Origin of the sequence: Streptomyces sp. NPDC006385, assembly GCF_040612485.1 — a bacterium.
In the GTDB taxonomy this organism is placed as follows: Bacteria; Actinomycetota; Actinomycetes; order Streptomycetales; family Streptomycetaceae; genus Streptomyces.
Map to the genome: position 1 here is coordinate 57,027 of NZ_JBEXQG010000021.1, position 57,671 is coordinate 114,697.

At 71.8% G+C, this 57,671-nt stretch carries 46 protein-coding genes (2 of these 46 cut by a window edge); 14 read left to right on the forward strand and 32 right to left on the reverse strand.

All coding sequences use genetic code 11. From position 1 onward, the window contains the following. Positions 1-222, forward strand: the 3' portion of a protein-coding gene (locus ABZ078_RS18620) for a hypothetical protein (protein WP_356576522.1). Its footprint begins 30 nt before the window's first position; the window shows 222 of its 252 coding nt (coding positions 31-252); its start codon lies beyond the left edge, outside the window; it ends in the stop codon at positions 220-222. A gap of 51 nt (positions 223-273) precedes the next feature. Here ABZ078_RS18620 and ABZ078_RS18625 read toward each other — a convergent pair whose 3' ends face one another. Continuing rightward, positions 274-792, reverse strand: coding sequence for a DoxX family protein (locus ABZ078_RS18625; RefSeq protein ID WP_356576524.1), 519 nt, complete (start codon positions 790-792; stop codon positions 274-276). Between the two features lie 391 nt (positions 793-1,183). Further along, the gene (locus ABZ078_RS18630; RefSeq protein WP_356576526.1) at positions 1,184-2,464 is read right to left on the reverse strand and encodes a hypothetical protein; all 1,281 of its coding nucleotides are present in this window, start codon (positions 2,462-2,464) and stop codon (positions 1,184-1,186) included. 183 nt (positions 2,465-2,647) lie between these two features. On the opposite strand from ABZ078_RS18630, the gene ABZ078_RS18635 reads away from it, so the two are divergent. Beyond that, the gene (locus ABZ078_RS18635; protein WP_356576527.1) at positions 2,648-3,544 is read left to right on the forward strand and encodes a DUF4429 domain-containing protein; all 897 of its coding nucleotides are present in this window, start codon (positions 2,648-2,650) and stop codon (positions 3,542-3,544) included. Between the two features lie 45 nt (positions 3,545-3,589). Here ABZ078_RS18635 and ABZ078_RS18640 read toward each other — a convergent pair whose 3' ends face one another. Beyond that, positions 3,590-4,396, reverse strand: coding sequence for a class II aldolase/adducin family protein (locus tag ABZ078_RS18640; RefSeq protein WP_356576529.1), 807 nt, complete (start codon positions 4,394-4,396; stop codon positions 3,590-3,592). A 188-nt stretch (positions 4,397-4,584) separates the two neighbouring features. On the opposite strand from ABZ078_RS18640, the gene ABZ078_RS18645 reads away from it, so the two are divergent. Beyond that, positions 4,585-5,058: a pyridoxamine 5'-phosphate oxidase family protein gene (locus ABZ078_RS18645; protein WP_356576531.1), complete on the forward strand. Its 474-nt coding sequence runs from the start codon at positions 4,585-4,587 to the stop codon at positions 5,056-5,058. A gap of 9 nt (positions 5,059-5,067) precedes the next feature. Here ABZ078_RS18645 and guaA read toward each other — a convergent pair whose 3' ends face one another. Further along, the gene (guaA, locus tag ABZ078_RS18650; RefSeq protein ID WP_356576533.1) at positions 5,068-6,651 is read right to left on the reverse strand and encodes a glutamine-hydrolyzing GMP synthase; all 1,584 of its coding nucleotides are present in this window, start codon (positions 6,649-6,651) and stop codon (positions 5,068-5,070) included. Between the two features lie 327 nt (positions 6,652-6,978). Between guaA and ABZ078_RS18655 the strand changes: the two genes are divergently transcribed. Continuing rightward, positions 6,979-7,278: a chorismate mutase gene (locus ABZ078_RS18655; protein WP_356576535.1), complete on the forward strand. Its 300-nt coding sequence runs from the start codon at positions 6,979-6,981 to the stop codon at positions 7,276-7,278. A 752-nt stretch (positions 7,279-8,030) separates the two neighbouring features. On the opposite strand, the gene ABZ078_RS18660 is transcribed toward ABZ078_RS18655, so the two are convergent. Continuing rightward, the gene (locus ABZ078_RS18660) at positions 8,031-9,119 is read right to left on the reverse strand and encodes a hypothetical protein (RefSeq protein ID WP_356576537.1); all 1,089 of its coding nucleotides are present in this window, start codon (positions 9,117-9,119) and stop codon (positions 8,031-8,033) included. A gap of 343 nt (positions 9,120-9,462) precedes the next feature. Between ABZ078_RS18660 and ABZ078_RS18665 the strand changes: the two genes are divergently transcribed. Then, positions 9,463-10,527, forward strand: a complete 1,065-nt coding sequence (locus ABZ078_RS18665; RefSeq protein ID WP_356576539.1) for an LAETG motif-containing sortase-dependent surface protein — start codon at positions 9,463-9,465, stop codon at positions 10,525-10,527. A 102-nt stretch (positions 10,528-10,629) separates the two neighbouring features. On the opposite strand, the gene ABZ078_RS18670 is transcribed toward ABZ078_RS18665, so the two are convergent. The 8 genes from ABZ078_RS18670 to ABZ078_RS18705 form a co-directional block, all read right to left on the reverse strand. Continuing rightward, positions 10,630-12,438, reverse strand: a complete 1,809-nt coding sequence (locus ABZ078_RS18670; protein ID WP_356576541.1) for a GMC family oxidoreductase — start codon at positions 12,436-12,438, stop codon at positions 10,630-10,632. Between the two features lie 49 nt (positions 12,439-12,487). Beyond that, positions 12,488-14,101, reverse strand: coding sequence for a succinic semialdehyde dehydrogenase (locus ABZ078_RS18675; protein ID WP_356576543.1), 1,614 nt, complete (start codon positions 14,099-14,101; stop codon positions 12,488-12,490). Positions 14,102-14,221: 120 nt separating this feature from the next. After that, entirely contained in the window at positions 14,222-15,997 is a 1,776-nt protein-coding gene (locus tag ABZ078_RS18680; RefSeq protein WP_356576545.1) for a serine/threonine-protein kinase, read from the reverse strand. Positions 15,998-16,035: 38 nt separating this feature from the next. Further along, on the reverse strand, positions 16,036-17,754 hold the full coding sequence (locus ABZ078_RS18685) for a serine/threonine-protein kinase (protein ID WP_356576547.1): 1,719 nt from the start codon (positions 17,752-17,754) through the stop codon (positions 16,036-16,038). 92 nt (positions 17,755-17,846) lie between these two features. After that, positions 17,847-18,971 (reverse strand): serine/threonine-protein kinase, encoded by a 1,125-nt coding sequence (locus tag ABZ078_RS18690; protein WP_356576549.1) that lies wholly within the window; start codon positions 18,969-18,971, stop codon positions 17,847-17,849. A gap of 181 nt (positions 18,972-19,152) precedes the next feature. After that, complete coding sequence (locus tag ABZ078_RS18695) at positions 19,153-20,763, reverse strand: serine/threonine-protein kinase (RefSeq protein ID WP_356576626.1); 1,611 nt, start codon at positions 20,761-20,763, stop codon at positions 19,153-19,155. Positions 20,764-20,971: 208 nt separating this feature from the next. Next, complete coding sequence (locus ABZ078_RS18700) at positions 20,972-23,665, reverse strand: protein kinase (RefSeq protein ID WP_356576550.1); 2,694 nt, start codon at positions 23,663-23,665, stop codon at positions 20,972-20,974. 185 nt (positions 23,666-23,850) lie between these two features. After that, entirely contained in the window at positions 23,851-26,022 is a 2,172-nt protein-coding gene (locus ABZ078_RS18705) for a serine/threonine-protein kinase (RefSeq protein ID WP_356576552.1), read from the reverse strand. A gap of 194 nt (positions 26,023-26,216) precedes the next feature. Between ABZ078_RS18705 and ABZ078_RS18710 the strand changes: the two genes are divergently transcribed. After that, positions 26,217-27,299 (forward strand): serine hydrolase domain-containing protein, encoded by a 1,083-nt coding sequence (locus ABZ078_RS18710; RefSeq protein WP_356576554.1) that lies wholly within the window; start codon positions 26,217-26,219, stop codon positions 27,297-27,299. A 191-nt stretch (positions 27,300-27,490) separates the two neighbouring features. Here ABZ078_RS18710 and ABZ078_RS18715 read toward each other — a convergent pair whose 3' ends face one another. After that, on the reverse strand, positions 27,491-29,197 hold the full coding sequence (locus ABZ078_RS18715) for a glycerol-3-phosphate dehydrogenase/oxidase (RefSeq protein WP_356576555.1): 1,707 nt from the start codon (positions 29,195-29,197) through the stop codon (positions 27,491-27,493). 261 nt (positions 29,198-29,458) lie between these two features. On the opposite strand from ABZ078_RS18715, the gene ABZ078_RS18720 reads away from it, so the two are divergent. Further along, positions 29,459-30,667 carry a nucleotide sugar dehydrogenase gene (locus ABZ078_RS18720; protein ID WP_356576557.1) on the forward strand — a complete coding sequence of 403 codons (1,209 nt, stop codon included), beginning with the start codon at positions 29,459-29,461 and terminating at the stop codon, positions 30,665-30,667. A gap of 743 nt (positions 30,668-31,410) precedes the next feature. On the opposite strand, the gene ABZ078_RS18725 is transcribed toward ABZ078_RS18720, so the two are convergent. The 4 genes from ABZ078_RS18725 to ABZ078_RS18740 all read right to left on the reverse strand — a co-directional run bounded on the left by ABZ078_RS18725 (position 31,411) and on the right by ABZ078_RS18740 (position 35,800). After that, entirely contained in the window at positions 31,411-32,535 is a 1,125-nt protein-coding gene (locus ABZ078_RS18725; protein ID WP_356576559.1) for a GuaB3 family IMP dehydrogenase-related protein, read from the reverse strand. A gap of 105 nt (positions 32,536-32,640) precedes the next feature. After that, positions 32,641-34,143: an IMP dehydrogenase gene (gene guaB / locus ABZ078_RS18730; RefSeq protein WP_356576561.1), complete on the reverse strand. Its 1,503-nt coding sequence runs from the start codon at positions 34,141-34,143 to the stop codon at positions 32,641-32,643. A gap of 153 nt (positions 34,144-34,296) precedes the next feature. Further along, positions 34,297-34,884: a sigma-70 family RNA polymerase sigma factor gene (locus tag ABZ078_RS18735; RefSeq protein WP_356576563.1), complete on the reverse strand. Its 588-nt coding sequence runs from the start codon at positions 34,882-34,884 to the stop codon at positions 34,297-34,299. 304 nt (positions 34,885-35,188) lie between these two features. Further along, positions 35,189-35,800 carry a response regulator transcription factor gene (locus ABZ078_RS18740; RefSeq protein WP_003948568.1) on the reverse strand — a complete coding sequence of 204 codons (612 nt, stop codon included), beginning with the start codon at positions 35,798-35,800 and terminating at the stop codon, positions 35,189-35,191. 380 nt (positions 35,801-36,180) lie between these two features. Between ABZ078_RS18740 and ABZ078_RS18745 the strand changes: the two genes are divergently transcribed. Continuing rightward, a complete protein-coding gene (locus ABZ078_RS18745) occupies positions 36,181-36,510 on the forward strand; it encodes a WhiB family transcriptional regulator (protein WP_356576565.1) in 330 nt (109 codons plus the stop codon). 57 nt (positions 36,511-36,567) lie between these two features. On the opposite strand, the gene ABZ078_RS18750 is transcribed toward ABZ078_RS18745, so the two are convergent. Next, on the reverse strand, positions 36,568-37,470 hold the full coding sequence (locus ABZ078_RS18750) for a LysR family transcriptional regulator (protein WP_356576567.1): 903 nt from the start codon (positions 37,468-37,470) through the stop codon (positions 36,568-36,570). Between the two features lie 79 nt (positions 37,471-37,549). Between ABZ078_RS18750 and ABZ078_RS18755 the strand changes: the two genes are divergently transcribed. Further along, complete coding sequence (locus ABZ078_RS18755) at positions 37,550-38,218, forward strand: MOSC domain-containing protein (protein WP_356576569.1); 669 nt, start codon at positions 37,550-37,552, stop codon at positions 38,216-38,218. Between the two features lie 68 nt (positions 38,219-38,286). Further along, positions 38,287-39,060 (forward strand): SDR family oxidoreductase, encoded by a 774-nt coding sequence (locus tag ABZ078_RS18760; RefSeq protein WP_356576571.1) that lies wholly within the window; start codon positions 38,287-38,289, stop codon positions 39,058-39,060. Positions 39,061-39,065: 5 nt separating this feature from the next. Here ABZ078_RS18760 and ABZ078_RS18765 read toward each other — a convergent pair whose 3' ends face one another. Beyond that, a complete protein-coding gene (locus tag ABZ078_RS18765) occupies positions 39,066-42,455 on the reverse strand; it encodes a hypothetical protein (protein ID WP_356576573.1) in 3,390 nt (1,129 codons plus the stop codon). Positions 42,456-42,562: 107 nt separating this feature from the next. Between ABZ078_RS18765 and ABZ078_RS18770 the strand changes: the two genes are divergently transcribed. After that, a complete protein-coding gene (locus ABZ078_RS18770; protein ID WP_356576575.1) occupies positions 42,563-43,255 on the forward strand; it encodes an ester cyclase in 693 nt (230 codons plus the stop codon). Positions 43,256-43,359: 104 nt separating this feature from the next. Here ABZ078_RS18770 and groL read toward each other — a convergent pair whose 3' ends face one another. The 4 genes from groL to ABZ078_RS18790 form a co-directional block, all read right to left on the reverse strand. Continuing rightward, positions 43,360-44,985, reverse strand: a complete 1,626-nt coding sequence (gene groL / locus ABZ078_RS18775; protein ID WP_356576577.1) for a chaperonin GroEL — start codon at positions 44,983-44,985, stop codon at positions 43,360-43,362. A gap of 120 nt (positions 44,986-45,105) precedes the next feature. After that, positions 45,106-45,414, reverse strand: coding sequence for a co-chaperone GroES (gene groES / locus ABZ078_RS18780; RefSeq protein ID WP_003998759.1), 309 nt, complete (start codon positions 45,412-45,414; stop codon positions 45,106-45,108). Positions 45,415-45,653: 239 nt separating this feature from the next. Further along, entirely contained in the window at positions 45,654-46,541 is an 888-nt protein-coding gene (locus ABZ078_RS18785) for a polysaccharide deacetylase family protein (RefSeq protein WP_356576579.1), read from the reverse strand. After that, on the reverse strand, positions 46,538-47,548 hold the full coding sequence (locus ABZ078_RS18790; protein WP_356576581.1) for a polysaccharide deacetylase family protein: 1,011 nt from the start codon (positions 47,546-47,548) through the stop codon (positions 46,538-46,540). Before ABZ078_RS18790 ends, ABZ078_RS18785 begins: the two co-directional genes overlap by 4 nt. On the opposite strand from ABZ078_RS18790, the gene ABZ078_RS18795 reads away from it, so the two are divergent. Continuing rightward, on the forward strand, positions 47,531-48,808 hold the full coding sequence (locus ABZ078_RS18795) for a methyltransferase domain-containing protein (protein WP_356576583.1): 1,278 nt from the start codon (positions 47,531-47,533) through the stop codon (positions 48,806-48,808). The genes ABZ078_RS18790 and ABZ078_RS18795 overlap by 18 nt on opposite strands. 1 nt (position 48,809) lies before the next feature. Here ABZ078_RS18795 and ABZ078_RS18800 read toward each other — a convergent pair whose 3' ends face one another. The 4 genes from ABZ078_RS18800 to ABZ078_RS18815 all read right to left on the reverse strand — a co-directional run bounded on the left by ABZ078_RS18800 (position 48,810) and on the right by ABZ078_RS18815 (position 52,263). Continuing rightward, positions 48,810-50,078 (reverse strand): RNA polymerase sigma factor, encoded by a 1,269-nt coding sequence (locus ABZ078_RS18800; protein WP_356576585.1) that lies wholly within the window; start codon positions 50,076-50,078, stop codon positions 48,810-48,812. A 45-nt stretch (positions 50,079-50,123) separates the two neighbouring features. Beyond that, positions 50,124-50,480 (reverse strand): YciI family protein, encoded by a 357-nt coding sequence (locus ABZ078_RS18805; protein WP_356576586.1) that lies wholly within the window; start codon positions 50,478-50,480, stop codon positions 50,124-50,126. 142 nt (positions 50,481-50,622) lie between these two features. Next, positions 50,623-50,901 (reverse strand): FG-GAP repeat protein, encoded by a 279-nt coding sequence (locus ABZ078_RS18810; protein WP_356576587.1) that lies wholly within the window; start codon positions 50,899-50,901, stop codon positions 50,623-50,625. A 279-nt stretch (positions 50,902-51,180) separates the two neighbouring features. After that, on the reverse strand, positions 51,181-52,263 hold the full coding sequence (locus tag ABZ078_RS18815) for a LacI family DNA-binding transcriptional regulator (protein ID WP_356576588.1): 1,083 nt from the start codon (positions 52,261-52,263) through the stop codon (positions 51,181-51,183). Positions 52,264-52,404: 141 nt separating this feature from the next. On the opposite strand from ABZ078_RS18815, the gene ABZ078_RS18820 reads away from it, so the two are divergent. Both ABZ078_RS18820 and ABZ078_RS18825 read left to right on the forward strand, forming a co-directional pair. Beyond that, a complete protein-coding gene (locus tag ABZ078_RS18820; RefSeq protein ID WP_356576589.1) occupies positions 52,405-54,732 on the forward strand; it encodes a glycoside hydrolase family 3 N-terminal domain-containing protein in 2,328 nt (775 codons plus the stop codon). Positions 54,733-54,928: 196 nt separating this feature from the next. Then, complete coding sequence (locus tag ABZ078_RS18825) at positions 54,929-55,669, forward strand: hypothetical protein (RefSeq protein ID WP_356576591.1); 741 nt, start codon at positions 54,929-54,931, stop codon at positions 55,667-55,669. Here the strand turns inward: ABZ078_RS18825 and ABZ078_RS18830 are convergent. The 4 genes in view from ABZ078_RS18830 to tsaB are tightly spaced (at most 56 nt apart) and all read right to left on the reverse strand, a layout consistent with a single transcriptional unit that may run on beyond the window. Continuing rightward, entirely contained in the window at positions 55,614-55,877 is a 264-nt protein-coding gene (locus ABZ078_RS18830; RefSeq protein ID WP_356576593.1) for a hypothetical protein, read from the reverse strand. The two genes, ABZ078_RS18825 and ABZ078_RS18830, sit on opposite strands and share 56 nt — an antisense overlap. Beyond that, on the reverse strand, positions 55,874-56,992 hold the full coding sequence (gene tsaD / locus ABZ078_RS18835) for a tRNA (adenosine(37)-N6)-threonylcarbamoyltransferase complex transferase subunit TsaD (RefSeq protein ID WP_356576595.1): 1,119 nt from the start codon (positions 56,990-56,992) through the stop codon (positions 55,874-55,876). Before tsaD ends, ABZ078_RS18830 begins: the two co-directional genes overlap by 4 nt. Further along, on the reverse strand, positions 56,985-57,473 hold the full coding sequence (rimI, locus tag ABZ078_RS18840) for a ribosomal protein S18-alanine N-acetyltransferase (protein WP_356576628.1): 489 nt from the start codon (positions 57,471-57,473) through the stop codon (positions 56,985-56,987). Before rimI ends, tsaD begins: the two co-directional genes overlap by 8 nt. Before the next feature lie 56 nt (positions 57,474-57,529). Next, on the reverse strand, positions 57,530-57,671 hold the final stretch of the coding sequence (gene tsaB, locus ABZ078_RS18845; RefSeq protein ID WP_356576597.1) for a tRNA (adenosine(37)-N6)-threonylcarbamoyltransferase complex dimerization subunit type 1 TsaB. Its footprint extends 515 nt past the window's final position; the window shows 142 of its 657 coding nt (coding positions 516-657); its start codon lies off the right edge, out of view — the gene reads right to left on this strand; its stop codon occupies positions 57,530-57,532.

The window sequence follows — 57,671 nt, forward strand, 5'->3', positions numbered from 1 at the left end:
CTGGTGGCCGGCACCTTCCTGACCCTCACGGGCATCGTCTACGCCGGTGACGCGGGCGGTGCCTGGGAGGCGCCGTGGTTCGCGGTGATCCCGCTGGTCGTCGGCGGCCTGTTCCTGGCAGGCGCGGTGGGAGTCCTGACACACGGGATACGCAGACGCCGCGGCTCGCCCCGCACACCCGCCACGACACCTCCGGACGCCGACCCGGACGCCCCGCACTGACCAGTCGAGGCGCGGACTCGCGCCCGCCACCGGTAGCCCCACCGACCGGAGTTACCGGTGGCCTCCGGCCCGCTGCCGTCGCCGGGAGCGGAGTGCGGCGTCCACGGACAGCATCGGGGCGCCCGCGAGCACCAGAGGCAGCCAAGCCATCAAATAGGCCAGGTCATTGCCGTAGTAGTACGGATCGGAGGCCCAACTCACGGTCAACCACAGGCTGAGCGAGATGAGCGCACCACCGAGCGCCGCCAAACGGGCGAACAGCCCGATGAGCGTGCCGATACCGACGGCCAGCTCACCGATGGCAATGACGTTGCCGAAAGCGACGGGGTTCTTCAAAGCCATGTCGACCAGCGCCGGAATGGCCGCGGAGTCACGAACGGCACGCATCATGTCACCGATCGAGCCCGAACCGGCCTCCTTCATGAAGGCGCTGTCGGTGAGTTTGTCCAGGCCCGCGTAGATGAAGGTGACGCCGAGGAAGACGCGGAGCGGAAGGAGTGCGTAACGGGTGGCGTTGTCCCGCCAGCCTCGGCCGCCGCCGAGGGGCGGGATGTGCGTGTCCGTGTGCATACCGTGAGTCATCGCCCGTAGCCGCCTCTCGCCCGCCGTGCCCTGACCCCTCACAAAACGATACGTACGCAATGGCTGCGCCGCTCAACTGTTGCGCCCCGTATTGTCCGGCCAGACCCGCCCGAGGGAAACCCCGCGTCCCTGCGCCGAAAAGTGGCGCACCGGATGGTCGCCCGCAGTGGCCGTCGTCAAGACACGGCACCTCCCGGCAATGCACCAACCGCCGGTCCGAGGACGGACACCCCCCACACGGCCCCGACCCACCACACACCGCAGGCGCTACACGCACCCCCACCGGACACCCGCGGGCCGCCGCAGGCGTCAACGCGCACCCCCACCAAACCGGCACAGGCCACCGCAGGCACCCCCGCCCAACCGCCGGAGGCAACTGTCACTCCGTCACATCAATCGCATACCGATTCGTCTCCACCCCCGCCGCCGTAACCACCTGCACCTCCACCCGACCCGGCTCCACATCCGCCGGCACCGGCACCCTCAGCACCGCGTCCGTCGGGTTGCTGAACCCCCCGGCCACCGGCACCAACGGCACATGCACATGCACGGCCCCGATCCGCACCACCATCCGCGACAACCGGTCCGCCGCCTGCGCCCCGGGCGGCACGAACCCGGCCCCCCGGATCTCGATGTCGTCCCCGGTACGGATCGGCGCGTCCAGATCCCCCGCCTCCCGCGCCCGCACCACCGAGAGGATCACCGGCCGGCCCCCTTCCGCGTACTTCCCGGCCAGGTACGTCGCCGCCGAGACGAGCACCACCACCGCCAATCCCCACGGCAGATCAGGCAACTGATCCGGCCGCCGGGCCAACCGCACCGCCGCGAACAGCAGCGCGACCCCGCCGATCACGACGTACTGGATGTCCGCGAACGTCCCCCGCCCCGCGTCGTCCGTCAGCAGATCCGCCGCCCTGGGCCGGTCCGCCCGTACCTTCTGCAACCGCTGCCCGAGCACCCGCACCCCGACGACCCGCCGCACCAGCACCGCGATCGCACACACCACGGCGAGCACGGTCACCACACCGGCACCCCGCCCCAGTTCGAGACCGGCGATCAGCGCATCGCGCTCGGCGTGCCCCGACGCCGCCGCCAACCGCCCCACCAGCACGAGCACGGCGTACGCGACGAACAGCACCCATGCCCCGGCCACCGCGCGCGACGTGGACAGCCGGTTGTCCTCACCGATGACCGGCGCCAGCGCCCCACCCCGCGCCCGGTGGAACCACGACGCCGCGGTCAGCGCCCCGGCCGTCACCAGCGCCGCCAGCAGCCCGGCCGTACGCGCCGCCGTCCACCCCGCGCCGATCGCCGTGAGCGCCTGCCCCAGCAGCAGCGCCACGACCAGGATCCAGACCACCGACGCCGTACGCCACCACAGCCGCCCGAGCCAGGCCGCGCCCTCGGCACGCCCCCGCTCGGCGACCAGTTCCGCCGACTGCGTCAACTCCTCGGAGACCCACTGCCGGGAGGCCGACGCCGAGTGGGCCACCGCGGCCGGCAGCCCCTGCCCCGCCGCGAACCCGTCCCGCTTCAGCAGGAATTCGGCGACCGCCCGCCGATGTCCCGCACGCGCCCCGTGCGGACAGTCCCCACAGGCGCAGCCGCCCCCGTGCCCGCCCATAGCCGCGCCGCCCTGCCCAGCCTCCTGCACCGCCACGCCCGACGCCCGCCTTCCCCGCGACCTCATGCCCTCATGCCCTCATGGCCTGCTGGCCCCACCGACAACTCCCGCACGACGACAGCGAATTGTGCCCTACCCCACCCGCTCCACGCCCGGCAGCCCGGCCTGGGCGGGTGATGGGAGGGGCCACCTTGTTGACCCGGCTGCGAGAATTCCCCTATGGCCGAGATCATCCAGCGTGACGGGACCTGGGCCTTCGACGGCACGACGGTCCGGATCACGCCTGGACTCCACCGCTCCGTGCCCCTGTTCCGGCAGACGTACGGAGAGATCGCCGTACCCCTCGAAGCCGTCACCGGCATCGTCTTCGAACCCGAACGCAAGCGCGGCCGGCTGCGCATGCGGCTGCGCGAGGGCGCCGATCCGCTGCTCCAGGCGACCGGTGGCCGGCTCCCCGACGCGGCGGATCCGTACCGGCTGACGGTGGACGTCGATCGCGCCGGGGTCGCCGAGTACGTCGCCGAGGAGGTCCGCCGCGCGCTGCTCCTGGACCAGATCCCCAAGGAACCGACCAAGACCTACCTGCTGCCCGGTCCACCGGTCCCCGTCTCCGTCCGCTCCTCCGACGGCACCGTCTCCTTCGACGGCGCCCGGGTGCGGATCGACTGGTCCGAGACCTCCGACCGGGTCAAACGGGCGACCGGCCCGCGCATCATCGACGTCGGTGACCTCGTCCAGGTCGAGTGGCTGCCCAACACCTCCTACGAGGACGGCTTCCTGCGCTTCGTGACCCGCGAGACGGTGTTCGCCAAACTGCCGCCGGAGAAGGACCCGTACGCCCTGGACCTGTGGGGCAGCGCCCGCCGCGACCTGCTCACCGCACTGGTCGCCACCGCGGTCACGGCCCGCCTGCCGCACCCGTCCACTCGCCCCGACGTCGCCCCAGGCGTCGCCCCCGCCGACCGCCCCCAGCCGACCGCGTCCGTCCCGGCCCGGCCCGACCACCACGACGTACTGCTGCGCCGCCTGCGGGAGTTGGGCGAGCTGCACCGCGACGGCGTGCTCACGGACGAGGAGTTCGCGAGGACGAAGGCGGTCGTCCTCCGGGGCTTCTGAGCAGGGCGTTTGAGCAGGGCGTTTGAGCAGGGCGTTCGCGAACCCTCAGCTCAGCAGGTCCGGCTCGCTCCGGCTGACGTCCTGCCACAACGGCTGGTAGTTGATCCACGCCACCAGATCCCCGCCGAGCTGCTCCCGCGTGGCCACCGCCTGCCGATGCTCGATGAGCACCGGACGCCCCGCGGCCTTGGCGCTCAGCTGGACCTGACAGGACCGCTCCATCGACAGGAACCACCAGGCCGCCGCGTCCACCGAGTCGCCGACGGTCAGCAACCCGTGGTTGCGCAGGACGAGCGCCTTGTGCGAGCCGAGCGCGGCCGCGATCCGCCGGCCCTCCTGGGCGTCGACGGCCACGCCCGAGTAGGCGTCGTAGAGCCCGTGATCCTCGTAGAAGGCGCAGCTCTCCTGTGTGATCGGGTCCAGCAGCTCCCCCAGCGCCGCCAGCGCCCGCCCGTGCACCGAGTGGCAGTGGGCGACGGCGACGACGTCCGGGCGGGCGGCGTGGACCTGGGAGTGCACGGTGAACGCCGCCTGGTTGACGTGGTACCGGCCCTCGATCACCTGCCCCTCGGAGTTGGCGAGGACCAGGTCGCTGACCGTGACGTGCTTGAACGGCATCCCGAAGGGGTTCACCCAGAAGCAGTCGCTGAACTCGGGATCGCGCGCGGTGATGTGCCCCGAGACCCCGTCCTCGAACCCGAGCCGCCCGAAGATCCGCAGCGCGCCCGCGAGCCGCTCCTTGCGGTGCCGGCGCTCGTCCTCGACGGACTCGTGCATCGGCGGCATGGCGAACCGCAACTGCTCGGTGGGCAGGGGTGAGGGCGGGGTGGACCCGAGGGGCGTCCCGTGCATGCGTCGTCCTCCAGCACTGGGTTGCTGTACGGGGCGGAAGTTACCGGCGGTCAGCGCAGGAGAACAGAGCCGTTCTGTAAAGATGCCGCGCCCAACCCTCTCGAACGCCAGGCCGGGCTGTCGTCGGGAGACCCCGCATGGCCGCATACCCGACAGCAGATGTCGGGTATCGGCGCCACACTCACCCTATGACAGCGAATTGGGCAACCTTCACCGAGGCGGAACCCGACCTCGCCCGCACCATCGAGGACCGCTTCGGGGCCTTCACCCACCACATCCTCGCCACCCTCCGCAAGGACGGCTCCCCGCGCACCAGCGGCCTGGAGGTGCGTTTCCTGAACGGCGAGCTGTGGTTCGGCATGATGCCGGACTCCCTCAAGGCGCTCGACCTGCGCCGCGACCCCCGCTTCTCGCTCCAGGCGAACCCGGGTGAGGGCACCGCGATGGGCGGCGGGGACGTGCGGATCAGCGGGCGGGCGATCGAGGTCGAGGATCCCGAGACGAAGAAGGCGTACACGCAAGAGGTGGAACCGCCGGAGCCGTTCCACCTCTTCCGCACCGAGCTGACGGAGGTCGTGCGGACCTACGTCGAGGACGACACGTATCTGGTCGTCCAGGTCTGGAAGCCCGGAGAGCCGGTGCGCACGCTCAAGCGGACCTGACGGGAGGGACTACTCCCACTCGATGGTGCCCGGGGGCTTGCTGGTCACGTCGAGGACGACGCGGTTGACGTCCCGCACCTCGTTGGTGATCCGGGTCGAGATCCGCGAGAGGACGTCGTACGGCAGCCGCGACCAGTCGGCGGTCATCGCGTCCTCGGAGGAGACAGGCCGCAGGACGATCGGGTGGCCGTAGGTGCGGCCGTCGCCCTGGACACCGACGCTGCGGACGTCCGCGAGCAGGACCACCGGGCACTGCCAGATGTCCCGGTCGAGGCCGGCCGCGGTCAGCTCCTCGCGCGCGATGGCGTCGGCCTCGCGCAGCAGGTCCAGGCGCTCCTTGGTGACCTCGCCGACGATCCGGATGCCGAGGCCCGGACCCGGGAACGGCTGGCGCTGGACGATCTCCTCCGGCAGGCCCAGCTCCTGGCCGACCATGCGGACCTCGTCCTTGAACAGCTTGCGCAGCGGTTCGATCAGCTTGAACTCGAGGTCCTCGGGGAGGCCGCCCACATTGTGGTGGGACTTGATGTTCGCCGTGCCGGTGCCACCGCCGGACTCGACCACGTCGGGGTAGAGGGTGCCCTGGACGAGGAACTCCACCGCCGGGCCCTCGTCCGCGATGATCTCGGCCTGCGCCTGCTCGAAGACCCTGATGAACTCCCGGCCGATGATCTTCCGCTTCTCCTCGGGGTCGCTGACCCCGGCGAGCGCCTTGAGGAACCGCTCCTCGGCGTCCACGACCTTCAGCTGCACGCCGGTCGCGGCCACGAAGTCCTTCTCGACCTGCTCGGTCTCGCCCTTGCGCATCAGGCCGTGGTCGACGTACACGCAGGTCAGCTGGGAGCCGATGGCCTTCTGGACGAGGGCGGCGGCGACAGCGGAGTCCACGCCTCCGGAGAGCCCGCAGATGGCGCGCTTGTCGCCGACCTGCTCGCGGATGGCCGCGACCTGCTCGTCGATGACGTTGCCGGTGGTCCAGTTCGGCTTCAGGCCCGCACCCCGGTACAGGAAGTGCTCCAGCACCTGCTGGCCGTGCGTGGAGTGCATGACCTCGGGGTGGTACTGGACGCCGTACAGCTTCTTCTCGTCGTTCTCGAAGGCGGCGACCGGGACGACGTCCGTGGAGGCCGTCACGGAGAAGCCCTCGGGGGCGGCGGAGCACGCGTCGCCGTGCGACATCCACACGGCCTGCTCGGCCGGGGTGCCCTCGAAGAGGGTGGAGGCCGACTTCGACACGTGCAGATCCGTACGGCCGTACTCGCGGGCGCCGGTGTTGTCGACCGTCCCGCCCAGGCTCTGCGCCATGAGCTGGAAGCCGTAGCACATGCCGAAGACGGGGACGCCGGCCTCGAAGATCTCGCGGTCGAGGCGGGGGGCGCCCTCCTCGTACACGGACGAGGGGCCGCCGGAGAGGATGATCGCCGCCGGGTTCTTGGCGAGCATCTCCTGGACCGGCATGGTGCTCGGCACGATCTCGCTGTAGACCCGGGCCTCGCGGACGCGACGGGCGATGAGCTGGGCGTACTGCGCACCGAAGTCGACGACCAGGACGGTGTCGGGGGCGGCGGTGGCAGCGGGGGTCGCTGGTGACACGGGAGCCTTCCGGCGGTGGGGCGGGGTCTCTGTGCTGGCCAATTCTACCGGGGTGGCCGCGGGTGACCTCCCGCCGCGGGAGGAGAGCCCCGTCTCACCATGCGAACCGGCTTGGACCCGGCATCCTCCCCCGGCATACTGGCCCCATGCTCACGCACCCGACCTTCCTCTTTACCTATGGCACCCGGCCCGCCGGCTGCCATGGTCGTGCTGCTTGAGCAACTGACAAGCGACTTCCCAGGCGCCCCGGGCCGACAAGGTCCGGGGCGCCTGACGTTTCCGGGTCCTGTCGCTCCGGGGCACCTCCCATCCACGAGGAGCCCCGCCATGACCGCCACGACCGCCACGACCGCCAACGATGTGACCGGCGCCCGCACCGCCGAGGCCGCGGACGTGATCACCGGTGCCCGTGAACGCATCGACGCCCTGGACGACCGGATCATCGGGCTGATCCAGGAACGCGTGGCGGTGTCCGCCGTGATCCAGGAGGCCCGGATCGGCTCCGGCGGCCGGCGCGTGAACCTCTCCCGCGAGATGGAGGTCCTCAACCACTACAGCGAGGCGCTGGGCAAGCCCGGCACGTCCCTCGCCATGACGCTGCTCGAACTGTGCCGCGGTCGCATCTGAGTTCGGGGCCACCTCTCACCCGTACGGAGCGTGACGCCTCCCGGCCCCCTTCGTTGGTACCGGTGTCCGCGCCAGCCAGGCGCGGGCCCGGAAGAACCACGCGTGGCTCACTGGAGCGATGAGGCGTACGGATCTTGCCGTGCGCCGTGGGACCTCGCTCCAGGCAAGTGACCGGACGGCAGGGGACAGCAGCCCGGTCACTCAAGAGAAGGTCGGCTCCGGGGACGCCCGGGGCCGACCGGCGGAACGGTAAGAAGACGTGCGTAGCGCAAGAAGGCGTACAAGGCTGGGTCAAGCGGTTGCGGTGGCCGCGCCCATCCAGCACGATGCGTAGAAAGCCTCCGAGTTCCGCCGAGTTCCGCCAGTCAAGCCCCCTCCCAGACAACTGCATGTGCCTTCCGCCCCGCTGTGCGCCGCCGCACTGCCAGAGGTCGAGACCGCTCGTGCGCGCCATGTGCGCCGGGGCGCACGACCCGGGGCACGGAAGGCGCGAAGGCCAAGCGGCGCGCCCCCCGGCGCCGCTTCCCCAAGCACCGACGCTGCCCTGACGTCGGTGCTGACGAAAGAAGGGCCCCGCGGCCTCCGCCTGCGGGGCCCTTCTCATGCCGGAGGGACTCCAGGTCTCATGCCGGAGGAACCCAGGTCTCATGCCTGAGGGACCCCGGGCTCACGCCGGAGGGGTCCCGGACGGCCGGACGACGAACGGTGCAGGGCCGGTCGGGCTACGGCCGACCGGGCGACATCCGGTTCCGTCAGGTGCGCGAGACGGTGCCGCACTCCGTCCCGGCCCCGTCCAGCCTCCGGCTGCGGTCGTACGGGTCGACCGCGTCGCCGGAGGGACCGGGGTCGGCTCGCAGGTCGGCCTGGAAGCGCGGATGGATGAAGCCGTCACCCTTCCGGCAGAGGTCGTTGCCGATCTCACTGCTGAGGTCGAGCAGCCAGACGCGTCCCTCGGTCGCCCGGTACTCGGCGGGGTCGACGACGTCCACCTCGACGGCCCGGCGGACGATCGTGCGGGTGACCTCGTTGCCGCCACCGGCCTTCGCCACCGGGTAGACGAAGGTGTAGTCGGCCCGGACGAGCACCCTTCCCTCCTGGTCGCCGTCGGGTTCGACCGTCATACGGCCGCGTACCTTCACCTCGGTGCCCACGAGTTCGACCTCGTCCGGGTCGAAGCGGGTGAAGTACCACTTGGGGTCGTTCTCGACCGTGGGGCGGCGCAGGCCCGCGCGCAGCTGGGCGAGGTAGTCCTTCGCCAGTGGATCGAGGAGCCCCAGTGCCGTCTTCGGTTCGGCGCCGTACAGGACGTCGCGGTCGAGGTTGGAGGCGACGAGGAACTCCTTGGTGAGCCGCAGAGCCGTCTCGATCCGCGCGGCGGAGACCCCGCGGAGGGCCTTGGCCTTGGGCACCTCGATGGCGTCCGCGCCGTCGGCCCAGCGTTCGGCCGGGGAGCCGGCGAAGGGACGGGCGCGGGTGGGGGTGTCCGCGGCGGCGGAGGGCGGGGCGGTGGGGGCGGCGGTCTCGGCGGCGAGCGGTGGCGCGGCGGGGGCCTGCGCTGCGTCCCCGGTGCCGAAGGGGTCGCCGGGGACCAGCGAAGGCCGGACCGCCACCACGGCGACGGCGACGGCGACGGTCACCCCGAGGACCGCCCACAGCCGCCGGCGCCGGGCGGACCGGCCGTTCATCTCCTGCCAGGCGGGGCCGGTACGCCAGCCGGGCGGCGACTCCCCCCGGGCGTCCTGCCGGCGAAGCCGCTCGGTCACCATCCGCGCCCGCGCGGACGGCTCCTTCGGCGCGGTATGAATGTCCCGCTCGCTGTCCCGGACGAACTGCTCCCACACGTCGTCGGGTATGGACGACGAGGACGACCCCGCTCCCTCCTGGGAACCGGGTCCGGACCCTTCTGACGGTCTGTCGGCCACGGCTGCTTACGCTTTCTCTCGATCTCCTACGGGGCAGCTGAGCGTACGTCAGCCCTCGGACAACGCTCCGGTGCGGTCGTCCTGACGGGTCGCCAGGCATGTGACGTAGGACACATAAGAAATCTGTTAGTGAAGGCACAACCATTCACAGCGGTCACTGATCAAACCCTGCGAACCAAGGGCCCCACCCGCGCCCCACACGCGGAGGCCTCCCTATACGCGTGTTGCGACGTCGCAGCACTCCGGACTTTCCGAGGTCTTCATGAAGCTTCGCCGTGCACTGGCCGCCGCAGCCGCGACGGCTGTCATAGCGCCGATCTCGCTGCTGTCCGCGCCGGTCGCGTTCGCCACGGAGGACGAGACGCCGGCGCCGACAACGGCGGAGAGCACGCCGGCCGTCGACGAGACGACGGCTCCGGCCGAGGACGCGACCAGCGCCCCGACCGAGGACGCGACCACCGACCCGACCGACGAGGCGAGCACCCCGGGCGACGACACCCCGGGCGACGACGAGACCACCCCTCCCACCGACGAGCCGAGCACTCCGGCCGACGACGAGTCGACCCCGGCCGAGGACGAGAGCAGCCCCGCCGCCTCACCGTCGCCGAGCCCGAGTGAGAGCACGCCTGAGGAGGTCGACTTCTGCGAGGACGCGGACGACGAGTCGGTCGGCCTCAGCGAGGACCTGCGCAGCGGTCTGTCGGGCCTGCCCGAGACGATCGTCGCCGGCAGCGGCTGGACCAACTTCTCGTTCAACGTCTCCAACTCCGGCGACCAGGACATCAAGAACATCAAGCCGCTGATCGGCGTCGCCGCGGTCGGCTGGGACGAGAACGACTACTCCGGCCAGATCACGGTCCAGGTCTTCAACAAGCAGACCGGCTCCTGGCAGACCCTCGCGGACGCCGCCGGCGAGGGCGCGACGTTCACCGCGTTCGCGCTCGACGCCGGCCAGTCGACCTCGTTCAAGCTGCGGCTGAGCGTCAGCGGCAAGGTGCCGGACGCCATCGGCATCACCGGCGGCTTCGCCCAGTACTCGGACGCGGACGGCTGCTGGCTCGCCGACGACCCGAACGGCTGGGTCTACTTCTTCGACATCCTCGCCGCGGGCTCCGACCCGGGTGACCCGGACGACGCCAAGCCGCAGACCGGCGGTCAGAAGCCGATCTCCGACGTCAACGAGGTCGACGTCGACGGCGAGCTCGCCGAGACCGGCTCCAGCTCCAACCTCCCGGTCCTCGCGACCGTCGGCGGCATCGCCATCGTCGCCGGTGCGGGCGTCGTGTTCGCCATGAAGCGCCGCAAGGTCGGCGGTGCGGAGGCATAAGCCTCACCAAAGCTCTACGCAAGACGGAGAAGGACCTGCGCTCGGAGGGGGGTGCAGGTCCTTCTCTGTTTCTTCTGCTCTGTCTACGGCTGTCGCCGTGCCCTACTTCTTCGGTGGTACCGCCGGCATCCCCAGGAACGGCAGCCTGAGCGCGCCGAACGCGTCCGCCGGGACCGCCGGGGACTTCGGCTCGACCGGCTGTAGGCGTTCGTACGCCGCTCCCTGCGCCGGACGTGGATCCGGCTCGCCCTTGTTCGGCCAGTACGACATCGCCCGCTCGGCCTGCGCGGTGATCGTCAGTGAAGGGTTCACGCCCAGGTTGGCCGACACCGCCGCCCCGTCGACGACCGAGATGCCGGGGTGGCCGTACAGGCGGTGGTACGGGTCGATGACGCCGGTCTTGGGTGAGGAGCCGATGGGGCAGCCACCGAGGAAGTGGGCGGTGAGCGGGGTGCCCATCAGCTCGCCCACGTTGGAGCCGGCGAAACCGTTGATGGACTCCGCTATCGCCGACGCGCCCTCCGAGGCCGCCTTGATCTGCTTCGGGTTGGGGGACCCGTGCCCCTGGCGGGCGGTCAGCAGGCCCTTTCCGACGCCGTCCGGCTTCAGGTACGTCGTCAGCGAGTTGTCCAGCGACTGCATCACCAGGCCGATGATCGTCCGCTCCGACCAGCGCCGGTTGGACAGGGAGCGCAGGACCAGCAGGGGGTGACGCGCCGCGTTCGCCAGCCAGGCGCCGGCCCGCGACCGGCCCTCCGCGTACGGCACCTGCAGGATCGACAGGCCGCCCATCGAGTTGGAGCCCTTGCCGTAGCGGACCGGCTCGATGTGGGTGTTCTCGTCCGGGTGGATCGAGGAGGTGATGGCGACTCCGCGGGTGAAGTCGACCTTCGGCTCACCGGTCGCCTTGCGGTAGCGCCGGTTGTCGGTCTGCGCGCCGACCAGGGCTTCGGAGTTCGTGCGGGTCAGCTCGCCCAGCCGCGGCGAGACGTACGGCAGTTGACCGCCCGCCTTCATCCGGTGCAGCAGGGTCTGGGTGCCGTACGTACCGGCCGCCAGCACCACCCGGCGGGCCTTGAACAGCCGGCCCTCGCCCTTCCTCCCGCGGTCGGTCGGCAGGGTCGCCACCGCGTACCCGCCCCGCGAGTCGTCCGTGACGGAGACGACGGTCGTCATGGGGTGGACGACCGCCCCCGCCTTCTCGGCCAGGTAGAGGTAGTTCTCGTTCAGCGTGTTCTTCGCGCCGTGCCGGCAGCCCGTCATGCATTCGCCGCACTCGGCGCAGGCCCTGCGCGCCGGACCCGCCCCGCCGAAGTAGGGGTCGGCCACCTCCTCCCCCGGCCTGGCCTTCACCGTCCCCTCGGCGTCCTTGCCGTCGCCGAAGAACACGCCGACCGGCGCCATGTGGAAGGTGTCGCCGACGCCCATCTTCTCGGCGGCCGCCTTCAGGTGGACGTCGGAGGGGGTCATCGTCGGGTTGAGCCGTACGCCGAGCATGCGCTGGGCCTGGTCGTAGTACGGCTTCAACTCCTCCTGCCAGTCGGTGATGTCACGCCACTGCGGGTCGTCGAAGAAGGGCTTCGGCGGTACGTAGAGGGTGTTGGCGTAGTTGAGGGAGCCGCCGCCGACGCCCGCTCCCGCCAGCACCATGACGTTGCCCAGCAGGTGGATGCGCTGGATGCCGTACATGCCGAGCTTGGGCGCCCAGAGGTAGTTCTTCAGGTCCCAGGAGTTCTTCGGGAGGGACTCGCGGCTCCAGCGGCGGCCCGCCTCCAGTACGCCGACGCGGTAGCCCTTCTCGGTCAGGCGGAGCGCCGTGACCGACCCGCCGAACCCCGACCCGACGACGATGACGTCATAGTCGTACCCGGAGCCGTCGTCCTGTTTCTGGGCGGAGTTCTCCTGTGACACGTGCTCTCCTCGTCGAAAGCTGTGGTGCGGCGGGCTCGGAAGCCGGGCCCTAGCGGAAACGGAACGCCTTCATCACCCGCAGGCTCCGGCTCATGAACTGCGCGTACTGCTCGTCGTCCATGCCCAGGGACGGCGCCATGGGCAGCAGCCGCTGCTGGGCGACCGTCTGGGCCTCCGTGTACTTGAGGATGCCCTCGGAGCCGTGGCGGCGGCCGAGGCCGGAGTCCTTCATGCCGCCCATGGGCGACTGGACGCTGCCGTACGCCGGGGCGTACCCCTCGTTGACGTTCACCGTGCCGGTGCGCAGCCGGGCCGCCACCGCGCGACCGCGGCTGCCGTCCTTCGTCCAGACCGACGAGTTGAGGCCGTACGGCGTGGAGTTGGCGTGCTCGATCGCCTCGTCCTCGGTCTTGAAGCGGTAGATGGACACGACCGGGCCGAAGGTCTCCTCGGCGCAGACGGTCATCTCCGGTTCGACTCCGTCGAGGATCGTCGGCTCGAAGAAGTACGGGCCGATGTCGGGGCGGGCCACACCACCGGCGACGACCTTCGCGCCCTTGGCGACGGCCTCCTCCACATGCCGGGTGACCGTCTCCAACTGCCGCTCCCCGACCAGGGATCCCATGTCGGCGCCGTACGCCAGGGACTTGCCGAGCCGCATCGCCTTGGTGCGGGCGGCGAAGCGCTCGACGAAGGCGTCCGCGACGGACTCGTGGACGTAGAGGCGCTCGATGGAGATGCACAGCTGGCCGGCGGAGGAGAAGCAGGCGCGGACGGCGCCCGCGGCGGCCTTCTCGATGTCGGCGTCCGCCAGGACCAGCATCGCGTTCTTGCCGCCGAGTTCGAGGGAGACGCCGACCAGGCGGGCGGCGGCGCCCTGGGCGACCTCGCGGCCGGTGCGGGTGGAGCCTGTGAAGGAGACGTAGTCGGCGTGCCTGACGACCTCGGGGCCGACGACGGGGCCCTCGCCGAGGACGACCTGGAAGACGTCGGCGGGCAGACCGGCCTCGATGAGCAGGTCACGGGCCCACAGCGCGGTCAGGCAGGTCTCGGTGTCCGGCTTCATGACGACCGCGTTGCCCGCGACGAACGCCGGGAGCGCGTCGCCGACGGACAGCTCCAAGGGGTAGTTCCAGGGGGCGATCTGGCCGACGACGCCGCGCGGGTGACGCAGTTCCGTGACGCGCGTGAGGGTGGGCATGGCGCCCGCGTGCCGCTTCGGCTTGAGGTAGGCGGGTGCCTTACGGCCGTAATGGCGGGCCGCGACGGCTACGGCCTGGACCTCCTCGTGGGCGTGCAGGCGGGCCTTGCCGGTCTCCAACTGGATGAGGTCGAGGACCTCGGCCTGGCGTTCGAGCACCAGGTCGTGGAAGCGGAGCAGGACGGCGGCGCGCTGCCGCACGGGGATCTGGGCCCAGACGGCCTGGGCGGCGCGGGCCGCCTCGAAGGCCTTCTGCACGTCCTCAGGCGTGGATTCGGGCAGGTCGGCCAGCTTCTCGCCGGTGAACGGCGTGTGGTTGGCGGTACGTCCGGAGCCGACCACGCCCTTGGTGAGCTGGGCCACCAGCTCGGGGGTGACCACGTCGGCGGCGGTACGGGCGCCCTCCGGAGCGGGGGCGAGAGGGTTGGTGCCGGTCTTGGCCGGGGCCTGCGCGTCCGTCATGAGGCGCAGGGTATGCGGGAGCCGAGGCTTTGTGTACCCGTCGGTAATGCGGATTCACCGACTACTCACATGCCGCCAGTGTCCACTGGCAACAAATGCGCTGATCAGGGCGTTGCCGAATCATTCGATCTCGAGTCGGTCACGGGCGCCCTTGAAGACCGCGGTGCCCTTCTTCTCCGTGGGTGTGCCCTTGGGCATGTCGACGCGCAGTTCGTACATGCGGTCGTCACCGGTGACCACGAACAGCTGCATGACGCGGGTCGGGGACTCCTCCATGGCATAGGTGGTGTCGGAGAGGACGGCGTCGTAGCCCTTGAAGGTGGTGCGGGTGGCCTGGGTGCTCGCGTCGTGGTTGTAGCTGTCCCAGGTGTCGTGCGCGTGCTGCGCCTGGTCCAGCAGCGGGCGGGGTGACTTGTCCCACTGGGTGAGGCGGACCTGGACGAGACCGATGTCGTAGACGACGAGCCGGGGCTGGTCGCTCCCGCTGCCCTCCCGTGCGGCCTCCTTGTACTCGGCGGGGAGGGAGAGGACTGCGGCCATGTCCTTCTCCCGGTGCGCGATCCAGGTGTCGGCGGGGGTTCGCTCCGGGGTCGTCGTGGCCGAACTGTGGGTGGGAGTCGTCTCCTTGGGGCCGTCGCCCTTGTCGACGAGGAAGGAGGAGGTGGTGAACCAGGTGCCGCCGACGAGGAGGGCACCCAGCACCGCGACGGGAATCGGGCGGAGGAGGACGCGGCCTCTGCGTAGCGGGGTGGCGGAGGTGGAGGTGGAGGTGGAGGCGGAGGTGGAGGTGGATGCCGAATCGGGGGGCGAACCGGAGGCCGACTCGGAAGTGGACTCGGTAGCGGGCTCGGTAGTGGGCTCGGGCGTCGGCTCCGCTATCGGCTCCGGCGGCGCTTCGGTCACCGGCTCTGCCGCCGGCCCGCCCGCCGGTCCGGACGCCGGTCCGGACGCCGCCGCACCTCCCAGCCGTACCGTCCCCGAGTCCTCCGTGAACTCCCGCAGCCCCGCGGCATCCTGTGGCCCTGCCCCCGTCGACCCCCCGGAGGGATCCGGCACCGGCCACCCCTCGGCCACCGCCTCCAGGACCGCCGCGGTCTCCTCCGCGCCGGGCCGCCGCTCGGGATCCTTCACCAGCAGCCGTACGATCAACGACCTCAGCGGCCCCGCCTGCTTCGGCTCGGGCGGGTCGGCGGAGAGGATCGCGGCGAGCGTGGACTCCAGGGTCGTACGGCGAAACGGCGACCAGCCCTCCACGGCGGCGTACAGGAGCACGCCCAGCGACCACAGGTCGGAGGCGGGACCGGCGCCGCGGCCGGACATCCGCTCGGGGGCGATGAACTCCAGGGAGCCGATGAACTCGCCGCTGACGGTGAGGGATTCCTCGCCCTGGACGTGAGCGATGCCGAAGTCGGTGAGGACGACGCGGCGGTGGGCGCCGAGCAGCACGTTGGCGGGTTTGACGTCCCGGTGCACGATGCCGACGGCGTGCGCGGCGCGCAGGGCGCCCAGGACGGCTGCGCCGATGCGGGCGGCCTCGGGTGCGTCGACCGGCCCGCGCCGCAGGGCCTCGTGGAGGGACTCGCCGCGCACCAACTCCATGACGATCCAGGGCAGTCCGTCCTCGGCGACGACGTCGTGGATGGAGACGGCCGCCGGATGGTCGACACGGGCCGCGGCGCGGGCCTCACGGTAGAGCCGGTGGGCGGCCCGCTGATGGACCGCGTCCTCCGGATCACCGGGCAGTCGCGGCTGCTTGACGGCGACTTCGCGCTCCACCAGTTCGTCCATCGCCCGCCAGACGATGCCCATCCCGCCGGAGCCGATGCGCTCGACCAACCGGTAACGCCCGCCGATCACCCGGCCCTTGTGGCCGGTGCCGCCACCGTCGTCGCTCATGCCTCATGCCTACCTTGCGAGGCCGACCGTTGGCCAGTTCAGAGCTTGTCGACGGCCAGGTTCGCGATCGCCGTCCGGGCCACCTCGCGTCCGCGGTCCGTGAAGTCGCCGGCGCCGGGGTAGCTGACGGTGAGCTCGTACATGTCGCCGGCGGAGGTCTTGTAGTAGAAGATCCGCATCTCGCGGGGGCGGGGGTTCTGGGTGTCGGTCGTGGTGTAGCGGACCGTGTTCTCGGCGGCCTTCCTGCCCTGGTACGTGGTCTGCTCGGGCTCCGTCTTCGGGTTCGCCGGCATGCTGACCTCGTACTCGCCGTTCTGCTTGAAGTCGCCGTCGTCGTCGTACATCTCGGCGGCCGCGGAACCGGCGATCGCGTTGCTGGAGTCCTCGGCCTTCTTGTCGAGCGTCAGACCGATCCAGATGGCGCCGCTCGCGTCGGTGTACGTGACCCAGTGGTCGTCGTCCGTGTCCTCGGGCACGGCCCGCTTGTACCCGTCGGGCACCGCCAGCGTCGCGGCCAGGGCCTCCTCCTGGCGTGTCTTCCAGCCGTCCGGCAGCGGTCCCGCGAACGGGTCGGCGAGCACCAGATACGCCGCCACCGCGCCCGCGACGACCGCCGCACCGAGACCGAGCAGCGCCTTGCGCCCCAGCCGGATGCCTCCTTTGACGCCCTCGGTGATCCGGACGACCTGCGTGGCGACCGGCGCCGGCGGGTTGGCCGCCTGTTCCAGCAGGGCACGCGTCTGCGCGGCGTTCGGGCGGCGTGCCGGGTCCTTCTGGAGGAGGCCGTTGATGACCTCGGCGAGCGGGCCCTGCGCGGAGGCGGGCGGCGCGGGCGTGGCGTTGAGGACGGACTGGAGGGTCGCCGGGGTGTTGCTGCGGCGGAACGGCGAGACGCCCTCCGACGCCGCGTACAGGACGACGCCCAGGGACCACAGGTCGCTCGCCGGGCCGGGCCGCTGGCCCAGCACCCGCTCGGGCGCGATGTACTCGGGCGAGCCGACGAAGCCGCCGGTGTCGGTGAGGTTGGTCTCGCCCTCGATCTGGGCGATGCCGAAGTCGGTGAGGACGACGCGGTCGTGGCGGCCGAGGAGGACGTTGTCCGGCTTGACGTCGCGGTGCAGGATGCCGGCCGCGTGCGCGGCCTCCAGTGCGCCCAGCACCTCCAGGCCGATTCTCGCCGCATCCCGGGCGCCGAGTGTGCCCTCCTGCAACAGATCGCCCAGCGAACGGCCCTGCACCAGCTCCATCACGATCCACGGCCGGTCGTCCACGACGGCGACGTCATGCACGTTCACGACCGCGGGATGGTCGAGCCGGGCCGCGGCGCGTGCCTCGCGGCGCATCCGCTCGTAGGCGTTGGCACGTTCGCGTTCGGGAAGGTGATCCGGTACGCGGGGCTCCTTGACGGCGACCTCCCGGTCCACCGTCTCGTCCTTGGCCCGCCAGACGGTGCCCATGCCGCCGTGCCCGAGCTTGGCGAGGAGTCGGTAGCGGCCGGCGATCAGGCGTCCGGTGCCGGGAGCCGGTTCGGTGGGCTGGGCGGGGGGCGCGGCCTGCCGGGCGGGGGGCGCGGCAGGCGGAGCGGAGGGCGCGGCAGGCGGAGCGGGGGGCGCGGCCTGGTGCGGCACGGCCCCGGTGGGCGCCGCGTACGGGTTGTCCGGATGCGGAACGGGCGCGGGCGGGTTCGGCTGCGGCGGTTGCAGTTCAAAACTCGTTGGCTCGTCGGACCGGTAAGGGGCTCCCCCGTTGCTGCTCATGGCTCCATCCATATCGCGGCAAGCGCTTCGGCATCCAGCGTGAATGCTTTCCGGTCACAGAGCCGTGACCCTGGTCGCCACTTATCTCCCCTTTAGCCGGGGTCGGTGGACGCGGTCGGCGGCGCGGTGGGGGTTGTCCCAGGTGACGGGGACGCGCTGGGCGTGCCGGTCGGGCTCGTCGTGGCGGACGGCCTGGGCGAGGTCTCCGGCGCCGAACTGGTCGGCAGCACACCCCCGTCCCCACCCCCGTTCACCAGCAGCGCCGCCGCCGACACCCCCGCCACCGCCGTCGCGGCGACCAGCACCACACCGGCCAGCATGCTGCGCGTGGAGTACCGGCGCTCCACGCTGCCGAACCGTTTCGACACCGGCGCGAGCCCCGTCTCCAGAAACTCCCGGAGCATCCGCTCGGCTTCCGCCGCATCAAGTCGCCGCCCCGGATCCCGCTCCAGGAGCCCCTGAACGACAGGCAGGATCGGCGCCGCCTGCGCGGGTGGACGAATCTCGTCGGACACGACGGCGAGCACGATGCCGCTCAACGAGTCGCGTCGAAAGGGCGATTCGCCACTGAGGGCCGCACACAGCAGCGCGCCCACCGACCACAGGTCGGAGGCGGGACCGGTCCGGGCCCCGGACATCCGCTCGGGCGCGGTGTACTCGGGCGAGCCGACGAAGGACCCGGACTCGGTGAGCGTGCTGGTGCCCCGCACCTGGGCGACGCCGAAGTCGGTGAGGACGACGCGGTCGGTGCCGTTCTCGATGAGCACGTTGGCCGGTTTGATGTCACGGTGCAGGACCCCGGCCCCGTGGGCCGTGCGCAGCGCGTTCAGCAGGTCGGCCCCGATCCGGGCGGCCTCCGGCGCGTCGACGGGCCCGTGCGTCGCGATCCGGTCGGCGAGGGAGTCGCCGTCGACCAACTCCATGACGATGTACGGGCGTTCGTCGTGTTCGACGACGTCATGGACGACGATGACGTGCGGATGGCTGAGCTGCGCGACCGCCTGGGCCTCGCGCAGCGTGCGCTCGCGCTGCCGCCGGGCCTCGGCCGCGGAGAGCGTCTCGTCGAGGGGGAGCTCCTTGACGGCCACTCCCCGCCCGAGCAACTGGTCGGTGGCCCGCCATACGACGCCCATGCCGCCGCGACCGAGGCGCTCCTCCAGGCGGTAACGCCCCGCGATCACACGGAAGTTGGCCCCCTCGGTCCCCATGCGCCCCATCATGCCGCACCGGACGGGCGCCCTCCGGGGCGGCGACCGGCCAACTATCCGCCGCCCCAAGACAGCCGACGGCACATTCCAGGGAACGCGGTGGCCGTCGGCACCCTCTGGACTGTCATTCGCCGGCGAGTCCACTCACCTAGGAGGAGACGGGAAACGCTCGGTACGAAGTCTTGTGGGATCAGCCCTCCTGGAAGCTTCGCAGGATCCAGTCGAAGTGCTTTCGGGTGGTCGCCCAGTCGACGGTCGGCGAGGCCGCGTAGATGGCGTACTCGGTGCCGTCACTGGCCATGTACCCGATGTCGATCGCACGGTAGGGCCCCGGGAAGTAGTGCGGCGAGTCCTTGGCCAGCGCGTTCCACGTGTACTCCCAGCGGACGCCGGGCAGGTCGCGGAAAAGCTCCTCCTTGAGGCTCAGCCGCTTGTAGTCCTGCAGCCGCCGTGAGACCAGCTGGTCCAGGTTTCTCATGTGCTCGTACGAGGTACGGAAGTCCGGCGCGGTGTCGACGGCGACCCGCACGAGGTGCTTGCCCTTGTCGGGCGAATAGTCGATCTGCTGCAAGCCGTCCTTGTTCTTGATGGAGACCGACCGCTCCCAGCCCTCGGGGAGGTAGAGGCTGAAACCCGCGGGATCGTCGTACTGCTTCCAGCCCGCGGGAACCGCCCCCTGCGGCCCCTCCGTCGGCGAGGTGCTGACGCCGGAGCTCGAGTTGGAACTCTGCGCGGAGCTGCCGTTGCCGGAGTTCCACTCGCGCCAAGCGACCGCGGTTCCCGCGCCGATGATCGCGGCGACGGCGACGACGAGGGCGACGGCGCGCAGACGGCGCCGCTTCTTCGGGGGCGCCGCGGACGAGCCCACGTGGGTGACGGCGGCCGGGTGCGGCCTGGTGACACCGGTCTGCGGCTGCTCGTGGCGCCCCTGCTGTCCGTACGACCCGTGCTGCGTCGGCACGAACGCCTGCGCTCCGTTCGGCCGCCGTCCCTCGGCCGCCTCGGCGAGCATCTGCTCAGCCTCGGCCGCGTCGGGGCGCATGGCTGGATCCTTGCGCAACAGGGCGGTGATCACGGGCGCGAGCGGGCCGGCGCTCTGGGGCTCGGCGGCCTCCTCCTCGACCACCGCCTGCATGGTGCCCAGCGGCGAGGTGCGGCGGAACGGCGAGCGGCCCTCCACGGCGGTGTACAGCGTCGCGCCGAGCGCCCACAGGTCGGAGGCGGGGCCCGGGTCGTGACCGCGGACACGCTCGGGGGCGAGGTAGTCGACCGAGCCGACCACCTCTCCGGTGCGGGTGATGGTGGTGTCGCCCTCGATCTGGGCGATACCGAAGTCGGTCAGCAGGACACGGCCGTCCTCCTCGGAGAGCAGGACGTTGCCGGGCTTGACGTCGCGGTGCAGGACGCCGGCGGTGTGGGCGGCGCGCAGGGCCCGCAGCACCCACAGGCCGATGCGCGCGGCCTCGGCCGGTTCGACGCGTCCGCGCTCCTTGACCGCGTCGGCCAGGGAGTGGCCCTCGACCAGCTCCATCACGATCCATGGCCGGCCGTCGTGCTCCAGCACGTCGTGCACGGTGACGACGGCGGAGTGGTTGATGCGCGCCGCGGCACGCGCCTCGGCGCGGGTGCGCGCGAGCAGCCGCTCCAGGTCACTCTCGGAGACGTAGAGCGCGGCGGTCAGCTCCTTGATCGCCACGGCCCGGTGCAGCACCTCATCATGCGCACGCCATACGCGGCCCATGCCGCCGCTGCCGATCGCGTCGGCGAGCCGATAGCGCCCCGACACGAGCTGGCCCTGCATCTGATTCACGTCGCCCCGCAATGTTCTTGACAGGGTCAGATTAGGGACCGGCCGACGGGACCGGAACCACGGGGGTACCAAGGAGACCGCACTGTGATGGTTGTCGCTTTCGCTGCCGCGAAGGAACCATCACACAGGGTTCGCAGGGAAAACCAGTCGGTGACCCGCACTACCTTCGGGAGGACTTTGGAGAGCGCCGACTCGGGTCTCAGCCTGTGAACTTGTAAGTCGCCGACGCCTGCTCGAACAACCGCGTCACCTCGTCCCGCTCGGCCTCCGGGCCGCGCACCTGCACCACGTGGTAGCGCCCCTCGATCAGGATCGCGAGGTTGCGCACGAACAGCTCGCGTCCCTGGTCGTCGGTCCAGGTGAACTGCCCCTCGGCCATCGACCGCTCCCCGACCTTGATGGTCTTCAGCCCACCGGAGGAGGCCCAGCTGGAGTCCCGGTACGGCTGCAGTTCCCGCTCGTGCTCCCGCTGGTAGACCATGGGATCGCTGCCGTACTCGTCCGCGGTGTCCCGCCCCGGTACGACGATGAGGTCGAAGTCGCCGTGCGCGTACACGACCTGTCCACGCCCGTTCTTCGGCGTGCGGTCCCAGCCGTTGGCCACGGCGACCTGGAATCCGGCCGCGTCGTCCCGCAGCGTGAAGCCGTCGGGGACCTCGGGACCCGTGGTCTGCGTCTCGTCCGAACCGGCCTCCTCGGAGGGGCCGGTGCCGGACCCCGGGGACGTCTGGTCGGGCCGCGGCTCACTGCTCGCGTCGGCGGTCCGCTCGGGCGTCGCCGGCTCGGCCTGGCCCGCGGCGCCGGTGCGACCGGCGTCGGCCGTGGCGCCGTCGCCCTGGTCGGCCTTGGGCATGAACAGCACGGCGTACGCGATCGCGGCGGCCATGCCGAGCAGGACGAGCAGCAGCAGCGTACGGCCGAGCCGCTTCGGTGAACGGGTCCCCTGCCTGGCCCGCTTGTGCCGTCCATGATGTGCGGGCAGCCCGGCACGCCGTCGGCGCACCAACTCGCCCCGACGCCGCACGATCGGCAGCCGGTCCGGGTCGGCCGGCGGGACGGCGACGACATGCGCACCGGCCTCCGGCTCGGGCGCCGACCGCACGAGTGAGCGCAGCCAGCCGCGCAGCTCCTCGAAGTCGAGGCGCTCGGTGGGGTCCTGGCGCAGCAGCGACTCCACGACGGGCCGCAGCGGCCCGCACTCCTCGGCGTAGGCGGGTGGCTCCGCGCACACCATCTGCACCAGCTCGGCCGTCGACTCCTCGGGATACGGCGCATGCCCCTGCACGGCCCGGAACAGCAACGCCCCCAACGCCCACAGGTCGGTCGCCGGCCCGATCGGCGCGGCCAGCTGCCAGTTCTCATGCACAGGCCCGGCCTGCTCCGGCGCCCACCGCTCGGTCACGGGCCCGACCACAGCCATCCGCGCCTGCCGAGCCCGCTCCGCGGCGAGCGCGGTCGTGGGACCACGGCGAGCGGGGGTGCCGGTACCGGTGCCGGTGCCTGTGCCTGTGCCTGTGCCGGTTACGAGGTCGTCCCAGCGGGTCGGGGGGTGGGGGCCACTGAGGGCGGGGGGTGGGGTGGCGCCTGCCGTCGCGGGGCCGCCCTGGGCGGGGATGGCCCGCGTGGGAGCGCTAGGGGAGGCGGAGCCGGGTGCGGAGGCGCCCGTGTCGGGAGGCGTGCCGAGGCCAGGCGGCCGGGTGCACGGCTCCACCGGGGGCAGTGCCGTACGGTCGCGGTTCTCGTCCGTCGGCGCCCCGCCGACCCCGCTTCGGGGCGCGGCGCCGTGCCATGACGTGGCCTGCACGCCGTACGGGTCGGCTATCCGGCCCGGGGACGCGGCCGTGCCGCCGCCCGAGGGGTACGGCTGCCGCGCCGGGCCGTCGGCCGGCGCGGCGGGGCCGCCTTCGGGCGCGGGGTGGGCCCCGGGCAACGCGGCCCGGCCGTTGTGCTGCGCCTCCTGCACCCGGGCCGCGGCACGTGCCCCCGCCCGATACGCGGCGATCGCTCCGGCTCGCGCGGCCCTGATGTCGTCGCCGGTTTCGAGGGCACCGCGCGGTGCCTCACCGGGCGCCCCGGCCCCGCTGCCCGCGTCGGCACCGGGCACCGGCAGCCCTCCGGTGGCACGCGCCTCGATGGCCGCACGCCGGGCGGCCTCGGGATCGGCGCCCCCGGCGCCGGGGCCGCCCCTCTCACCGAACCCGCCACCCGAAACCGGTCCGCCACCGAACGTCCCGGCCCCGGAGCCGTCGTAGCCGTCACCGTCCTCGACCGGCACCGGGTCATACCCGCACAGCGCCTCCTCGGCGGCCCCGACCGCGAGCCCGGTGAGCATCACCCGCCCGTCGTCGCAGACGAGCACCGTGCGCGCGGTGATGTTCCTGTGGACCCAGCCATGGGCGTGCAGCACGCGCAGCGCCGTGAGGACGTCGGCGGCGACCTCGGCCGCCCGATACGGCGTCAGCGGTTTCTCGGCGAGCAGCGCGGCCAGCGGACGCGCGGCCACCAACTCGCTCACTATCCACAGCGACCCGCCGTCGGCGAACACGTCGAAGACCTGGTCCAGCCGAGGATGGTCGGGGATCCGCGCCGCGGCCTGCGCCGCCTCCACCGCCCGCCGCACGGCGGGGTCGCTGGGCCGGCGGGCACTCGAACGCGCCGAGGTCCGTCGTCCCACCCCACGGTCCCGTACGTCCCGCGCGGTGAAGCCGTCCGGCAGCCCCTCGGCGTCGAGCACCTCCGCCTCGACGACCTCGGGCAACGGCACCTGCCGGACGAGCACTTCCTGCCCGCTGTAGGTGTCGAAGGCCCGGCTCTCGGTGAGTTCGTACTCGTCGGAGGGCGGCAGCGGCAGGCGGTAGCGGTCGGCGAGCACCCGACCCGCATAGTCGTCCACGTTGCCTCCCCCGGCCGCCCGGTTGGTCAATTCCGCTCGCCTTGCGTCCCGTTCCGGACGCACGACTGCATGCGTACGGTCCGCAAGCCCTCACGATACGTGCCGGAGGTAACCTGCAAAGAGAGGTTGCCGTATCTCACGGCTCAAACCCGGCCGTCCGCCCCCCGCCCCGGAAACCGCTCACTTCACGACTTCGGCTTGAAGGACTCCCTCAGCGTCCGCCACGTGTCCTTGCGCAGGCCGCTGTCCCAATTGGCGTCTTTCGCCGTGTACATCAGCGCGTATCCGAGATTGTCGTTCACGACGAACCCACGGTCGATCGTCCGGTACTTCGTCCCGCCCTCGACATAGGTGAACTCCCAGTCGGCCGTGTTCCAGCCGCGGTAGTCCACCCCTTCTATGCGGATCCTCTTGTACTGCGAGCGCACCATGTACCGCTCCTGGTTCTTCCAGTCCGCCACCGGGTCGCCCTTCGGCGTGGACGTCCAGGCGATGAGCAGCTTCTGCCCCTCGGGCCCGGTGAACCGGTCCCCCGCCGACCCCGTGGACCGGAACTCCCATCCCTCGGGCAGCCCGATCGAGTAGCCCTGGCTCCCCTTGTGCGTCGACGCGACCGTCCTGTCGCTCCCGGCTCCCGTCTCGGCACCGCTCTCGCCGGTCGCGCTCGCCCCGGCGCTCGGCTTCCGGCCGGTCTCCCCGGAACCGGATCCCGACCCGGCCGTCACGGGCCCGGACTCCGCCCCGTCCGTGTGCGTACCGGCCTTCTCGTCCTGCTTGGTGCCGACACCCGCCCCGGCGCTGGCGGAGGCCTTGTCCCCGCCCTTCGCCGACGCCTTCGTGCCGTCGCCGCCGCCGTACGTGAGGGCCAGCACCGTACCGATCACGGCGAGCACCACGACCACCGCGATGATCACCAACGTCCGCTTCGGCACCACGTCGGTGAGCGGCGCCCTCGGCACGGGCCGCGGCGGAAGATCCGGCGGCGGTACCACGGGCCACCCCGAACTGCGCCCCGCGCTCTGGCCGTTGGCCGTCTTCGCGTCCCGCTCGCCGACCCCCGTGCCGGCATGAGCTCCGGCACCGGCAGCGGCAGCGGAACCCGCGCCGGCCTCGGACCCGGCACCGGAGGGCCGGACCGAACTCCCCGCCCCCGACGACGCCTCGGCCCCGGCCGCTCCCACGGACGATCCACCGGCCACTGCCTCGCGGTCCGGTGCCTCGGCCCCCGGAACGGCCGTGTCCTCCCCGGACTTGGCACGACCCGCGACCGCCCCGGCCGCCCCCGCGCTCACCGCGGCCTTCCGCACGGAACGCAGCGCCCCGCGCAACCGCTCAGCGGCCTCCTCACCCCGCTTGCCCCCGAACACGGAACCGGAGCCGGATCCGGACTCGGCACCCGAACGGCCCTTGCCCCCAGCCCTGTCAGGCTGCGGCGGCAGCGGCACGACCTTCGTCGCGTCCATCGCACGATCCGGCTCGTCCTTGGGCTCGGGTGCATGGATGACCGCGTTGAGCATCGCGCGCGCACCGGCGTCGTCGAGCCGCTTGGCGGGGTCCTTGGTGAGCAGGCCGTAGATGACGTCCTTCAGCGGTCCCGCGTTCTTCGGCTCCTCCAGCGGCTCGGTCATCACCGCCGTGAGCGTGGCGATGGCGGAGCCCTTGTCGTACGGAGGCGCACCCTCGACCGACGCGTACAACAGCCCGCCCAGCGACCAGAGGTCGGCCGCCGGGCCCGGCTTGTGGCCGCGGGCCCGTTCCGGGGAGATGTAGGAGGGCGCGCCGACGAGCATGCCGGTCGAGGTGATGGACGGGTCGCCCTCGACCTGGGCGATGCCGAAGTCGGTGAGCACGACCCGGTCGGTGTCGGACTCCAGCAGGACGTTCGACGGCTTCACGTCACGGTGCAGGATGCCCTCGCGGTGCGCGGACCGCAGCACGTCGAGGATGGCCAGACCGACCTCGGCCGCCCGCTTCGGCTTCAGCAGGCCGTCCTCCCGGATGACCTCGGCGAGCGACTTGCCCTCGACGAGTTCCATCACGATCCACGGCCGGTCGTCCTCCTCGACCACGTCGAAGACCGTCACCGCGCTGTTGTTGCGGATTCGCGCGATCGCCTTGGCCTCACGCAAGGTGCGCGTGATCAGCCGCCGCTTCTCCTCCTCGTCGATGTCCGACGGGAACCGCAGCTCCTTGACGGCGACCGTCCGTCCGAGGGTCTCGTCCTCGGCACGCCACACCGTGCCCATGCCGCCCCGGCCGAGCACCTCTCCCAGCCGGTACCGCCCCGCGAGGAGACGCTCGTGGTTGTCCTGACGAGTGTCCTGACGTGATGTCCCCGCCCGCTCCGCCTCCGACATGCGTCCCCTCATACAACCCGCCCTGACAGAGCCTCCATTGTCTCTCACCCGACAAGCGCCCGACGCCCAGGGTGCCCGTCGCACCCCCGCAGCACCGCACGGCCCGGACCTCCCGCCCGCGACACGCCCCGGCCCCGCTGAATCGCACATTCCGCTGCCCGGCATGATGGCCCGCGGCAAGGGAAGGGACCCGCATGGCACGACCGGCGACGCCGCTGTTTCGAACGCTCCTGGGCGTACCTGTGTGCCTGTGCCTCCTCACTCTGGTGTCCGTGGCGCTCCTCGGTCTGGCCCCGGCCGCCTCTCCGACGCCTCCGGCACGGGCGACGGGCGCCCTCCTTCCGCTGCTCGTCACCCGGGGCAAAGCCCCCGCCGCGGCCCTGCTGGCCCGCGACGGGACCGGCACCCGCTACGCCCAGGCCGGCCAGGGCATCGCCGGTGCCGACCACTTCCGCGCCGGCAGCATCACGAAGACCTTCATCGCGACGGTCGTCCTGCAACTGGCAGCCGAGCGACGGCTGTCCCTCTCCGACACGGTGGAGCAGCACCTGCCGGGACTGGTGCGCGGAGCGGGCAACGACGGGCGCGCGCTGACCCTTCGTTCCCTGCTCACCCACACCAGTGGCCTGTACGACTTCACCGCCGAGACCCGGGGCACCGTCCCCCTGACCCCGCTTCAGGCCGTACGCATCGCACTCACCCACCCCCCTGCCGCCTCCGGCACGTACTCCTACTCGAACACCAACTACGTCCTGCTCGGCCTGGTCATCGAGCAGGTCACCGGCCGCTCCTACGCCGCCGAGGCCGAGCGCCGCCTGATCGCTCCGCTGGGTCTGACCGGCACCTCCTTCCCTGGCTCCCGTACCTCGCTCCCCTCCCCCCACGGCCGTGCCTACGCCGCCGACGGGACCGACGTCACCGCCCTCGATCCCCGGGTGGCCGGCGCGGCCGGCGAGCTGGTGACCACGCTCGCCGACCTCGACCGCTTCTACGCCGCGCTGCTCGGCGGCCGGCTGCTGCCCCCGCGCAGGCTGCGCGAGATGCTCGACACCCGTGCCGCGCATGGCTCGTACGGCATGGGGCTCTTTCCCTCGAAGTTGCCGTGCGGCACCGTCGTGTGGGGGCACAACGGGCGCATCTCCGGCAGCTACGTGCGCTCCGCGGCCACCGTCGGCGGTCGTCGTGTCCTGACCTTCCGGGTGAACACGACGGCGATCGCAGATCCCGGTCTCGAACCCCGGCTGCTCGCCGCCGAGTTCTGCCCTCGCACCTCGTAGAACGGTCGCGGCACGAGCGGAGATCCTGTCACCCGCCACTCGTTCGGGTGAGGTTCCGCCGGTGCCGGCGCGGGCGGCACCGCGCGGGCGGCACCGGGCGCGGGCGGCACCCGTCGGCTCGCGACCACGACCACCGCCAGTTCGATCCGCCGCAGTCCTGCCGCGAGCACTGCCGCAGGACTGCCGCAGTACTACAGCGGCACGATGTCCGGTGCCCCCAACCGCGCCGCGTCCGCCGTCAGGTCGTCCGGCTGCCGCTGCGACTCCCGCTCGGCCTCCACCCGCTTCTGGTAGTGCTCCACCTCGCGCTCGATGTGGTCCGCGTCCCAGCCCAGCACCGGCGCCATCAATTCGGCAGCCTCGCGCGCGCACCGCGTCCCCCGGTCGAACGTCTCGATGGAGATCCGTGTCCGCCGCGTCAGCACGTCGTCCAGGTGCCTCGCGCCCTCGTGCGAGGCGGCGTACACGATCTCGGCGCGCAGATAGTCGTCGGCGGACTGCACGGGCGCGCCCAGTGCGGGATTCGCGGTGATGAGTTCGAGCACCTCCTCCGCCAGCGACCCGTACCGGTTCAACAGGTGCTCGACGCGCACCACATGAAGGCCCGTCCGCGCCGCGATCCGCGCCCGCGCGTTCCACAGCGCCCGGTACCCCTCCGCGCCCAGCAGCGGAATGTCCTCCGTCACGCACTCGGCGACCCGCATGTCGAGACCGTGCACCGCCGCGTCCACCGCGTCCTTGGCCATCACGCGGTACGTCGTGTACTTGCCGCCGGCCACGACGACGAGCCCGGGCACGGGGTGCGCCACGGTGTGCTCGCGCGACAGCTTGCTGGTGGCGTCCGACTCCCCGGCGAGCAGGGGCCGCAGTCCGGCGTAGACGCCCTCCACGTCGTCGCGGGTCAAGGGCACCGCGAGCACCGAGTTCACGTGTTCCAGCAGGTAGTCGATGTCCGCGCTGGACGCGGCCGGGTGGGCCTTGTCGAGGTCCCAGTCGGTGTCGGTGGTGCCGACGATCCAGTGCCGGCCCCAGGGGATGACGAACAGCACGGACTTCTCGGTGCGCAGGATGAGTCCCGTCGAGGAGTGGATGCGGTCCTTGGGCACGACGAGGTGGATGCCCTTGGAGGCGCGCACGTGGAACTGCCCGCGCTCCCCCACCATCGACTGCGTGTCGTCGGTCCACACCCCCGTCGCGTTGACGACCTGCTGGGCGCGGATCTCGTACTCCCCGCCCGCCTCGACGTCCTGCACGCGGGCCCCGACGACACGCTCTCCCTCGCGCAGGAACCCGGTCACGCGTGCGCGGTTGGCGACTTTCGCGCCGTAGGCCGCCGCCGTACGCACGAGGGTGGCCACATAGCGGGCGTCGTCCATCTGCGCGTCGTAGTACTGCAACGCGCCGACCAGCGCGTCCTTCTTCAGGGCGGGGGCGACGCGCAGGGCGTGACCGCGGCTCAGGTGGCGGTGCACGGGCAGGCCGCGTCCGTGACCGCGGGCCATCGACATGGCGTCGTAGAGCGCGACGCCCGAGCCGGCGTACAGGCGCTCCCAGCCCTTGTGTCGCAGGGGGTACAGGAACGGCACCGGCTTCACCAGGTGCGGGGCGAGCCGCTCCAGCAGCAGGCCGCGCTCCTTCAGCGCCTCCCGGACGAGCGCGAAGTCGAGCATCTCCAGATAGCGCAGGCCGCCGTGGATCAGTTTGCTGGACCTGCTGGAGGTGCCGGACGCCCAGTCACGGGCCTCGACCAGGCCGGTGGACAGTCCGCGGGTCGCCGCGTCGAGGGCGGTACCCGCGCCCACGACACCGCCGCCCACGACCAGTAGGTCCAGCTCGCGCTCGGCCATTGCTGCGAGGGACTCGGCGCGCTCCGCCGGCCCCAGTGTCGCTGTCCTCACGCTGCCTCCCGCTCATCGGTCGCGTAGGCCGCACCCGTCGGGCGAAGCCCGGTTCGTACCTCCCCTGCCCAAAATTCTGACCGGGTTGCCCGACTTCAGCCACTACTCGCCCCGGCCTGTGGACAACACTCCGGGAAACGCGATCATCCAATCCCGCAAATCGGTCATATTTACTCCTAGTCTGACATTGCGCTCCCTCGTTCTGTCCCCAGGGCTTGCGCACCTGCCCCGCTTCGGTTACTGGGAAGGACGGCCCACGCCATGCCCGCAGATCTCGCCGTCATCGGACTCGGCCCGTACGGCCTGCCCCTGGCCCAGGCCGCCGTCGCCGCCGGCATCCGCACGCTCGGTTACCGGACCGGGCCCGAGGCCGGCTCCATCAGCCCCGCGGAACTGCGCCGGATGCTTTCGGGGGGCTTCCAGCACGCCACCAGCCCCGCCGAGCTCGGCCGCGTGCGCACCGCCGTCATCTGCGCGCCGACGCCGCGCGGCGCGGACGGCGGGCTCGACCTGAGCCAGGTGGAGGCGGCCGCCCGCACCCTGGCCGAGCGGCTGCGCCCGCACACCACCGTCATCCTGGAGTCGGCCGTGCCCCCGGGCACCACCGAGAGCGTCCTGCGCCCGCTCCTCGAAGAGGGCTCGGGGCTGTGCGCCGGCCGCGACTTCCACCTGGCCTACTCGCCCAGCCGCATCGACCCCGGCAACCGCGACTTCACACCCGCCAACACCCCCAAGGTGATCGGCGGCCTCACGCCCGCGTGCACCGAGTCGGCGGCTGCCTTCTACGGCCGTCTCACCGACAAGGTGGTACGCGCGCGTGGCCTGCGCGAGGCGGAGACCGTGCAGGTGCTGGAGACCAACTTCCGGCACGTCAACATCGCCCTCGTCAACGAAATGGCCGTCCTCTGCCATGACTTGGGCGTCGATCTGTGGGACGTCATCCGCTGCGCGGAGACCAAGCCGTTCGGCTTCCACGCCTTCCGCCCCGGCCCCGGCGTCGGCGGCCACGCCGTCCCCCAGGACCTCACCGGCCCGGCCGGCCGCACCCTGCGCATGGTCGAACTCGCCCAGCAGGTCAACAGCCAGATGCCCCGCTACGTCGTCCAGCGCGCCGCCACCCTCCTCAACGAGCACGGCAAGTCCGCGCGCGGCGCCCGCGTCCTCCTCCTCGGCGTCACCTACAAGCCCGACCTCGCCGACCAGCAGTCCAACCCCGCCGAGGAGGTCGCCGTCCGCCTGCTGCAACTGGGCGCCTCCATCAGCTACCACGACCCGTTCGTCCCGTCCTGGAGCGTCCTGGACCGGCCGGTCCCCCGCGCGGACGCGCTGTACGAGGCTGTCGCGGACGCCGACCTGACGATCCTGCTCCAGCAGCACCGGACGTACGACCTGCAAGGGCTGTCGGTGAAGGCGCAGCTGTTGCTGGACACGCGGGGGGCGGCGCCCACGGGGGCGGCGCATCGGTTGTGAAGGGGGGCGCGTGGGCGGGGCGGGCACCCGGGGCTGGTGGCATGCGGGGCGCGGCGCGGGTACCTTACGGAGACAGGTGGAGCCCACCGCAGTGGCTGCTGCGGCAGGCTCCTGGATGGATCACGGAGTGTCCGCCCCTAGGTTGTTTGGGGGCGGCCGCTCACCATCCGCCAACAAGGTGGAGCCCACCGCAGTGGCTTCTGCGGCAGGCTCCTGGATGGATCACGGAGTGTCCGCCCCTAGGTTGTGTGGGGGCGGCCGCTCACCATCCGCCAACAAGGTGGAGCCCACCGCAGTGGCTCCTGCGGCAGGCTCCTGGATGGATCACGGAGTGTCCGCCCCTACGTTGCATGGGGGCGGCCGCTCACCATCCGAAAATCCGCAAGATCCACCTCCTCCGGCACTTCACCGTCCACAGACGGATCCGGTCCCAGCGGGTGGGCTTGCGGTGGCGACCCATCGGCGCCCCCTTCCACGACACCGCCCAGTAGCCCGGTGGACGGTCCGTCGGAATCGGTCCGGGCCCCGAGGGCGGGGTCCGGACCAGGTCCTTGGAAGGGGGCGCTCCAGCAACCTGGGGCGCCGATACGGACGTTATCGCTCTCGGCCCGGCTGACCAGGCCGTATCCGGTCCGGACGCAACCACGCGCCCCCGCGCCACGCCACACGCCCCGCGGGGCGCCCACGGCACGCGAAGGGGCCGGTCACCTCGCAGGCGACCGGCCCCCATCACGCCGTACGGACTACCGCATGTGCTGCGAGTCCGCCACCGTCACCTCGACCCGCTGGAACTCCTTCAGCTCGCTGTACCCGGTCGTGGCCATGGCCCGGCGCAGCGCGCCGAAGAAGTTCATCGAACCGTCGGGAGTGTGCGACGGGCCCGCCAGCACCTCCTCGATCGTGCCGACCGTGCCCAGGTTCACCTTCTTGCCGCGCGGCAGCTCCTCGTTCACGGCCTCCATGCCCCAGTGGTTGCCCTGGCCCGGCGCGTCGGTGGCGCGCGCGAGCGGGGAGCCCATCATCACGGCGTCGGCGCCGCAGGCGATGGCCTTGGGCAGGTCGCCGGACCAGCCGACGCCGCCGTCCGCGATCACGTGCACGTACCGGCCGCCGGACTCGTCCATGTAGTCCCGGCGGGCCGCCGCGACGTCCGCGACGGCCGTGGCCATCGGGACGCGGATGCCGAGCACGTTGCGCGTGGTGTGCGCGGCGCCGCCGCCGAAGCCGACCAGGACGCCCGCCGCGCCGGTGCGCATCAGGTGCAGGGCAGCGGTGTAGGTGGCGCAGCCGCCGACGATCACCGGGACGTCGAGCTCGTAGATGAACTGCTTCAGGTTCAGCGGCTCGTGCGAGGACGAGACGTGCTCCGCGGAGACCGTCGTGCCGCGGATGACGAAGATGTCCACGCCCGCGTCGACGACGGCCTTGGAGAACTGGGCCGTGCGCTGCGGGGAGAGCGCGGCCGCGGTGACCACGCCCGAGTCGCGCACCTCCTTGATGCGCTGCCCGATCAGCTCCTCCTTGATGGGAGCGGCGTAGATCTCCTGGAGGCGACGCGTCGCCGTGTCGGCGTCCAGCCCGACGATCTCGTCGAGCAGCGGCTGCGGGTCCTCGTACCGCGTCCACAGACCCTCGAGGTTCAGCACGCCCAGGCCGCCGAGCTCGCCGATGCGGATCGCGGTGGCCGGGGAGACGACCGAGTCCATGGGGGCGGCCAGGAAGGGCAGCTCGAAGCGGTAGGCGTCGATCTGCCAGGCGATCGAGACCTCCTTCGGGTCCCGCGTACGACGGCTCGGGACGACGGCGATGTCGTCGAAGGCGTACGCCCGGCGGCCGCGCTTGCCGCGCCCGATCTCGATCTCAGTCACGTCTGTGGCCTTTCCCTGATGCGTTTCAGCGTCTTCCAGTATCGCCGACGGGCACGACGAGGGCGGCCCCGGATGTTCCGGGGCCGCCCTCGGGAAGCCTGGCGACTACTTCCGGCTGTAGTTCGGCGCCTCGACCGTCATCTGGATGTCGTGCGGGTGGCTCTCCTTCAGGCCCGCGGAGGTGATTCGCACGAAGCGGCCCTTGGTCTCCATCTCCGCGATGGTCGCCGCGCCCACGTAGCCCATGGTCTGACGCAGACCGCCGACGAGCTGGTGCAGCACGTTGGCCAGCGGGCCGCGGTAGGGCACCTGGCCCTCGATGCCCTCGGGCACGAGCTTGTCGTCGGAGGCGACCTCGGCCTGGAAGTAGCGGTCCTTCGAGTACGACCGGCCCTGACCACGGGACTGCATGGCGCCCAGCGATCCCATGCCGCGGTACGACTTGAACTGCTTGCCGTTGATGAACTGCAGCTCGCCGGGCGACTCCTCGCAGCCCGCGAGCAGCGAGCCCAGCATCACGGTGTCGGCGCCGGCGGCGAGCGCCTTGCCGATGTCGCCGGAGTACTGCAGGCCGCCGTCGCCGATCAGCGGGATACCCGCCGGGCGGGCGGCCAGGGACGCCTCGTAGATGGCGGTGACCTGCGGGACGCCGATGCCGGCGACCACGCGGGTGGTGCAGATCGAACCCGGTCCGACCCCGACCTTGATGCCGTCGACACCGGCGTCGATCAGCGCCTGGGCGCCGTCGCGGGTGGCGACGTTGCCGCCGATCACGTCGACCTTCACGCTCGACTTGATCTTCGACATCCAGCTCAGGGCGTTGCTGTTGTGGCCGTGCGAGGTGTCGACGACCAGGAAGTCCACACCGACCTCGGCGAGCGCCTGGGCGCGCTCCAGCGCCTCGGGGCTGGCGCCGACGGCGGCGCCGACGAGGAGACGGCCCTCGGCGTCCTTGGCGGCGTTGGGGTACTTCTCCGCCTTGACGAAGTCCTTGACCGTGATCAGTCCCTTGAGGACGCCCGCCTCGTCGACCAGGGGAAGCTTCTCGATCTTGTGGCGGCGCAGCAGCTCCATCGCGTCGCTGCCGGAGATGCCGACCTGGCCGGTGACCAGCGGCATCGGCGTCATGACCTCGCGCACCTGACGGCTGCGGTCCGACTCGAAGGCCATGTCACGGTTGGTGACGATGCCGAGGAGCTTGCCGGCCGGATCGGTGACCGGGACGCCGCTGATGCGGAACTTGGCGCACAGGGCGTCGGCCTCGGCGAGGGTCGCCTCCGGGTGCACCGTGATCGGGTCGGTGACCATGCCGGACTCGGACCGCTTCACCAGGTCGACCTGGTTGACCTGGTCCTCGACGGAGAGGTTGCGGTGCAGCACGCCGACGCCGCCCAGGCGGGCCATCGCGATCGCCATGCGGGACTCGGTCACCTTGTCCATGGCCGCCGAGAGCAGCGGGATGTTCACCTGGACATTGCGGGAGATGCGGGACGAGGTGTCGACCGCGCCCGGGAGCACCTCGGATGCGCCCGGCAGCAGCAGCACGTCGTCGTAGGTCAGCCCGAGTGTCGCGAATTTCTCGGGCACTCCGTCGACGTTGGCAGTCATGACACCTTCCCCAAATGGCCTTGATCGGTGCGGATGTCCATGCTAACGGGAAGCATGGCTGACTCATTCCACGGTTCTGGGTGACTCCGGGCTTCGTATGTTCGTACGGAACCGCGGAGAAGCCTGTTCATTTGGGGCGCGCTCAAGGGCGCACTACTGCTCGGCCAGCGCCCGCAACCTGCTCAGCGCCCTGTGCTGGGCCACCCGCACCGCGCCGGGTGACATTCCCAACATCTGGCCCGTCTCTTCCGCGGTCAACCCCACCGCGATCCTCAGCAGCAACAGCTCCCGCTGGTTCTCGGGCAGGTTGGCCAGCAGCTTCTTGGCCCATTCGGCGTCGCTGCTGAGCAGCGCGCGCTCCTCCGGGCCCAGGGAGTCGTCCGGGCGTTCCGGCATCTCGTCGGACGGCACGGCCGTCGACCCGGGGTGGCGCATCGCCGCCCGTTGCAGGTCGGCGACCTTGTGCGCGGCGATGGCGAAGACGAACGCCTCGAAGGGGCGGCCGGTGTCCTTGTAGCGCGGCAGCGCGAGGAGGACGGCGACGCAGACCTCCTGGGCGAGGTCCTCGACGAAGTGGCGGGCGTCACCGGGAAGGCGGGACAGCCTGGTGCGGCAGTAGCGCAGGGCCAGGGGGTGGACGTGCGCGAGCAGATCGTGCGTGGCCTGCTCGTCCCCGTCCACGGCGCGGTGGACGAGTGCACCGATCGCCCCTTGGGCACAAGCCGCCTCGTCGTCGCGCATCGGTCCATGGTGCCTTGCGGCCGTGCGGTCCGTGGCATCGCGCCCGTTGTTGTGCACCGAAGCGTTATGAGCAGGTGCGCCGGAACTCATCCCCTGCGCCCTCCCCTTCCGCTCGACCGACTCGTCCCCGAGAGACTCCACACCTCAAGGATGCGGCATCCGCGCCGAAACGAGCAGCGGGCACCCGGCGGGCCGCTCTGCCACCCCCGCTCACCTCGCGGTGAACGCGCCGGACCGCCCTGCGAAAAGCAGCCCCGCCCACCACACGGCGGGCGGGGATCCTCGTGCCCCAGCTGAGGCCCACCTACCGGACCAGACCCCACCGGAAGCCGAGCGCCACCGCGTGCGCGCGGTCCGAGGCGCCGAGCTTCTTGAACAGGCGTCGGGCGTGCGTCTTGACGGTGTCCTCGGAGAGGAACAGCTCGCGGCCGATCTCCGCGTTGGAGCGACCGTGGCTCATGCCCTCCAGGACCTGGATCTCACGCGCGGTGAGCGTCGGCGCGGCACCCATCTCGGCGGAGCGCAGCCGGCGCGGGGCGAGCCGCCAGGTGGGGTCGGCCAGGGCCTGCGTGACGGTGGCGCGCAACTCCGCGCGCGAGGCGTCCTTGTGCAGATAGCCGCGGGCACCGGCGGCGACCGCGAGGGCCACGCCGTCCAGGTCCTCGGCGACGGTGAGCATGATGATGCGCGCACCGGGGTCGGCGGACAGCAGCCGCCGCACGGTCTCGACGCCGCCCAGACCGGGCATGCGTACGTCCATCAGAATCAGGTCCGAGCGGTCGGCGCCCCAGCGGCGGAGGACTTCCTCGCCGTTGGCCGCCGTCGTCACGCGCTCGACGCCGGGCACGGTCGCGACCGCGCGGCGGAGCGCCTCTCGGGCAAGCGGGGAGTCGTCGCAGACGAGGACGGATGTCATGGCCGCCCTCCGCAGCTGATGCACGTCACCTTGAGCCTCCAGGCTGGTACGAAATCGTCACCTGTGCGGTCGACCGCCTCGGACGCCTGCCCGAGCGCTTTTCCTTCAACCGCCTCCGCCCTCTCAACGACGGTCACTCGAAAGAGTTACGGGGCTGTGTGCCATCTTCGGCACTCTACGTGAGGGGGCGGACACGGGGCAGACATGCGCGACGGACCCACAACGTTTCATCACAAGCCATGCCCCATTCAGCCCTTTTTCTTCCCGTTTGTTGGCGTTTGGAGCTAGATTCGCAATGAGTCATATTTTCATCTCCTTAGATCGTAGATGTACGGTCGTGGACACCGTATCCGCCCAGAACGGCTACAAGGGGTCACGCAATGGCAGATTTCTCCCGCCTTCCCGGACCGAACGCGGACTTGTGGGACTGGCAGCTGCTGGCTGCCTGTCGCGGGGTGGACAGCTCGCTCTTCTTTCATCCGGAGGGTGAGCGCGGTGCGGCCCGGAGTGCTCGCGAGAACTCGGCCAAGGAGGTCTGCATGAGGTGCCCGGTGCGCGCGCAGTGCGCGGCACATGCGCTGGCGGTACGCGAACCGTACGGCGTCTGGGGCGGCTTGACCGAGGACGAGCGTGAGGAACTGATGGGGCGGGCGCGCAACCGGCTGGTCTCGGCGTCGACGAGCAGCGGGGAAGCCGCGTCCCACAGATGAAGGAACGTTTCTGCAACCAGGGCACGCATCCGCGTGCCCTTACTTTTCGCCTTCTCGTCAGCGCGCGGCGGCGCGCGCAAGCTGCTCGAGCGTCGCCGTCACCGCCGGCACCTGCGCCAGGTCGGGCAGGGTGAGGGCGACGATCTCCCGCCGCACCGCCGGCTCGAGGGACACCGTGCGCGCCCCGCGCGGCCGTACGGACTCGACCGCGAGCTGGGGCAGGACGGCCACCCCCAGACCGGCGCCGACCAGGCCGACGACCGCCGGATAGTCGTCGGTGGCGAAGTCGATGCGGGGCGTGAAGCCGGCGCTCTCGCACACCTCGACCAACTGCCCACGGCAGCGGGGGCATCCGGCGATCCACGGCTCGGCCGCGAGGTCCTCGATGGCGACGGACCGCGCCCGCGCGAGCCGGTGCCGCTCGGGCACGAGGGCGACGAGCCGGTCGGTCAGCAGTGGGCGTACGACGAGGTCGTCCCACTCCCCTTCCGGCGCGCTCGCGGCGCCCTGGTAACGGAAGGCGAGGGCCACGTCGCAGTCGCCCTCGCGCAGCAGGTCGACGGACTTCGGCGGCTCGGCCTCCTCCAGGGAGACGCGGGTGCCGGGGTGTGCGGCGCGCAGGGCGGCGAGGGCGGTCGGGACCAGGGTGGAGCTGCCGCTGGGGAAGGAGACGAGGCGGACGCGGCCGGCCCGCAGCCCCGCGATGGCGGCGACCTCCTCCTCGGCCGCGGTGAGCCCCGCCAGGATCCCGGCGGCATGGCGCACCAACGCCTCGCCGGCCTGGGTCAACCGCATCTCGCGCCCGCTGCGGACCACCAGCGGCGTGCCGACGGACGCCTCCAGGGCCTTCATCTGCTGACTGACGGCGGGCTGGGTGCAGCCCAGTTCACGCCCCGCCGCGGAGAAGGAACCGGTGGCGGCGACGGCGCGCAGCACGCGGAGATGACGAGCCTCGATCACAGGTCGAGCATAAGCGAGCCTTGGGTATCGCGCCGAATAATGCGTGGACGCTTTCATGCCGGTCGCCTACCGTGCCGCCATGAAGCTTCTGTCTGTGAACCTGGGCCGCCGGACATACGTGCCGTACACGGATCACCCCGAGGGCGTCACCGGGATCGACAAGCGGCCGGTGGCGGGGCCGGTGCGGGTGGCGGCGCCCGGTCCCAAGGGGATCGGGGCGAGCGGGGTGGCCGGGGACGACGTGTGCAGCACCCGCTATCACGGCGGCGACGACCAGGCCGTGTACGCGGTGGCGCGCGAGGACCTCGACGACTGGGAGCGCGAGCTGGGGCGGCCGCTGGCGAACGGCGGGTTCGGCGAGAACCTCACGACCGAGGGCGTGGACGTCTCCGGTGCGCTGATCGGCGAACGCTGGCGGATCGGGTCCGAGGTGGTGCTGGAGGTCACCTCGGGGCGGATTCCCTGCGCCACCTTCCAGGGACACGTGGGTGAGAAGCGGTGGGTGAAGCGGTTCACGGCGAAGGGTGCGCCGGGTGCGTATCTGCGGGTGATCGAGCCGGGTGAGGTGCAGGCGGGCGATGCGATAGACGTCGTGCACCGCCCGGATCACGAGGTGACGGTGGCGCTCCAGTTCCGGGCGGTCACGACGGAGCGGACGTTGCTGCCGCGGCTGCTGGCGGCGGGTGAGGCGCTGCATCCGGAGTGGCTGGAGGCGGCGCGGAAGTATGTGGAACGGAACGGAGGATGAGGGGCCGTCACGGGACGTCCACCGCGCGACCGCCTTCCGTGTCCACGGCAGAACAATAATGTTGCGTCATGACAACGGCACTGATTACGGGTTCGACCGCCGGCATCGGCGCCGCGTTCGCGCGGCGGCTGGCGGCTGACGGGCACGACCTCGTCCTGGTGGCCCGGGACGCCCAGCGGCTGCGGGAGCAGGCGACCGAGCTGCACGACCGGCATGGCATCGAGGCGGAGGTGCTGGCGGCCGACCTGGCGGAGGACACCGGCATCGAGACGGTCGCCGCGCGCCTCGGTGACCGCAGGAACCCCGTCGACCTGCTGATCAACAACGCCGGCTTCGGCAACAAGGGCCGCTACCTCGACGTGCCCATGGCCGAGGAGCTGAAGATGCTCAAGGTGCACTGCGAGGCCGTACTGCGTCTGACGTCGGCGGCGACGGAGGCGATGCGGGAGCGGGGGCGCGGGGGCGTCGTCAACGTCGCGTCGGTCGCGGCCTTCGTGCCGCGCGGGACGTACGGCGCGTCCAAGGCGTGGGTCGTGCAGTTCACGCAGGGGGCGGCGCGGGACCTGGCGGGGAGCGGGGTGCGGTTGATGGCGCTGTGCCCGGGGTTCGTGCGGACCGAGTTCCATGAGCGGGCGGGGATGGGCACGGACAACATCCCCGGGTGGATGTGGCTGGACGCGGACAAGGTGGCGGCCACGGCGCTGGAGGACCTGGCGCGGGGGAAGTCGTTGTCCGTTCCGGATCCTCGGTACAAGGTGCTGATGGGGGCGGCCAAGCTGGTGCCTCGGGGGATGCTCGGAGGGATCACGTCGAAGACGGGGCGCAAGTACGGGCCGCAGTAAGGGGGTCACAGAGGTCGGGTCCCCGCGCCGCGCATGGCTTCGACGATGACCGGCACCGTGCTCGGGTCCAGTCGCAGGAGGGCGGGCAGGGCGGCGAGCCACTCGCCCTGGCCCAATGCCCGCGCGACCAGGGTGTGCCCGGTGGCCGGGTCCGTGTGCGGGGCGAGGGCCACCGCCGCGCGCAGGCTCAGCCGGTCGGCGGCGGCGTCGACACCGGTGAGCAGCCCGTCGTCGAGACCGGCGAGCCGCGCCGCCCGGTCGTACTCGCCGGCCGCGACCAGCGCCTCCACCAGGAAGTCGTGCGCTTCCCGCCGCCCCGGGGCGAGGCCATCGACCTGGTCGGCGCACCGCGCGGCCCGCTCGTACCACCCCGAGGCGACCAGCGCCGACAGAACGGGCGCGTACGCCAGTGGGTGATCGTGCGCGGACCACATGGCACGATCGCTCTCCTTCCGTGCCGCGGCTTGCTCGCCCAGCAGGTGCCAGGCCCGAAAGAGGCGCGGGGCCGCCGCCCGCGCGCTCCTGCCATCGTCCTCTTCGGGCGCCTCTTCCGCGCGACGCGTCCACTCCTCCAGCACGGCGCGGGCCTCGGCGTCCCGTCCCGACACCGCCAGGGCCTCGGCCAGCCCCGCGAGGGCGTACGCCCGGTTCTGCGGCAGCGCGATCCGGTCCGCCAGTGCCATGGCCCGCCGCACCTCGCCGGCCATGGCCAGTCTCGGGGCCATCCTGCCGTACAGGAAGTCGCGAAGGCGCTCGTCCTGAGGATGGGCCAGCGCTTCGGCCCGGTCGTGGTCCCCTTGCGCGACCAGGGCCTCGGCGAGCGCACTCCATGCCTCGCGCGTGTGATACGGCTCGACGGCCGTGCCGAGCAGTGCCTCGGCTCTGGCCGTCTGCCCGGAGCGGGCGAGTTCCTCGGCCGCCCAGTCGACCGCGGAGTCGTGCGCGTACGCCTCGTGGGGAGGGGCGTTCGGTGCCGGTGGTGGGGGGATGAGGGATTCGACGTCCTCCAGCACCGACAGGACGGCCTCGGCGTGTCCCGCGGTCCGAAGGTTCTTCACCACCGAGGCGTGCGTCCAAGCCCGCTGGGTGTGGGGCACCCGGGCGCGCACCGCCGCCTCCACGCGCGCGAGGAAGCCCGCCGCCTCCCCCGGATGCCCGGCCGCCGCGTGGGATACGGCACCACAGGCGAGGGAGTCGGCCCCCAGGCCCGGGATCCCCAGCCGCACCGCCAGGGTGTCGGCCCGGTCGAACCGGCCGGAGGCCGCCAGCGCCTCGACGATCTCGCACAGCACGCTGTCGTACTCGTCCTCGTCCTCCTCGATTTCCTCCAGGAGGAGTTCGGCTTCGGTGGTCCGCCCGGCCGTGGCCAACGCTCCGGCCAGTTCGGCGGCCGCGCGGGTACGGTCCCATCCGTCCTCGATGCCCTTGAGCCATTCGGCGGCTCGCTCGAACTCCCCCATGCGTGCCAGGAGTCCGATCATCGGCCCGGGCGGCACGGACGTCGGGTCTGCCAGGGCGGCCCGGAGCAGTGCGCGGGCGCGTTCCGGCTCACCGGCCACCCGCAGTTCGTCCACGGTCCTGACGAGGCCGCGCGACCGGGCCAGTTGCTCGGCCTCGTCGAACAGGGTGTCGGCACGGTCCCGCTCGCCGGCCTGCGCGAGTCCCGCGGCGACGCGGACCAGAGCCGGAGCGAGCGCCGGCCCGAGCGACCGTGCGAGGACCTCGGCTCGTGCGTACCGCCCGGCTCTCGTCCACGCGCGGACCAGATCGCAGACGAGCCGTTCCCTCTCGATCTCGATGGGCATCCGGGTGACGAGTGCGTCGATCCGCTCCGCCTCGTCGTCCAGGTCCAGTGCCACCAGGACGCCCGCGATCCGCACCGCGCACGCACCCGTACGGGCGTCCACCGTCCTTCCCGCCAGATGCGCCAGGGCGTCCTGCGCGAGGTCCAGGGCTCGCTCGTGGTGGCCCTGCGCGCACAGCACCGCCGCCACCTCGGCCAGGGCATCGGCCCGGTCCAGGCCCGTCGGAATGGCGCGGGCCATCGCCTCCGCGCGCCCGCCCTGGCCCAGCTCCGCCCGGGCCCGGCACATGAGCGGGCTGATGCCGAGGGTGCGGGTCTCCAGTTCCGTCCGGCACATGGCGAGTCTCAGCAGACTGCTCAGCTCGGCATCGCCCGCCTGCACCAGGCGCTCCCCGGCCACGCGGGTCTCCGCCAGGGCCGCCGCGTCCGCGCCGGTCAGCTCGGCCAGTCGCGCGTGCCGTCGCGCGTCCACGGCCAGGGCGAGCATCCGCTCGCGGTCGTCGAGCACGGTCAGCAGGCGGAAGTAGCCGCGCAGCAGATACTCGGGCGTCCCGTCGGGCCAGCCCCGCGCCCGCCAGTGGTCCGCCCAGGCGTGCAACTTCCCCCGGCAGCGGGCGAGTTCAGCGGCACCGAGCATCTCCTGCGCCTTGACCTGGAGTTCTTCGTGTCCCAGCAGGTACACGTTCACCCGCACTCCGAACGTCCTGCCCGCCCGCGTCCGCAGCACGTCCACCACCTGATAGGGCACCGCCCCGGTCAGTGCCGCCAGGTCGTCCGCGGTCAGGCCGCCGCCCGCCGCCGTCACCAGGGCCAGCAGCTCGTACTCCAGACCACCGGCCTCGATGAGCTGCTTCAGTTCGCGTTCCGCCTCGGTGCGGATCGCCTCGGCGTACGGCGAGCGGGCCAACGTGCACACGATCCGGGGGTCGCGCAGGGGATGGTCCGGCGGTACGTCACCGGGCAGCGGAGGGTTGAGACGGCCGGCGACCAGAACGCGCATCCCGGATCGCGGATGCGCCGGAAGCAGGCTGGCGATGCTGTGCGCGTCGGCGCCGGTCGTGACGCCCCGGTCCTCGTCCAGCCCGTCGACCAGCAGGACGAGGCGCTCGCCGCGCTCCGCACAGGCGCGGGCGGCCGCGCCGTAGAGACGCAGCAGGTGGGCCTCGCGGGTCGACTCCGTCAGGTGGGCGGGCAGCGCTTCGCCGGCCAGTTCGGCCAGTTGTTCCAGTACGACATCGACGTACGCCGCCACATCGTTCTGCGCGCCGAGCCGGGCCGTGACGAAGAACGGGACGATCCGCACACCCGAGGGCGGGTTGAGGGCGAACGAGGACATCAGGGCCGTCTTGCCCGCCCACGCCGGCGCCCGCCACCAGGCGTACGGCGGGCCGGAGTCGGCTGTGCAGAAAGCGGCCAGTTCGGCCGACTCCGCCTCCCTTTCCAGGAGTTCGGGCGGAGCGATCCTGCGCACCTGCTCCCAGTAGGCCGACCGCACCGACGGGGCGAGCAGGATCCGGTTGTGGTCCCCGGTGACGGCCACCCCGATGTCCCGCCCCACGGTCACCGACCGCTGCCTCCCCCACCAGCGCATGCCGTCATGATGCCAAAGCGTCGGGAGGCGTACCGCCGCCGCGGTGGGGAGAATGGTGCTGCTCGTCCGAAATCAGTGGAATCAGAGGTCCGGGAGGCCACGACGCCATGACCTTCGTACAGCTCATCGACTGCAGGACCAGCCGCTTCGACGAGATGAACCGGCTGATGGACAGGTGGGTCGAGCAGACCAAGGGGAAGCGGACGGCGACGCACGACATCATCGGCAAGGACCGGACGGACGCGTCGCACTTCATCGAGATCGTGGAGTTCCCGTCGTACGAGGACGCGATGCGGAACTCCAACCTGCCCGAGACGGACCGGATCTTCCAGGAGATGGTGGCGCTCTGTGACGAGACGCCCACGTTCACCGATCTGGACGTGGTGCGCGACGAGCAGCTGAACGTCCTGGCCGCGCGGGCCTTCTTCGAGGCGATGGGCAAGATGGCGCCGGAGGGGATCGCGGAGCACCTCACCGACGACTACGTGGACAACGATCCGTCGTATCCGCGGCCCGTGCGGGGCGTGGCGGGGGTGCGCGAGCAGTACGCCGGCTGGCGTGCCGCCTTCGACTTCACCTTCCGGATCGACGACCAGCTGGCCCAGGGCGACCAGGTGTGCACCCGGTGGACGTGGGTCGCGCAGCACAAGGGCGAGTTCCTGGGGATTCCGCCCACCGGGCAGGACGTGACCATGCAGGGCATGACCTGGCAGCGGTTCCGGAACGGCAGGATCTGCGAGAGCCACTGGCTCTACGACCGGGCGGGGCTGCTGGAGCAGCTCGGGGTACTCGGTCAGTGACCGCGAAGGGGGAAGGCCCCGTTCCGTCACAACCGTGCGGAACGGGGCCTTCTGTGCGCACGCCGCGTCCGTGATCGATGATCGAACGCCGCGCGCGGCTACGCTCAGTGCGCGTGGCCGTGCCCGTGGCCGGCGGCGGCCGGCTCCTCTTCTTCCTTCTTCTCGACGACCAGGGTCTCGGTCGTCAGGAGGAGGGAGGCGATGGAGGCGGCGTTCTCCAGGGCGGAGCGGGTGACCTTGACCGGGTCGATGACGCCGGCCTTGATCAGGTCGCCGTACTCGCCGGTGGCGGCGTTGAAGCCGTTGCCCTTCTCCAGCTCCGCCACCTTGGAGGTGATGACGTAGCCCTCGAGGCCGGCGTTCTCGGCGATCCAGCGCAGCGGCTCGACGGCGGCGCGGCGGACCACGGCGACACCGGTGGCCTCGTCGCCGGTCTTGTCGAGGTTGCCCTCCAGGACCTTCACGGCGTGGACCAGCGCGGAGCCACCACCGGAGACGATGCCCTCCTCGACCGCGGCGCGGGTCGCGGAGATGGCGTCCTCCAGACGGTGCTTCTTCTCCTTCAGCTCCACCTCGGTGGCGGCGCCGACCTTGATCACGCACACGCCGCCGGCCAGCTTCGCGAGGCGCTCCTGGAGCTTCTCGCGGTCCCAGTCGGAGTCGGTGTTCTCGATCTCGGCCTTGATCTGGGCGACGCGGCCCTGGACCTCGTCGGACTTGCCGGCGCCGTCGACGATGGTCGTGTCGTCCTTGGTGACCGTCACGCGGCGGGCGCTGCCCAGCACGTCCAGGCCGGCCTGGTCGAGCTTGAGGCCGACCTCCTCGGCGATGACCGTGGCGCCGGTGAGGACCGCCATGTCCTGCAGCATCGCCTTGCGGCGGTCACCGAAGCCGGGGGCCTTGACCGCGACCGCGTTGAAGATGCCGCGGATCTTGTTGAGGACCAGCGTCGACAGGGCCTCGCCCTCGACGTCCTCGGCGATGATCAGCAGCGGCTTGGAGGAGCCCGCCTGGATGACCTTCTCCAGGAGCGGCAGCAGGTCCTGGATGGAGGAGATCTTGCCCTGGTGGATGAGGATGTACGGGTCCTCCAGGACGGCCTCCATGCGCTCCTGGTCCGTCACGAAGTACGGCGACAGGTAGCCCTTGTCGAAGGCCATGCCCTCGGTGAAGTCCAGCTCCAGACCGAAGGTGTTGGACTCCTCGACGGTGATGACACCGTCCTTGCCGACCTTGTCCATCGCCTCGGCGATGAGCTCGCCGACCTGCTGGTCCTGGGCGGACAGCGCGGCGACGGCGGCGATGTCGGCCTTCTCGTCGATCGGGCGGGCCGAGGCGAGCAGCTCGTCGGAGACGGCCTTGACCGCGGCGTCGATGCCCTTCTTGAGGGCGGCCGGGGAGGCGCCGGCGGCGACGTTCTTCAGGCCCTCGCGCACCAGCGCCTGGGCGAGCACGGTGGCGGTGGTCGTACCGTCACCCGCGATGTCGTTGGTCTTGGTCGCCACCTCCTTCACCAGCTGGGCGCCGAGGTTCTCGTACGGGTCCTCGACCTCGACCTCGCGGGCGATGGTGACACCGTCGTTGGTGATGGTGGGCGCGCCGAACTTCTTGTCGATGACGACGTTGCGGCCCTTGGGGCCGATCGTCACCTTGACCGTGTCGGCCAGCTTGTTGACGCCGCGCTCGAGGGCGCGACGGGCGTCCTCGTCGAACTTCAGGATCTTCGCCATGACAGCGGGAGCCCTCTCGGAAATCTGTGGGTGAAACAGGAACTGCGCCCCGGGCGCCCGGTTTCTTGTGTGGTCGCGGGGGCCAGGGGCGCAGCTGGAAGCAAAATGCCTGAGGTGTTCTTACTTCTCGATGATCGCGAGCACGTCGCGAGCCGAGAGGACGAGGTACTCCTCGCCGTTGTACTTCACCTCGGTGCCGCCGTACTTGCTGTACAGCACGATGTCGCCGGTCTTGACGTCGAGCGGGAGGCGCTCGCCGTTCTCGAAGCGACCCGGGCCCACGGCCAGGACGACGCCCTCCTGGGGCTTCTCCTTGGCGGTGTCCGGAATGACCAGGCCCGAGGCCGTGGTCTGCTCGGCGTCCAGCGGCTGGACCACGATGCGGTCCTCAAGCGGCTTGATGGCAACCTTGGAGCTGGTGGTCGTCACGATCCGACCTCCCCCTTCGGAGATCTCACGGGGTTAACTGTCTGAGGTGGCGACCAGGTCGATCCGTCGTCGCGGGTGCCGGACCTGCCCGTCGCGTTGTTGGCACTCTCCAGTGGGGAGTGCCAGAGCCGAGACTATGACCGCGATTAGCACTCGGTCAAGCGGACTGCTAATCCGCCGCGGCGCGGCGCCGGGTTCGATCCTCCCTGCCGACGCCCGCGGGGGCCGCTTCCGTGCCGCTATCCGTGCCGCTGTCCGTGTCGTTGTCCGTGCCGTTGGAGGTAGTCCTCCAGACGCCCCACCGTCAGTCCCCGCCCCTGGATCTCCCGCAGCAGCCGTGTCGTCCGCTCTCGCAGGCTCATGCCGGTCGGCTCGCCCGAGGGGACGGACACGATGTCGCCGGCCCGTAGCCGACGGGGGCCGTGCGCGTACGTCAGCTCGCCGTCGCCCTCCATCGCCGCCCGCCACAGCACCACCGCCGTCACGCCGCAGTCGGCCGCCGCGCGGAGCGTGGTGGTGTCGTACGTGCCGTAGGGCGGGCGGAAGAGGTGGGGGCGGATGCCGAAGCGGGCGCGGAGCTTGTTCTGCTGGCCGCAGATCTCGGCGCGCTGGCCGGCGTACGGCAGACCGCGCAGGGCGGCATGGTCGAGGGTGTGGTTCTGCATCGACGCGCCCACCGAGCGCAGGCGCGCGAAGTGGCCGTAGCCCGGTCCGACCACGCTGTCGGTGAGGAACATGCTGACGGGCAGCCGTAGTTCGCGGACCAGGTCGACGAAGCGGGGGTCCTTCTCGGCGCCGTCGTCGTAGGTGAGGAAGACGACCTTGTCGCGGGTGGGGACGCGGTCCACGACGGGCAGCGGATCGTCCCCGGGCGGCAGATGTCGCCGGGCGGGCGGGGACGGGGGCGCGGGCAGCGGGGCGGTGAGACCCCAGCGGTGGTACGGCTGTGCCGTGGGCGTAGGGCCCTTCGCGGAGCGCGCCTCCGGCGCCATCTGGTGCCCCGGCGCCGCGCCGGGCCCGATCGTCGCGGCCGGCCGGTCGCAGCCGGCGAGCAGGACGGACGCCACAGCCACCGCGGCCAGCGCCCGCGGCCCCTGCGGCGACCGCGTCCCGGGCCTGGACCTCACAGGTAGTCCTCCAGCCGGGCCACCGCATACCCCTCGGCCGTCACCTTGTTCAGGAATCGGCGGATCATGTCGGGCATTGTTCCCTGCCAGTCGTCCCGGCCCCGGAAGTGGGTGAGGACGATGTCACCCGGGCGGATCTTCCGGTCCCACTCGCGGTAGTCCCAGCGGTCCACGAAGACCTCCTCGTTCCACAGGGGGACGTACTCGATGCCGCACACCTTCGCGGCGCGCAGGGTGTCGCGGTCGTAGTTGCCGAAGGGCGGCCGGAACAGCACCGGGCGCTTGCCGTAGCGCCTCTCGATCACCCGCTGCATGCCGCAGATCTCCCGCTTCTGGCGGAGGTAGGACAGGGCCGGGAGGTAGGGGTGGTGGAGGGTGTGATTGTTCAGGACCACGCCGTCGTCCTGCATCCGCTTGAAGTAGCCGTAGTCCTCCTTGATCAGGTAGTCGCTGAGGAAGGCGGTGTACGGCACCCCCAGGTCGCTCATCATCCGCAGGAACGCCGGGTCCTTCTCGGCGCCGTCGTCGATGGTGAGGAAGACGACCTTCTGCCTGGTGGGGATGGTGGTGAAGACCGGCGGGAGGCCGAGCTCCTCGTGCCCCTCCACCTCGAAGCCGTCGCGGGTGGTGATCCTCGGCTTCTTGGCGGGGGCCGGCGGGGGCGTCAGCGGGACCCTCTCCAGGCGCCAGCGTCTCGCGGCGGCGACGCGGGCGGCGTGGGCGAACCGGAACTTCTTGCGCTGCTGCGCCTCCTCGGCGCGGGGGCGCTCGGCGTGCCGGTCCGCGTTGTTGGCCGGGGGCGGCGCCTTGAGGGGCTGTCGGCTCGGGCCGGGGCCGACGGCCCCGGATCCCTGTCCGTCGGCCGGCGCACAGCCCGAGACGATCGCGGCGACCGCGAGGGCCGTGACTCCGCCACGGACCCGCGAGCGCCGAGCCGCCGCCCGATGCCGACGGCCTGCCGCTGCCCCAGGGGAGCGACTTTTGTCATTTTGTACTACTACTCGCATGGTGCGGGATCTTCGCAGGCACCCGTCCCGAACCCCGGCCGACACCGCCACCGCAGGCGATCCGTCAACCATGTGGCCGACAATGACCCGGTGAACGACCTCGCCTCCTTCGCCGCCCTCCTCACCCCCGAGGGCCACGCCCTCCTCGACGCCGTACGCGACACCGACCCCGCCGACGAACTCGCCGTCGCCACCAGGCTGCGCCGCGAACACCCCGCCGAACTGGTGTCGGCGGCGCTCGGGCAGGCCCGGCTGCGGCAGCGGGCGGTGGCGAAGTTCGGGGCGGCGGACGCGGGCCGGATGTACTTCACGCCGAACGGCGTCGAGCAGTCGACGCGGGCGAGTGTCGCGACCTATCGGGCCGGGCGGATGAAGGAGCTGGGGGTCGGTTCGGTCGCCGACCTGTGCTGCGGGATCGGGGGCGACGCCATCGCGCTGGCCCGGGCCGGGATCCGGGTGCTGGCGGTGGACCGGGATCCGGTGACGGCGGCGGTGGCGCGGGCGAACGTGGCGAGCCTCGGTCTCGCCGGGCTGGTCGAGGTGCGGGAGGCCGATGTCACCGAGGTGGACACGACCGGCTACGACGCCGTGTTCGTCGACCCGGCCCGGCGGGGCGGCCGCGGCAGGGTCTTCGATCCGGAGGCGTACTCACCGCCGCTGTCGTGGGCCGTGGAGGCGGCGCGCAAGGCGTCCCGGGCCGCGCTGAAGATCGCGCCGGGCATTCCGCACGAGGCGGTTCCCGGCGAGGCCGAGGCAGAGTGGATCTCGGACGGCGGGGACGTGAAGGAGGCGGTGCTGTGGTTCGGGACGCAGCCCGGTGCCGTGCGGGCCACCCTGCTGCCGGGACCGCGGTCGCTGCTCTCCCGAGGGCTGCCCGACCCCGGGGTCCGGCCCGTCGGGCGGTACCTGTACGAGCCCGACGGCGCCGTCATCCGGGCGCACCTGGTCGCCGAGGTCGCCGACCAACTGGACGGCGGGCTCGTCGACGCGACCATCGCCTACATCACGGCGGACGCGCTGCGGGCGACGCCGTATGCCACGGCGTACGAGATCACCGATCAACTCCCCTTCAACGTGAAGAAGTTGAAGGCACTGCTGCGCGAGCGCGAGGTCGGGACGCTGACCGTGAAGAAGCGGGGGTCGGCCGTCGAGCCGGAGGAGCTGCGGAAGAAGGTCAAGCCGCGGGGACCCCACGCGGCGACCGTGTTCCTGACCCGGGTCGCGGGGGCGCCGACGATGCTGGTGGGCCGGCCGGTCTGAGTCACTGGGTCTCGGACGCCCGGCGCAGCAGCATCTCCCGCTCCCGTTCGTTGCGCGTCAGCTCCGCCGCCCGCGTGAACTCCGCCCGCGCCTGCGCCGTACGGCCCAGACGGGCGAGGAGATCGCCGCGCACGCTCGGCAGCAAGTGGTAGTCCCGCAGGGCGGGTTCGGAGGCGATCGCGTCGACGATGGCCAGCGCGGGTTCCGGCCCCTCGGCCATCGACACGGCGACCGCCCGGTTCAACTCGACCACGGGCGACGGGGCTCGGGCGGACAGCAGGCCGTACAGGGTGGCGATGGTCGTCCAGTCCGTGTCCTCGTACGTGTACGCGTGCGCATGGCATGCGGCGATGGCCGCCTGCAGGGCGTACGGGCCCGGTGCGCCCGTGAAGGTGGCGTCGGCACGGCCCAGCGCCCTGATGCCGCGGGCGATGAGCATGCGGTTCCAGCGGCGGCGGTCCTGGTCCTTGAGGAGGATCGGTTCGCCGGACGGGCCGGTGCGGGCGGCCGCGCGGGACGCCTGGAACTCCAGAAGGGCGGTCAGGCCGTGCACCTCCGGCTCCTTCGGCATCAGGGCCGACAACACGCGGGCCAGGCGCAGCGCGTCCTCGCACAGCGCCGGGCGCAGCCAGTCGTCGCCGGCCGTGGCGGCGTACCCCTCGTTGAAGATCAGGTAGATCACGTCGAGGACGGACCCGAGGCGGGCCTCGCGGTCGGGGCCGTACGGGACCTCGAAGGCGACGTTCTTCGCGGCGAGCGTGCGCTTGGCGCGGACGATGCGCTGGGCGACGGTCGGTTCCGGGACCAGGAACGCGCGGGCGATCTCCGGCGTCGTCAGGCCGCCGAGGAGGCGCAGGGTGAGCGCGATGCGGGCCTCGGGTGACAGGACGGGGTGGCAGGTGGTGAAGACCAGGCGGAGCAGGTCGTCGTCGATGTCGTCGGGGTCGTGGAGGGCGGACGGCTCCTGCGGGGGTGCCGTCGTCTCCAGGTCACGGCCGATCTCCTGGAGCTTGCGGGCGTAGTTCTCGCGGCGCCGGATCAGGTCCACCGCGCGGTGCCTGGCGGTGGTCATGAGCCAGGCACCCGGGTTGTCGGGGACTCCGTCCCGGGGCCACTGCTCCAGCGCGGCGACCAGCGCGTCCTGCGCGAGTTCCTCGGCGATGCCGACGTCACGGACCATGCGGGCGACGGCGGCGATGACGCGCGGGGACTCGATGCGGAAGACGGTCTCGATGGCGCCGCGCGGGTCGGCGGTGGGCTGCGGGGTCACAGCCCACCATGCAACACCTACGACTGTGGAGCCAAGGAGGGCAGGTCAGCCCTCGGTGATCTCCCGCACCTCGCAGGTGACCTGCCATTCCTCCCCGTGGACCTTCAGGAACCGCGAGGCCCACTCCAGCGCCTCGGCCTTGTCCTTGCACTGCATGATCGCGTAGCCGCCGATGACCTCCTTCGACTCGGTGAAGGGCCCGTCGGTCACGGAGATCTTCGCGCCGTCCCAGTGCACGCGCGTGCCCTGCGCCGACGGGGTGAGCCCGGCGGTGTCGAGCATCACGCCGGCCTTGGTGATCTCCTCCAGCAGTTCGCCCATGCGCTGCATCAGCTCGGGGCTGGGGCCCTCGGCGGGCGCGGTGGACTCGTCGATCCGGACGAGTGACATGTAGCGGGGCATGGTGGCTCCTCAGGTAGGTGACCGGGTCCTTCCCGGCCTCTCACCCCCTGCGTCGAACGGGATGCCGCCGGATCGACACGCTCGCCGGACTTCTTCGAAAAAAAATCTGGCGGCCGACGGCCGAGGCGCCGGCGGGATCACCTCAGGCAGCGCGCCCGCTATCGCACCGCGGCCCCGAACCCCGCCCTCGCGTACGGCGCCCCGACCGCCCGGCCCCCGAGACCAGCGCCGCGTCCGTAACAGTGCCCGTCGGCCGCCCCCGCAGCTCCCCCACCGCCCCGTTGTCGTTGTCCTCGCCCATCGCCCTGGCGGCCAGGTCGGCGTAGACGTCGCCGTCGAAGTCGCCGGTCTGGGTGTTGTTGGCGGGGATCGCGACGCTGCCGCCGCCGGACAGGCCCCGCGGCCCGCCCCAGACAATCACCGCTTCGCCGGTCCCGGAGACCAACCCGATGACCAGGTCGGCGTGACCGTGTCCGTTCAGGTCGCCCTCGGCGAGCTGGGTCGCGAACTCCTGGTTCTTGACCGGACTGCCGTCTCATTGCGGATGCCCCCGAAACTTTCGGTCGAACAACCGATTGGCTTCGGAGCAGTGTGGGCCGCCGGAAAACACCCGTCAATGCAGCACGCTTCTTCGCCTGTGGGGTGCAGCGCCTCGCAGGCGACCCGCCCGGCGACGCCCGGACGATCCCGAGCGACAGAACTAAGCCGTGGCAACCGCGCCCGTACTACTACGCACCACCAAGCTCGTCGCCAACTCCACCCGCGTCGCCGTCGGCGCCCCCTGCTCCCGCGCCAGGTCCAGGACCAGCCTCGCCGCCGCCTCCGCCATCTCCGTCAACGGCTGCCGCACGGTCGTCAGCGGCGGCCCCATCCAGCGCGCGACCGGCAGATCGTCGAAGCCGACCACGCTCAGGTCGTCCGGGATCCGCAGCCCCAGCTCGCGCGCGGCCTCGTACAGTCCGAGCGCCTGGAGGTCGTTGCCGGCGAAGACGGCGGTCGGCCGGTCCGGGCGGCGCAGCAGCTCAAGGCCCTGCCGGTAGCCGGTCTCGTGGTGGAAGTCGCCGGGCCTGACCAGGTCCTGCTCGACCGGCAGCCCGGCCGTCTCCAGGGCGGCCCGGTAGCCGTCGATGCGGGCGCGGCTGCACATCATCCGGGACGGTCCGGTGATCGCGCCGATCCTGCGGTGGCCCAGCTCGACCAGATGCCGGGTGGCGGCGAGCCCGCCCTGCCAGTTGGTCGCCCCGATCGACGGCACGTCGGCGCCCGGGTCGCCCGCCGGGTCCATCACCACGAACGGGATCGACCGGCTGGTGAGCAGGGCGCGCTGGGACTCGTCGAGGCCGGACAGCACGAGGACCACGCCGTGCGGGCGGCGGGCGGCGACCTGGTCGGCCCAGGTCCGGCCGGGCGTGAGCCGCCCCGCGCTCTCGCTCAGCACCACGCTCAGCCCGGCGTCGCGGGCCACGTTCTCCACGCCCCGGATGACCTCCATCGCCCACGCGCTCTCCAGCTCGTGGAAGACCAGGTCGATCAGCGGCGAGCGGCCGGCCTCGGCGCGGCGGCGCCGGTAGCCGTGGGCCCGCAGCAGTTCCTCGACGCGGCTGCGGGTGGCCGGGGCGACGTCGGCACGACCGTTGAGGACCTTCGAAACAGTCGGCGCGGACACGCCCGCCTCACGGGCGATCTCGGCGAGCGTCGCGGTCTGCGCGGACCGGCCGGTCGTCGGCGCCGTCGTCGTCGTGGTCGTGGTCGTCCGGGTTTCAGCGGGCTCACGGGCTGTCATGGCGGCGATCGTATCCCTGCGCGCCCCCTTGACGAACCCTTCGCACCGCCCCTAGGTTCCCGGAACATTCGAGATGAACAACGAAACATTCGTGAGACGTTCGTGAGAGGGCCCTCCCGCCACCGCCCGGACAGGAGTTTCATGACCACCGCCCCCTGGCGCGACCCCGCCCTGCCCGCCGCCGACCGCGTCGACGCCCTCCTGACCCGGATGACCCTGGAGGAGAAGACCGCCCAGCTGTACGGCGTGTGGGTGGGCGCCGCCACGGACGGCGAGGGAGTCGCCCCGCACCAGCACGACATGACCGCCGGCTCCGCCGACGACTACGACGAGCTGATCACCCGCGGCCTCGGTCAGCTCACCCGCTCCTTCGGCACCGCCCCCGTGGAGCCGGCGCTGGGCGCGCGGGCGCTGGCCCGTGCCCAGCGTCGTATCGCCGAGGCCGGGCGCTTCGGCATCCCGGCGCTGGCCCACGAGGAGTGCCTGGCCGGCTTCACCACCTGGCGGGCCACCGCCTACCCGGTGCCGCTGGCGTGGGGCGCCTCCTTCGACCCGCAGCTCGTCGAGGTGATGGCCCGCCGCATCGGCCGGGACCTGCGCTCGGTCGGCGTCCACCAGGGCCTCGCGCCGGTCCTGGACGTCGTACGCGATCCGCGCTGGGGCCGGGTCGAGGAGACCATCGGCGAGGACCCGTACCTGACCGGCACGATCGGCGCGGCCTACGTCCGGGGCCTGGAGTCGGCCGGGGTCGTCGCCACGCTCAAGCACTTCGCCGGGTACGCGTCCTCGGCGGGCGCCCGCAACCTCGCACCCGTACGGGCGGGCGTCCGGGAGTTCGCGGACGTCACCCTGCCCCCGTTCGAGATGGCGCTGCGCGAGGGCGGGGCGCGCTCGGTGATGGCGGCGTACAACGAGACGGACGGCGTGCCGGCCTCCGCGGACGCGGGACTGCTCACCGAACTCCTGCGAGACCGGTGGGGTTTCACGGGAACGGTCGTGTCCGACTACTTCGGCATCGGCTTCCTGGAGACGCTGCACCGCGTGGCCGGCAACCCGGCGCAGGCGGCGCACGCGGCACTGGCGGCCGGCATCGACGTGGAACTCCCCACCCTGAAGTGCTACGGGAAGCCACTGGTGGAGGCCGTCCGGGCGGGCGAGGTCCCGGAGGAACTGGTGGACCGGGCGGCGCGTCGGGTGCTGCTGCAGAAGTGCGAACTGGGCCTCCTGGACGAGGACTGGGACCCGGACCCCACCACCCCGGTCGACCTCGACTCCCCCACGAACCGCGCCGTCGCCCGCCGACTGGCCGAAAAGTCCGTGGTCCTGCTCGACAACGCGGACGACGTACTGCCCCTGGCCCCCGACACGAGGATCGCGGTCGTGGGCCCGCGCGCGGCCGACGCCCTGGCGATGCTGGGCTGCTACTCCTTCCCGTCCCACGTCCTCACGCACCACCCGGACGTCCCGATGGGCATCGAGATCCCGACCGTCCTGGAGTCGCTGCGCGCCGAACTCCCCTACGCCAAGGTGACGTTCGCCGAGGGCTGCGGGGTGTCCGACCCGGACACGACGGGCTTCGCGGAGGCGGTCGCACGGGCGTCGGAGGCGGATGTGTGCCTGGCGGTGCTGGGCGACCGCGCGGGGCTGTTCGGACGGGGCACGTCGGGCGAGGGCTGCGATGTGGCCGACCTCCGACTGCCGGGCGCGCAGGGCGACTTGCTGGACTCCCTGGTGGCGACCGGCGTCCCCGTGGTCCTGGTCCTCCTCACCGGCCGCCCCTACGCGCTGGGCCGCTGGCACGGGCGGCTGGCAGCCGTCGTCCAGGCGTTCTTCCCGGGCGAGGAGGGCGGCCCGGCGGTGGCAGGAGTGCTGTCGGGGCGGGTCAACCCGTCGGGACGCCTGCCGGTGAGCGTGCCGCGCGTGGCCGGCGGTCAGCCGTGGACGTACCTCCAGCCGCCGCTGGGGCTGGCGGGCGAGGTCAGCAGCCTGGACCCGACGCCGTTGTACGCGTTCGGGCACGGGCGGTCCTATACGTCGTTCGCGTGGCAGGACTTCACGGGCGGCGCGCACGAGGCGGAGACGGTGGAGATCACCACGGACGGCTCGTACGACGTGTCGCTCACCGTCCGGAACACGGGTGACCGGGCGGGAGCGGAGGTGGTGCAGCTCTACCTGCACGACCCGGTGGCGTCGGTGACCCGGCCGGACGTGCGCCTGATCGGCTACCAGCGCGTGGAGCTGGCACCGGACGAGGCGAGCCGGGTGACCTTCCGCTTCCACGCCGACCTGTCGTCGTTCACCGACCGTTCGGGGCGAAGGGTGGTCGAACCGGGCATCCTGGAACTACGGGTGGCGGCGTCCAGCACGGACGTACGGCACACGGCGCGGCTGAACCTCACCGGTCCGGTACGGGAGTTGGGGGCGGACCGGCGGCTGCGATGTGTGGCGGAGGTGACACCGCCGGCGTGACGCACGCGTCGGGGGCGGGCGGGATCCGATGGTCAGGCACGTCCACCAAGAGCTGATGAGCGCCTTGGCGGTGGCGGCCGCGTCCCTGTTCCACGAGGGCTGGGCGACCGTGCTCCTCGTGTGGAGCGCACGGAGCTGTCCACTCCCCACCCGCCGCCCGGGACCCCTCCCGGTCCGGCCCCGGTACACAGGGCGCATGACCCATGTGACGCGCCTTCACTCCGGGGCCCGTGCGGCCGTCGCCGCGCTGCTCGTCGTACTGCTGGCGTCCTGCGGATCGTCGGAACCGGAGACGACGCCGGGGAAGCTCTTCCAGGAGTACACGAGGTCGACCGACGTCAAGAACGACAGATTCCCCACCGACAGTGGCTCCAGCGAGGACCGCCTCGCCACCTTCGCCGCCTACTACACGCCCGAACAGCTGGAGGCCACGCTTCTGGCAGCGACCCCTTGCGAGGCCGGCGCCGGCGCCGACACCTACACCGGAGCCAATGACGACGTCAACACCGGCTGCCCGCCGAACGCGTCGGTGAGCGCGGCGGCTCGGGACTTCGCCGGGTCCAAGGGCGAACTCTTCAGGCGGTCGGTCCTGGTCAAGCGCGAGGACACGTCACTTGAGCTGATCACCCTGTACGTGGCGCGGGCGAAGGACAGGACCGCCGCCCTGATCGACTCCGAGGGCGCGACCTACACCGGCGGCCTGGAGGACTTCCGTGAGAACAACGACCTGCTCGGTCAGGACGACGTGATCCTCACGCTCCGCGACATCACCTCGGTACCCGGCGAAGGAGAGATCGTCGCCGTCTACGGGCACACCGCACCGACCTGGCCGCTGTGGCTCGGCGGTGGCGTCGGCACGGTGCTGGTGATCGGTCTCGGGTTCACCCTGGCCGCACGTCGACGGACTCGAACCGCCACCGATGCACCGCCCGAGTGACCAACTCCCCGTCCGGCTCCGGAAGTTCGGGCAACTCGGCGTCGTACGGGGCGTCCCACCAGGTGATGACGAGCACCCGGTCCTGCGGCGCCCGGAAGGTCTCCCGGCGCAGCGGCCGGGCGGCCGGCTCCTGCGCCCGTGCCCAGGCCAGCAGCTCCTCCCCCCGCCCCGGAACGGCCCGCGCCTCCCACATCAAGGCGACCGTCACGAGTAGAGGTTCTCCTTGCTGACCTCGTGAACGTGGTCGTGGACGTGGTCGTGGTGATGGTCGGTGCCCGGCACATGAGGATCCGTCACCGGCAGCGAGGAGTCCGCCGACAAATCCCAGCTGGAAGCCGGCCGGCCCCGCGCCACCATCTCCGCGCCCAGCGCCGCCACCATCGCCCCGTTGTCCGTGCACAGCTTCGGCCGGGGCACCCGCAGTCGGATCCCCGCCGCCTCGCAGCGCTCCTGGGCCAGCGCCCGCAGCCGGGAGTTCGCCGCCACGCCGCCGCCGATCATCAGATGGTCGACGCCCTCGTCCTTGCAGGCGCGGACGGCCTTGCGGGTCAGCACGTCCACGACCGCCTCCTGGAAGGAGGCCGCGACGTCCCGCACCGGAACCTCCTCGCCCGCCGCCCGCTTGGCCTCGATCCATCGGGCGACCGCCGTCTTCAGGCCGGAGAAGGAGAAGTCGTACGCCGGGTCGCGCGGCCCGGTCAGACCGCGCGGGAACGCGATCGCCTCCGGGTCGCCTTCACGGGCGTACCGGTCGATGACGGGACCGCCGGGGAAGCCCAGGTTCAGCACGCGGGCGATCTTGTCGAAGGCCTCACCGGCCGCGTCGTCGATGGTGGCGCCCATCGGCCGGACGTCGGAGGTGATGTCGCTCGACAGCAGCAGCGACGAGTGGCCGCCGGACACCAGCAGCGCCATCGTCGGCTCCGGCAGCGCGCCGTGCTCCAGCTGGTCCACGCAGATGTGGGAGGCGAGGTGGTTGACGCCGTACAGCGGCTTGCCCAGCGCGTAGGCGTACGCCTTCGCCGCCGAGACGCCGACCAGCAGCGCGCCCGCGAGACCCGGACCCGCGGTCACCGCGATGCCGTCCAGGTCGCGGGCGGAGACGCCCGCCTCCTTCAGCGCGCGGTCGATGGTCGGGACCATCGCCTCCAGGTGCGCCCGGGAGGCGACCTCCGGCACGACGCCGCCGAAGCGGGCGTGCTCGTCGACGCTGGAGGCGACGGCGTCGGCGAGCAGGGTGGTGCCGCGGACGATGCCTACGCCGGTCTCGTCGCAGGAGGTCTCGATGCCGAGTACGAGAGGCTCGTCGCGTGAGTCAGCCATTGATCTCGGTTCCTTGTACGGAAGTTCCCGGCAGGGAACTTGACGGGTCGGTCAGTCGCATCACCAGGGCGTCCACGTTCCCCGGCTGGTAGTAGCCCCGCCGGAAGCCGATGGCCTCGAAGCCGAAGCGCTCGTACAGCTTCTGCGCGCGGACGTTGTCCACCCGGCACTCCAGCATCACCTCGGCGCATTCGAAGGCGGTCGCGGCCCGCAGCAGTTCGGTGAGCAGACGGCTGCCGAGACCCGTTCCCTGGTGGTCGCGGGCCACGGCGACGGTCTGGATGTCGGCCAGCTCGCCGGAGGAGGCGAGCCCGGCGTATCCCACGAGCCGCTCGCCCTCCTCGGCGACGAGATAGCGCCGCGTCGCCCCGGGCCCCCGCGCGTGCGCCAGCTCGGACCAGAACATGCCCCGGGACCAGGCGTCCTCGGGGAAGAGGTCCTTCTCCAGCTCCAGCACGCGGTCGATGTCCCACCAGCGCATCTCGCGCAGCACAGGAGTCGCGGGCGGCCCGGTCTGCGGTCCGGTCGGCTGTCCTGTCACTTGGGGGTGACCACCTTGTAGTTCTTGGGGACCTGGGCGTCGGGCCGGCGCAGGTACAGCGGCCGGGGGGCGGGAAGTTCCTCGCCCGCCGCGAGTCTCTCGGCGGCCAGAGCCGCGAGGGCCGCGGCCGACACGTGC

Bases quoted from the DNA above. Each gene is read 5' to 3' on its own strand.
- ABZ078_RS18705 (WP_356576552.1), bottom strand. From the start codon at position 26,022: ATGTCGGAGGCGGAGCGGGCGGGGACATCACGTCAGGACACTCGTCAG.
- ABZ078_RS18745 (WP_356576565.1), top strand. From the start codon at position 36,181: ATGGCAGATTTCTCCCGCCTTCCCGGACCGAACGCGGACTTGTGGGAC.
- ABZ078_RS18665 (WP_356576539.1), top strand. From the start codon at position 9,463: ATGAAGCTTCGCCGTGCACTGGCCGCCGCAGCCGCGACGGCTGTCATA.
- guaB (WP_356576561.1), bottom strand. From the start codon at position 34,143: ATGACTGCCAACGTCGACGGAGTGCCCGAGAAATTCGCGACACTCGGG.
- ABZ078_RS18760 (WP_356576571.1), top strand. From the start codon at position 38,287: ATGACAACGGCACTGATTACGGGTTCGACCGCCGGCATCGGCGCCGCG.
- ABZ078_RS18635 (WP_356576527.1), top strand. From the start codon at position 2,648: ATGGCCGAGATCATCCAGCGTGACGGGACCTGGGCCTTCGACGGCACG.
- ABZ078_RS18790 (WP_356576581.1), bottom strand. From the start codon at position 47,548: ATGCGAGTAGTAGTACAAAATGACAAAAGTCGCTCCCCTGGGGCAGCG.
- ABZ078_RS18675 (WP_356576543.1), bottom strand. From the start codon at position 14,101: ATGACGGACGCGCAGGCCCCGGCCAAGACCGGCACCAACCCTCTCGCC.
- ABZ078_RS18825 (WP_356576591.1), top strand. From the start codon at position 54,929: ATGACCCATGTGACGCGCCTTCACTCCGGGGCCCGTGCGGCCGTCGCC.
- ABZ078_RS18735 (WP_356576563.1), bottom strand. From the start codon at position 34,884: ATGCGCGACGACGAGGCGGCTTGTGCCCAAGGGGCGATCGGTGCACTC.
- ABZ078_RS18815 (WP_356576588.1), bottom strand. From the start codon at position 52,263: ATGACAGCCCGTGAGCCCGCTGAAACCCGGACGACCACGACCACGACG.
- tsaD (WP_356576595.1), bottom strand. From the start codon at position 56,992: ATGGCTGACTCACGCGACGAGCCTCTCGTACTCGGCATCGAGACCTCC.
- ABZ078_RS18765 (WP_356576573.1), bottom strand. From the start codon at position 42,455: ATGCGCTGGTGGGGGAGGCAGCGGTCGGTGACCGTGGGGCGGGACATC.
- ABZ078_RS18640 (WP_356576529.1), bottom strand. From the start codon at position 4,396: ATGCACGGGACGCCCCTCGGGTCCACCCCGCCCTCACCCCTGCCCACC.
- ABZ078_RS18710 (WP_356576554.1), top strand. From the start codon at position 26,217: ATGGCACGACCGGCGACGCCGCTGTTTCGAACGCTCCTGGGCGTACCT.
- ABZ078_RS18720 (WP_356576557.1), top strand. From the start codon at position 29,459: ATGCCCGCAGATCTCGCCGTCATCGGACTCGGCCCGTACGGCCTGCCC.
- ABZ078_RS18770 (WP_356576575.1), top strand. From the start codon at position 42,563: ATGACCTTCGTACAGCTCATCGACTGCAGGACCAGCCGCTTCGACGAG.
- groL (WP_356576577.1), bottom strand. From the start codon at position 44,985: ATGGCGAAGATCCTGAAGTTCGACGAGGACGCCCGTCGCGCCCTCGAG.
- rimI (WP_356576628.1), bottom strand. From the start codon at position 57,473: ATGCGCTGGTGGGACATCGACCGCGTGCTGGAGCTGGAGAAGGACCTC.
- ABZ078_RS18690 (WP_356576549.1), bottom strand. From the start codon at position 18,971: ATGGGGCGCATGGGGACCGAGGGGGCCAACTTCCGTGTGATCGCGGGG.
- ABZ078_RS18755 (WP_356576569.1), top strand. From the start codon at position 37,550: ATGAAGCTTCTGTCTGTGAACCTGGGCCGCCGGACATACGTGCCGTAC.
- ABZ078_RS18685 (WP_356576547.1), bottom strand. From the start codon at position 17,754: ATGAGCAGCAACGGGGGAGCCCCTTACCGGTCCGACGAGCCAACGAGT.
- ABZ078_RS18655 (WP_356576535.1), top strand. From the start codon at position 6,979: ATGACCGCCACGACCGCCACGACCGCCAACGATGTGACCGGCGCCCGC.
- ABZ078_RS18820 (WP_356576589.1), top strand. From the start codon at position 52,405: ATGACCACCGCCCCCTGGCGCGACCCCGCCCTGCCCGCCGCCGACCGC.
- ABZ078_RS18645 (WP_356576531.1), top strand. From the start codon at position 4,585: ATGACAGCGAATTGGGCAACCTTCACCGAGGCGGAACCCGACCTCGCC.
- ABZ078_RS18695 (WP_356576626.1), bottom strand. From the start codon at position 20,763: ATGCAGGGCCAGCTCGTGTCGGGGCGCTATCGGCTCGCCGACGCGATC.
- ABZ078_RS18805 (WP_356576586.1), bottom strand. From the start codon at position 50,480: ATGCCCCGCTACATGTCACTCGTCCGGATCGACGAGTCCACCGCGCCC.
- ABZ078_RS18625 (WP_356576524.1), bottom strand. From the start codon at position 792: ATGCACACGGACACGCACATCCCGCCCCTCGGCGGCGGCCGAGGCTGG.
- ABZ078_RS18740 (WP_003948568.1), bottom strand. From the start codon at position 35,800: ATGACATCCGTCCTCGTCTGCGACGACTCCCCGCTTGCCCGAGAGGCG.
- ABZ078_RS18680 (WP_356576545.1), bottom strand. From the start codon at position 15,997: ATGAGCGACGACGGTGGCGGCACCGGCCACAAGGGCCGGGTGATCGGC.